Origin of the sequence: Streptomyces sp. NPDC006430 (assembly GCF_040612395.1) — a bacterium.
Taxonomy (GTDB): Bacteria; Actinomycetota; Actinomycetes; order Streptomycetales; family Streptomycetaceae; genus Streptomyces.
Genome location: NZ_JBEXQA010000022.1, coordinates 57,284 through 104,327 on the forward strand (window position 1 = coordinate 57,284; position 47,044 = coordinate 104,327).

Annotated in this window: 39 protein-coding genes, 1 tRNA gene and 2 pseudogenes (1 of these 42 only partly in view); 25 read left to right on the forward strand and 17 right to left on the reverse strand. The window is 71.2% G+C overall.

Annotated elements, in window-relative coordinates:
- Positions 1 to 637, reverse strand: the start of a protein-coding gene (locus ABZZ20_RS26285; RefSeq protein ID WP_356873607.1) for a S41 family peptidase. 2,663 nt of this gene lie to the left of the window's left edge; only the first 637 of its 3,300 coding nucleotides appear in the window; it begins with the start codon at positions 635 to 637; its stop codon lies beyond the left edge, outside the window.
- A 153-nt stretch (positions 638 to 790) separates the two neighbouring features.
- On the opposite strand from ABZZ20_RS26285, the gene ABZZ20_RS26290 reads away from it, so the two are divergent.
- Together ABZZ20_RS26290 and ABZZ20_RS26295 are read left to right on the forward strand one after the other, a co-directional pair.
- Positions 791 to 1,381, forward strand: a complete 591-nt coding sequence (locus ABZZ20_RS26290) for a TetR/AcrR family transcriptional regulator (RefSeq protein ID WP_356873609.1) — start codon at positions 791 to 793, stop codon at positions 1,379 to 1,381.
- Positions 1,382 to 1,491: 110 nt separating this feature from the next.
- Positions 1,492 to 3,693 carry an MMPL family transporter gene (locus ABZZ20_RS26295; RefSeq protein ID WP_356873611.1) on the forward strand — a complete coding sequence of 734 codons (2,202 nt, stop codon included), beginning with the start codon at positions 1,492 to 1,494 and terminating at the stop codon, positions 3,691 to 3,693.
- A 117-nt stretch (positions 3,694 to 3,810) separates the two neighbouring features.
- On the opposite strand, the gene ABZZ20_RS26300 is transcribed toward ABZZ20_RS26295, so the two are convergent.
- Positions 3,811 to 4,233, reverse strand: coding sequence for an SsgA family sporulation/cell division regulator (locus ABZZ20_RS26300; protein ID WP_356873613.1), 423 nt, complete (start codon positions 4,231 to 4,233; stop codon positions 3,811 to 3,813).
- A 194-nt stretch (positions 4,234 to 4,427) separates the two neighbouring features.
- Here ABZZ20_RS26300 and ABZZ20_RS26305 point away from each other — a divergent pair, with 194 nt between their 5' ends.
- The 4 genes from ABZZ20_RS26305 to ABZZ20_RS26320 all read left to right on the forward strand — a co-directional run bounded on the left by ABZZ20_RS26305 (position 4,428) and on the right by ABZZ20_RS26320 (position 8,370).
- Complete coding sequence (locus ABZZ20_RS26305) at positions 4,428 to 5,483, forward strand: energy-coupling factor ABC transporter permease (protein WP_356873615.1); 1,056 nt, start codon at positions 4,428 to 4,430, stop codon at positions 5,481 to 5,483.
- A 1-nt stretch (position 5,484) separates the two neighbouring features.
- Positions 5,485 to 6,252: a cobalt ECF transporter T component CbiQ gene (gene cbiQ, locus ABZZ20_RS26310; RefSeq protein ID WP_356873617.1), complete on the forward strand. Its 768-nt coding sequence runs from the start codon at positions 5,485 to 5,487 to the stop codon at positions 6,250 to 6,252.
- Positions 6,253 to 6,413: 161 nt separating this feature from the next.
- Positions 6,414 to 7,175: an ABC transporter ATP-binding protein gene (locus ABZZ20_RS26315; protein WP_356873619.1), complete on the forward strand. Its 762-nt coding sequence runs from the start codon at positions 6,414 to 6,416 to the stop codon at positions 7,173 to 7,175.
- A gap of 28 nt (positions 7,176 to 7,203) precedes the next feature.
- Positions 7,204 to 8,370, forward strand: a complete 1,167-nt coding sequence (locus tag ABZZ20_RS26320) for a serine hydrolase domain-containing protein (RefSeq protein WP_356873697.1) — start codon at positions 7,204 to 7,206, stop codon at positions 8,368 to 8,370.
- Between the two features lie 293 nt (positions 8,371 to 8,663).
- Here the strand turns inward: ABZZ20_RS26320 and ABZZ20_RS26325 are convergent, their stop codons facing one another.
- Complete coding sequence (locus tag ABZZ20_RS26325) at positions 8,664 to 10,295, reverse strand: penicillin-binding transpeptidase domain-containing protein (protein WP_356873621.1); 1,632 nt, start codon at positions 10,293 to 10,295, stop codon at positions 8,664 to 8,666.
- A 171-nt stretch (positions 10,296 to 10,466) separates the two neighbouring features.
- Positions 10,467 to 12,182 (reverse strand): phospholipid carrier-dependent glycosyltransferase, encoded by a 1,716-nt coding sequence (locus ABZZ20_RS26330; protein WP_356873699.1) that lies wholly within the window; start codon positions 12,180 to 12,182, stop codon positions 10,467 to 10,469.
- Positions 12,183 to 12,325: 143 nt separating this feature from the next.
- Between ABZZ20_RS26330 and rsmI the strand changes: the two genes are divergently transcribed.
- The 8 genes from rsmI to ABZZ20_RS26370 all read left to right on the forward strand — a co-directional run bounded on the left by rsmI (position 12,326) and on the right by ABZZ20_RS26370 (position 22,045).
- Complete coding sequence (gene rsmI / locus ABZZ20_RS26335; protein ID WP_356873623.1) at positions 12,326 to 13,222, forward strand: 16S rRNA (cytidine(1402)-2'-O)-methyltransferase; 897 nt, start codon at positions 12,326 to 12,328, stop codon at positions 13,220 to 13,222.
- 268 nt (positions 13,223 to 13,490) lie between these two features.
- Positions 13,491 to 13,877, forward strand: coding sequence for a hypothetical protein (locus ABZZ20_RS26340; protein WP_356873701.1), 387 nt, complete (start codon positions 13,491 to 13,493; stop codon positions 13,875 to 13,877).
- Between the two features lie 10 nt (positions 13,878 to 13,887).
- Positions 13,888 to 14,766: a TatD family hydrolase gene (locus tag ABZZ20_RS26345; protein ID WP_356873625.1), complete on the forward strand. Its 879-nt coding sequence runs from the start codon at positions 13,888 to 13,890 to the stop codon at positions 14,764 to 14,766.
- Between the two features lie 378 nt (positions 14,767 to 15,144).
- Positions 15,145 to 16,566: a ubiquitin-like domain-containing protein gene (locus ABZZ20_RS26350; RefSeq protein WP_356873703.1), complete on the forward strand. Its 1,422-nt coding sequence runs from the start codon at positions 15,145 to 15,147 to the stop codon at positions 16,564 to 16,566.
- 58 nt (positions 16,567 to 16,624) lie between these two features.
- Entirely contained in the window at positions 16,625 to 17,536 is a 912-nt protein-coding gene (gene rsmA, locus ABZZ20_RS26355; protein WP_356873627.1) for a 16S rRNA (adenine(1518)-N(6)/adenine(1519)-N(6))-dimethyltransferase RsmA, read from the forward strand.
- An 8-nt stretch (positions 17,537 to 17,544) separates the two neighbouring features.
- Positions 17,545 to 18,462 (forward strand): 4-(cytidine 5'-diphospho)-2-C-methyl-D-erythritol kinase, encoded by a 918-nt coding sequence (locus tag ABZZ20_RS26360; RefSeq protein WP_356873629.1) that lies wholly within the window; start codon positions 17,545 to 17,547, stop codon positions 18,460 to 18,462.
- Positions 18,463 to 18,871: 409 nt separating this feature from the next.
- Positions 18,872 to 20,194 carry an acyltransferase gene (locus tag ABZZ20_RS26365; RefSeq protein WP_356873631.1) on the forward strand — a complete coding sequence of 441 codons (1,323 nt, stop codon included), beginning with the start codon at positions 18,872 to 18,874 and terminating at the stop codon, positions 20,192 to 20,194.
- Positions 20,195 to 20,248: 54 nt separating this feature from the next.
- The gene (locus ABZZ20_RS26370; RefSeq protein WP_356873633.1) at positions 20,249 to 22,045 is read left to right on the forward strand and encodes an ABC-F family ATP-binding cassette domain-containing protein; all 1,797 of its coding nucleotides are present in this window, start codon (positions 20,249 to 20,251) and stop codon (positions 22,043 to 22,045) included.
- A gap of 196 nt (positions 22,046 to 22,241) precedes the next feature.
- On the opposite strand, the pseudogene ABZZ20_RS26375 reads toward ABZZ20_RS26370, so the two are convergent.
- Positions 22,242 to 22,454, reverse strand: a pseudogene (locus ABZZ20_RS26375) (RNA-guided endonuclease TnpB family protein); the annotation flags it as partial.
- A 161-nt stretch (positions 22,455 to 22,615) separates the two neighbouring features.
- On the opposite strand from ABZZ20_RS26375, the gene ABZZ20_RS26380 reads away from it, so the two are divergent.
- From ABZZ20_RS26380 to ABZZ20_RS26400, 5 genes are all read left to right on the forward strand, one after another.
- Positions 22,616 to 24,250, forward strand: coding sequence for a PQQ-binding-like beta-propeller repeat protein (locus tag ABZZ20_RS26380; RefSeq protein ID WP_356873635.1), 1,635 nt, complete (start codon positions 22,616 to 22,618; stop codon positions 24,248 to 24,250).
- Positions 24,251 to 24,411: 161 nt separating this feature from the next.
- Entirely contained in the window at positions 24,412 to 26,061 is a 1,650-nt protein-coding gene (locus ABZZ20_RS26385; RefSeq protein ID WP_356873637.1) for a PQQ-binding-like beta-propeller repeat protein, read from the forward strand.
- 144 nt (positions 26,062 to 26,205) lie between these two features.
- Positions 26,206 to 26,904, forward strand: a complete 699-nt coding sequence (locus ABZZ20_RS26390; protein ID WP_356873639.1) for a LuxR C-terminal-related transcriptional regulator — start codon at positions 26,206 to 26,208, stop codon at positions 26,902 to 26,904.
- Between the two features lie 74 nt (positions 26,905 to 26,978).
- A complete protein-coding gene (galE, locus tag ABZZ20_RS26395) occupies positions 26,979 to 27,947 on the forward strand; it encodes a UDP-glucose 4-epimerase GalE (protein ID WP_356873641.1) in 969 nt (322 codons plus the stop codon).
- 501 nt (positions 27,948 to 28,448) lie between these two features.
- Positions 28,449 to 29,210: a response regulator transcription factor gene (locus ABZZ20_RS26400; protein WP_356873643.1), complete on the forward strand. Its 762-nt coding sequence runs from the start codon at positions 28,449 to 28,451 to the stop codon at positions 29,208 to 29,210.
- On the opposite strand, the gene ABZZ20_RS26405 is transcribed toward ABZZ20_RS26400, so the two are convergent.
- Positions 29,169 to 29,666, reverse strand: a complete 498-nt coding sequence (locus ABZZ20_RS26405; RefSeq protein WP_356873645.1) for a MarR family transcriptional regulator — start codon at positions 29,664 to 29,666, stop codon at positions 29,169 to 29,171. The two genes, ABZZ20_RS26400 and ABZZ20_RS26405, sit on opposite strands and share 42 nt — an antisense overlap.
- A gap of 174 nt (positions 29,667 to 29,840) precedes the next feature.
- Here ABZZ20_RS26405 and ABZZ20_RS26410 point away from each other — a divergent pair, with 174 nt between their 5' ends.
- Positions 29,841 to 30,707: a trans-aconitate 2-methyltransferase gene (locus tag ABZZ20_RS26410; RefSeq protein ID WP_356873647.1), complete on the forward strand. Its 867-nt coding sequence runs from the start codon at positions 29,841 to 29,843 to the stop codon at positions 30,705 to 30,707.
- Positions 30,701 to 31,084, forward strand: coding sequence for a VOC family protein (locus ABZZ20_RS26415; protein WP_356873649.1), 384 nt, complete (start codon positions 30,701 to 30,703; stop codon positions 31,082 to 31,084). The genes ABZZ20_RS26410 and ABZZ20_RS26415 overlap by 7 nt, the downstream gene beginning before the upstream one ends.
- 77 nt (positions 31,085 to 31,161) lie before the next feature.
- Here ABZZ20_RS26415 and ABZZ20_RS26420 read toward each other — a convergent pair whose 3' ends face one another.
- Both ABZZ20_RS26420 and ABZZ20_RS26425 read right to left on the reverse strand, forming a co-directional pair.
- Complete coding sequence (locus tag ABZZ20_RS26420; RefSeq protein ID WP_356873651.1) at positions 31,162 to 31,836, reverse strand: TetR/AcrR family transcriptional regulator; 675 nt, start codon at positions 31,834 to 31,836, stop codon at positions 31,162 to 31,164.
- On the reverse strand, positions 31,833 to 32,849 hold the full coding sequence (locus tag ABZZ20_RS26425; protein WP_356873653.1) for an acyl-CoA desaturase: 1,017 nt from the start codon (positions 32,847 to 32,849) through the stop codon (positions 31,833 to 31,835). The genes ABZZ20_RS26420 and ABZZ20_RS26425 overlap by 4 nt, the downstream gene beginning before the upstream one ends.
- 410 nt (positions 32,850 to 33,259) lie before the next feature.
- Here ABZZ20_RS26425 and ppc point away from each other — a divergent pair, with 410 nt between their 5' ends.
- Positions 33,260 to 35,953 carry a phosphoenolpyruvate carboxylase gene (gene ppc / locus ABZZ20_RS26430; RefSeq protein ID WP_356873705.1) on the forward strand — a complete coding sequence of 898 codons (2,694 nt, stop codon included), beginning with the start codon at positions 33,260 to 33,262 and terminating at the stop codon, positions 35,951 to 35,953.
- Positions 35,954 to 36,033: 80 nt separating this feature from the next.
- On the opposite strand, the gene ABZZ20_RS26435 is transcribed toward ppc, so the two are convergent.
- The 7 genes from ABZZ20_RS26435 to ABZZ20_RS26465 all read right to left on the reverse strand — a co-directional run bounded on the left by ABZZ20_RS26435 (position 36,034) and on the right by ABZZ20_RS26465 (position 42,074).
- The gene (locus ABZZ20_RS26435) at positions 36,034 to 36,783 is read right to left on the reverse strand and encodes an LPXTG cell wall anchor domain-containing protein (RefSeq protein WP_356873655.1); all 750 of its coding nucleotides are present in this window, start codon (positions 36,781 to 36,783) and stop codon (positions 36,034 to 36,036) included.
- A gap of 185 nt (positions 36,784 to 36,968) precedes the next feature.
- Positions 36,969 to 37,559 carry an aminoacyl-tRNA hydrolase gene (gene pth, locus ABZZ20_RS26440; protein WP_356873657.1) on the reverse strand — a complete coding sequence of 197 codons (591 nt, stop codon included), beginning with the start codon at positions 37,557 to 37,559 and terminating at the stop codon, positions 36,969 to 36,971.
- Positions 37,560 to 37,653: 94 nt separating this feature from the next.
- Entirely contained in the window at positions 37,654 to 38,235 is a 582-nt protein-coding gene (locus ABZZ20_RS26445; protein WP_356873659.1) for a 50S ribosomal protein L25/general stress protein Ctc, read from the reverse strand.
- Between the two features lie 177 nt (positions 38,236 to 38,412).
- Positions 38,413 to 39,390 carry a ribose-phosphate diphosphokinase gene (locus ABZZ20_RS26450; RefSeq protein WP_008741864.1) on the reverse strand — a complete coding sequence of 326 codons (978 nt, stop codon included), beginning with the start codon at positions 39,388 to 39,390 and terminating at the stop codon, positions 38,413 to 38,415.
- Between the two features lie 145 nt (positions 39,391 to 39,535).
- Positions 39,536 to 40,981, reverse strand: coding sequence for a bifunctional UDP-N-acetylglucosamine diphosphorylase/glucosamine-1-phosphate N-acetyltransferase GlmU (gene glmU / locus ABZZ20_RS26455; protein ID WP_356873661.1), 1,446 nt, complete (start codon positions 40,979 to 40,981; stop codon positions 39,536 to 39,538).
- 107 nt (positions 40,982 to 41,088) lie between these two features.
- Positions 41,089 to 41,165 (reverse strand) — tRNA-Gln (locus tag ABZZ20_RS26460).
- Positions 41,166 to 41,180: 15 nt separating this feature from the next.
- Complete coding sequence (locus ABZZ20_RS26465; RefSeq protein ID WP_356873663.1) at positions 41,181 to 42,074, reverse strand: hypothetical protein; 894 nt, start codon at positions 42,072 to 42,074, stop codon at positions 41,181 to 41,183.
- A gap of 131 nt (positions 42,075 to 42,205) precedes the next feature.
- Between ABZZ20_RS26465 and ABZZ20_RS26470 the strand changes: the two genes are divergently transcribed.
- A complete protein-coding gene (locus ABZZ20_RS26470; RefSeq protein ID WP_356873665.1) occupies positions 42,206 to 43,468 on the forward strand; it encodes a histidine kinase in 1,263 nt (420 codons plus the stop codon).
- 69 nt (positions 43,469 to 43,537) lie between these two features.
- Here ABZZ20_RS26470 and ABZZ20_RS26475 read toward each other — a convergent pair whose 3' ends face one another.
- Both ABZZ20_RS26475 and ABZZ20_RS26480 read right to left on the reverse strand, forming a co-directional pair.
- On the reverse strand, positions 43,538 to 44,092 hold the full coding sequence (locus tag ABZZ20_RS26475) for an SUKH-3 domain-containing protein (RefSeq protein ID WP_356873667.1): 555 nt from the start codon (positions 44,090 to 44,092) through the stop codon (positions 43,538 to 43,540).
- A gap of 11 nt (positions 44,093 to 44,103) precedes the next feature.
- Entirely contained in the window at positions 44,104 to 44,664 is a 561-nt protein-coding gene (locus tag ABZZ20_RS26480) for a YwqJ-related putative deaminase (RefSeq protein WP_356873669.1), read from the reverse strand.
- Positions 44,665 to 44,893: 229 nt separating this feature from the next.
- Here ABZZ20_RS26480 and ABZZ20_RS26485 point away from each other — a divergent pair, with 229 nt between their 5' ends.
- Entirely contained in the window at positions 44,894 to 45,889 is a 996-nt protein-coding gene (locus ABZZ20_RS26485; protein ID WP_356873671.1) for an SMI1/KNR4 family protein, read from the forward strand.
- A 7-nt stretch (positions 45,890 to 45,896) separates the two neighbouring features.
- Positions 45,897 to 47,044: pseudogene (locus ABZZ20_RS26490) on the forward strand (hypothetical protein); the annotation flags it as partial.

Here is a 47,044-nt window from a genome sequence, read left to right on the forward strand (position 1 = left end):
CCACGAACATCGGGGAGTCGAGGTGGCCCTCGATGTTCTCCAGGAGTCGTTTGCCGTGCAGCCAGAGCCGGCCGGTGGCGCCGCCGCGGTAGCGCTTCCAGGCGGCGGGTTCGTGCGGGGGCTTGCCCGTCAGCAGCAGGGTGCGGCGGTCGGGGCCCTCCCCGTCGGGGGCGTCGCCGTTGTGGACGGCGATGTCGGAGACCGGGCCCCAGGGGAGCCTGCCGCCCGGGGAGCCGTCGGTCGGCACGCTGTAGGCCCAGGCGAAGTACGAGAAGGGCTGCCCGTGCGAGGAGACGGCGAGGATGTCGCTGCGGCCGTCCTTGTCGGGCGGCGTCCAGCCGCAGACCCGTGTGTCGGTGGCCCCCCAGTAGCTGAGCTGACGGACCGGGCCGCCGTCCACCGGGACGAGGTGGATCTCGGGGTCGAGGCTGCGCCAGGTGGTGAAGGCGATCTGACGGCCGTCGGGGGAGAATCGGGGGTGGCTGACCCTGGTCCGGTCGACGGTGAGCCGCCAGGCCCTGCCGGGGGTCGAGCCGTCGGGGACCAGCGGGGCGACCCAGAGGTCGTCCTCGGTGGCGAAGCAGAGCAGGTCGTCGTGGAGGTGTGGGAAGCGGAGGTACGCGCCGTCGTGACTCACCCCACAATGCTTTCCGCGCCGAGGGGGCCTGGCAACTCGTACAGGTGATCCAGACCACTCCGTCAAACGAAACGGAACGGTTTCGTTTCGTTGGCGACAGGGGTATCGTCGTCGGTGTACGAAACGGTTTCGTTCGGATGGGAGGTGCCGGAGATGTCCGAGGAGGTCTCTTCGCGGCGCAGCCGGATCACCCCCGAGCGGGAAGCCGAACTCCACGGGGCAGTGCTCGACCTGCTCCGCGAGGTCGGCTACGAGGCGCTGACCATGGATGCGGTCGCCGCTCGTACCAAGTCCAGCAAGGCCACCCTCTACCGCCAGTGGGGGAGTAAGCCCGAGCTGGTCGCCAAGGCCCTGCGGTGCACCCAGCCGATGTCCCTGCGGGAGATCGACACGGGCAGCCTGCGCGGGGACTTCGGGCTCATGGTCCAGCACTCCGACGACGCGCAGATGGCGAAGGACACCGCACTGATGCGGGGCCTGACCCATGCGGTCCACGAGAGCCCGGAGCTCCACAAGGCGCTGCGCGAACTGCTGGTCGACCCGGAGATCACCGGTCTCCAGGTGATGCTGCAACGAGCCGTCGACCGGGGCGAGATCGCACCGGACTGTCCGGCACTTCCCTTCGTACCGCACATGCTCATCGGGGCGTTCATCGCGCTTCCGCTGATCGAGGACCGGTCCGTCGACCGCGCCTTCCTCGGTCATTTCATCGACGCCGTGGTCTTCCCCGCCCTCGGCGTCTGAGCGCACTCCGCACTGCTGCTCCTGACACGCCGCTCTCGTCGTCGGGCCGGCTCTCCACGCCCTGATCCATCCCGGATCCATCCCACGACCTGAACGGGAGAACCGCCTCCGTGGCTACCTTCCTCTACCGACTCGGCCGGGGCGCCTTCCGGCGCCGCGGTCTCGTCGCCCTCGTCTGGGTGGCGCTGCTGTTCGCCGCCGGCTTCGGCGCGGCTTCGGCGTCGGCGCCCACCTCCGGATCGTTCTCGATACCCGGCACGGAGGCCCAGAAGGCCTTCGACGTGCTGGACGAGAAGTTCCCGGGCATGGCCGCCGACGGCGCCACCGCCCGCATCGTCATCAAGGCGCCGGCCGGCGCCACGGTCAACGACCCGAAGAACAAGGCCGAGGTCGAGAAGATCGTCTCCGACCTGAAGGACGGCCCGGGCAAGGCCCAGGTCGCCTCGGTCACCGACCCCTACCAGGCCCAGGCCGTGAGCCGGGACGGCTCCACGGCGTACGTCAGCGTCAAGTACACCGTCAGCGGCATGGAGCTGAAGGACGAGACGCGCGACGCGCTCAAGGAATCCGGTACCGCGGCCAAGGCCTCCGGGCTCACCGTCGAGATCGGCGGCGACGCCCTGATGACCGCCCCCGAGACGGGCTCCGGTGAGGTCATCGGCATCCTGATCGCGGCGATCGTGCTGGTCATCACCTTCGGCTCGCTGATCGCGGCCGGGCTGCCGCTGCTGACCGCGCTGATCGGCGTGGGCATCGGCGTCTCCTCCATCACCGCGCTCGCCAACGTCCTCGACCTCGGCTCCACCACCTCCACCCTCGCGATGATGATCGGCCTCGCGGTCGGCATCGACTACGCCCTCTTCATCGTCTCCCGCTACCGCGTGGAGCTCGCCGAGGGCCGTGAGCGGGACGAGGCCGCCGGCCGGGCCGCCGGAACCGCCGGCTCCGCCGTCGTCTTCGCCGGTCTCACCGTGGTCATCGCCCTCGTGGGCCTGGCCGTCGTCAACATCCCGATGCTGACCAAGATGGGCTTCGCGGCCGCGGGCACCGTGGTCATCGCCGTCCTCGTCGCGCTCACGCTGGTCCCGGCCATCCTGGGCTTCGCGGGCAAGAAGGTCCTGCCGGCGGGTACGAAGAGCAAGCTGCTCGGCAAGGGCAAGCCGGCCGGCGCCCAGCCCAAGCCCAACGGCGGCACCCGCTGGGCCCGCTTCGTACTGCGCCGCCCGATCATGGTGCTGCTCGTCGGCGTGATCGGCCTCGGCGCCGTCGCGATCCCGGCGGGCAAGCTGGAGATGGGGCTGCCGGACGACGGCGCCCAGCCGGTCTCCACCACCCAGCGCAAGGCGTACGACCTGCTGTCGGAGGGCTTCGGCCCGGGCTTCAACGGTCCGCTGATGGTGGTGGTCGACGGCGACAAGAAGCTCGCCGACGAGACGGTCGACCGGATCAAGGGGCTGGAGGGCGTGGCCGCGGTCACCCCGCCGACCTCCAACAAGGCCGGCGACGCCGCAGTGATCACGGTCATTCCGAAGGACCGCCCGTCCTCGGTGGAGACCGAGAACCTGGTCCACACGATCCGCGACGGCAGCGGCGACGACGTCCTGGTCACCGGCGCGACGGCGATGAACATCGACTTCTCGCAGAAGATGAACGACGCGCTGCTGCCCTACCTGGCGCTCGTGGTCGGCCTCGCCTTCCTGCTGCTGATGCTGGTCTTCCGCTCGATCCTGGTCCCGCTCAAGGCGGCCCTGGGCTTCCTGCTCTCGGTCGTCGCCGCCCTCGGCGCGGTCGTCGCGGTCTTCCAGTGGGGCTGGCTCGGCTCGCTCTTCGGGGTGGAGCAGACCGGTCCGATCATGAGCATGATGCCGATCTTCATGGTGGGCGTGGTCTTCGGTCTGGCCATGGACTACGAGGTCTTCCTGGTCACCCGGATGCGTGAGGCGTACGTCCACGGCGAGCGTCCGGGCCAGGCGATCGTGACCGGATTCCAGTACAGCGCACGGGTGGTCGTGGCGGCCGCAGTCATCATGATCGCGGTGTTCTCGGGCTTCATCGGCGCCAGCGAGCAGATGGTCAAGATGATCGGCTTCGGCCTGGCCGTCGCCGTCTTCTTCGACGCCTTCATCGTCCGCATGGCCATCGTCCCGGCGGTGCTCGCCCTGCTCGGCCACAAGGCCTGGTGGCTGCCGGGCTGGCTGGACCGGCTGCTGCCCAACGTGGACGTGGAGGGCGAGAGCCTGCGCAAGCACCTCGAAGGCGCCGGCGAATCCCCGCAGGGACCGGACAAGGACCGCGAGCTGGTCAAGGTCTGACCTGCGTCCGACCTGCGTCCGACCCGCCCGATTCACCCGCCCGCGCCGCTCTTCGTAACCGGGGCGCGCGGGCGGAGCCCCGGCCCCGCACTGATCGTCAGTGCGGGGCCGGGCCCGTTACGCCGTTCGGGTGACGCGGGCGTACGTACGGCGCAGGAAGCGGCGCAGCGTGGCGATGTCGAACTGGATCACGGCGACGCCCTCGGGGGAGTGGAACTCGACGACCGCCTGGACGCGACCGCAGGGCCAGATGCGTACGTCGCCGGTGCCGGACGGGGCCTGGAGCCCCGCTTCGAGGAGCGCCCGGGGGAAGACCCATTCGTTGTCGGTGCCCTGGGGGGAGAGGCCCGCGGGGAACACGATCCGTACGGCGAGCGGCTCCGCGGCGGTGAAGCGCAGGGCCACCGGGATCTTCCGGTAGAGCGGGTCGTCGCTGATCACGCGGGCAGTGACGCGCTCCTCGACGGCAGCGGCGGTGACGGCGACAGCAGTCGCGGTGGCGGAGGAGCTCGCGGGCGGATTCTCGGCGGTCGCTGGCATCGACAAGACTCCTCATATCGTGACATACGAGTCTGTATTGCCCCCAGCCTCGCACATTCCCGTGAATCCGCCCCGTGAAGCCGCGCGGGCGTTTTTGTTTCGCTGACGCTCTTGCCAATGGTTTGCAATTGGGCATTACTCTTGAACGGTTAAAGATTTTCTCCGTTCAAGACCGCAGGAAGCGGAGCAGCAGCATGCATGTGCCCGACGGCTTCATCGACGCCCCCGTCTCGCTCGCCGCAGGTGTCGCCGCCGCGGGCGCGGTGGCCGTCAGCCTCCGCGGCGCCCGGCGCGAGCTCGACGAGCGGGCGGCGCCGCTCGCCGGCCTCGTCGCCGCCTTCATCTTCGCCGTTCAGATGCTGAACTTCCCGGTCGCCGCCGGCACCAGCGGACACCTGCTGGGCGGGGCGCTCGCCGCGATACTCGTCGGGCCCTACACGGGTGTGCTGTGCGTGTCCGTGGTGCTGCTCATGCAGGGGGTCCTGTTCGCCGACGGCGGGCTGACCGCCCTCGGCGTCAACATCACGAACATGGCCGTCGTGACGGTGGTCGTCGCCTACGCCGTCTTCCGCGGGCTGCTCAAGGTCCTGCCGGACACCCGGCGCTCGGTCACCGTCGCCGCCTTCGCCGGGGCGCTGCTCTCGGTGCCCGGCGCAGCCGCCGCGTTCACCCTCCTCTACGCCCTCGGCGGCACCGCCGACGTCCCGCTCGGCAAGGTGTTCACCGCGATGGTCGGCGTGCACGTGCTCATCGGAATCGGCGAAGCCGCCATCACCGCCGCGACCGTGGGCGCCGTCCTGGCCGTCCGGCCGGACCTGGTGCACGGGGCGCGCGGGCTGGCCGTACCGCTCAAGCTGCGCGTCGGCGACCGGCTGATCGACGCGCCGGCCGCCGCCGCCCCCGTGCCCGCCGCCGCCCGCTCCACCAAGAAGGTGTGGGCCACCGGCCTGGTCACCGCCCTCGTCCTGGCCGGCTTCGTCTCCTTCTACGCCTCCGCCAGCCCCGACGGCCTGGAGAAGGTCGCCGCGGACCAGGGCATCGACCAGAACGTGCAGGAGCACGCCGCCGCAGACTCCCCCCTCGCCGACTACAGCCTCCAGGACGTCGACGACGCACGGCTCTCCGGCGGCCTCGCGGGTGTCATCGGCGTCGGCGCGACCGTCGTCGTCGGCACCGGCATCTTCTGGACCGTGCGCCGCCGCCGGGCCCGGGACCTGACGGCCACCTCGACCGCGACGACGGCGCTCTGAGATGGGCGCCGGCCACGCCCACACCCTCTACCGGCGCGGGCATTCGCCGATCCACGCGCTGCCGCCGCACTGCAAGCTGGCCGCGGTCCTCGCCTTCGTCGTGGTCGTCGTGTCCACCCCGCGCGAGGCGGTCTGGGCCTTCGGGCTGTACGCGGTCCTCATCGCGGCCGTCGCCGCCGTGGCGCGGATCCCCGCCGGCTTCCTGCTGCGGCGACTGCTGATCGAGGTCCCGTTCGTGGCCTTCGCCGTGCTCATGCCGTTCGTGGCAGAGGGCGAGCGGATCGAGGTGCTCGGGACCTCGCTCAGCGTCTCGGGCCTGTGGGGCGCCTGGAACGTGCTCGCCAAGGGCACGCTGGGGGTCGCCGCCTCCGTCCTGCTCGCCTCGACCACCGAACTGCGGGCGCTGCTGCTCGGGCTCCAGCGGCTGAAGCTGCCGTCGCTGCTGGTGCAGATCGCCTCCTTCATGATCCGGTACGGCGACGTGATCACCGACGAGCTGCGCCGGATGTCGATCGCCCGGCGCTCGCGCGGGTTCGAAGCCAGCGGCATCCGGCACTGGGGAGTGCTGGCCAAGACCGCCGGCGCGCTGTTCATCCGTTCCTACGAGCGCGGCGAGCGGGTCCACCTCGCGATGGTCAGCCGCGGCTACGCCGGCGCGATGCCGGTGATCGACGACGTGGCGGCAACGCCCGCGCAGTGGGCGCGCGCCTCTGCGCTCCCGTTGACCGCACTGGCCGTCCTGCTGTCGGCGGTCTGTCTGACGGGATGACTCCTGCGCCCGGGGCGGCTGCCCCCCCGACCCCGAGCTGCCCCCCGGCCCCGAGCTGCCCCCGGCCTCCGGCCCCCGAGGAGACTCGTGACGGCCGAGCCCCGACCGCTGCCCCACCAGGTGACCGAACGCAGCGGCGAAGTCCCCGAAGGGAGATGGAAATGGACCAGATGACGGCACCGGCCTCGCTGGAGGTGACCGGCCTCGCCTACGCGTATCCGGACGGGCACCAGGCCCTCTTCGGCGTGGACCTGACCGTAGGACGCGGCGAGCGAGTGGCCCTGCTCGGCCCGAACGGCGCCGGCAAGACCACGCTGGTGCTGCACCTCAACGGCATCCTCGGCGGCGGGGTGGGCAGCGTGACGGTGGCCGGGCTGCCGGTGGAGAAGCGCAACTTCGCCGAGATCCGGCGCCGGGTCGGCATCGTCTTCCAGGACCCGGACGACCAGCTGTTCATGCCGACCGTGCGGGAGGACGTGGCCTTCGGCCCGGCCGCGGCCGGGATGCGGGGGGCGGAACTGGAGGAGCGGGTCACGGCCGCGCTGGAGCAGGTGGGGATGGCGGCCTTCGCCGACCGGCCGCCGCACCACCTGTCGTTCGGGCAGCGCCGCAGGGTCGCGGTGGCGACCGTACTGGCGATGCAGCCGGAGATCCTGGTCCTCGACGAGCCCTCGTCCAACCTGGACCCCGCCTCGCGGCGCGAGCTCGCGGACATCCTGCGCTCGCTGGACGTGACGGTGCTGATGGTGACCCACGACCTGCCCTACGCGCTGGAACTGTGCCCGCGGTCGGTGATCCTCAGCGAGGGGGTCATCGCGGGCGACGGCCGCACGCAGGACCTGCTGTGCGACGAACAGCTGATGCGGGCGCACCGGCTGGAGCTCCCCTTCGGCTTCGACCCCCGTTCGGTATCGGTGGCATAAGCAGGAGCCCGTGGTGGTTGGATCGAGCGTGAACATCCAGGGTGAGGTGGCGGAGGGCTTCGAGGCCGTCCGCGACGCTTTTGTGCGCAATGTCGAGGTGCTCGGGGACCGGGGCGCGGCGGTGGCCGTGTACCGGGACGGCCGCAAGGTCGTGGACCTGTGGGCCGGGCCGAAGGACGTGGACGGGGGCGCCGGCGGCGCGCCCTGGACGGCGGACACCGCACAGGTGGTGCGTTCGGCCACCAAGGGCGTGGCCGCCGTCGTACCGCTGCTGCTGCACCAGAGGGGGCTGCTGGACCTGGACGCCCCGGTCGGCGCGTACTGGCCGGAGTTCAAGGCGGGCGGCAAGGAACGCACCCGGGTCCTGGACCTGCTTGCACACCGCGCGGGGGTGCCGGCGCTGGACGTGCCGCTGACCCCGGCCGAGGCCGTGGACGGGCTGTCCGGGGCGCGCGCGGTCGCCGAGCAGCGGCCCTTCTGGGAGCCGGGCTCCGCGCACGGCTACCACGCGCAGACCTACAGCTGGCTGCTGTCGGAGCTGGTGCTGCGGGTGACGGGGGCCTCCCTCGGGAAGTGGCTCGCACAGGAGGTCACCGGCCCGCGGGGGCTGGAGTTCTGGATCGGACTGCCCGAGGCGGAGGCCGGCCGGGTGGGCCGGGTGGGCCCGGTGGACCCGCCGCAGACGGCGGGGGTCTTGAGGACGCGCCCCCGCAGGAACGTTTCGGAGGCCTATGCCGACCCCTCCTCGCTGACCCGGCGGGCCTTCGCGGCCATCACGCCGCTGCCCGACGAGAACGCCCCCGAGTACCGGGCGGCCGAACTTCCGGCATCGGCGGGCATCGGCACCGCACGCGGCCTCGCCGGCCTGTACGCGGCGCTGCTGGGCGACACCGAGGACGGCACCCGACTGTTCACCCCCGCGACGACCCGGCTGGCGGGTACGGAGCTCTCCTCCGGCCCGGACCGGGTCCTGGTGGTCAACACCCGCTTCGGCCCCGGCTACATGCTGCACAGCCCGGCCTCGCCGCTGCTGTCCCCGGCCTCGTTCGGCCATCCGGGCCGCGGCGGCTCCCTCGCGTTCGCGGACCCGGAGGCCGGCATCGGCTTCGGCTACGTGACGAACGCCCTGGCCCAGTCGGTCACGGCCGACCCCCGGGCCCAGGCCCTGGTCCGGGCCGTCCACGCCTCGCTCTGACCCGAACGGCGGTCGTCAGGTCGGTCAGGACTCGCGGACGTCGGCAGCGTGGCGCCCGCGTGGGCGATCAGCTCCTGCGGGGCCATCGGGAACACCGCGTGCGGGGTTCCGGCCACCACCAACTCGGTCAGGGCCGCAGCGAAACGGGGGTGGGTGCCGGTCGTCATGCGGGCACGCCGGCGCGGCGGCCCCGCCCCCCGCGACGTCCCTTCCCCGCGCCCGCCCCGCCCGGCCCGGCCCGGCGTCGTGCCCCGGCCCCGCAGCCCGGCCGGTGCCCCGGGCCTGTGGCCCGGTCAGGAGTTGAGGACCGCCGCTACGATCGGGCCCGCCGCGTCGCCGCCGTGGCCGCCCGCCTCGACCATCGCCGCCGCAGCGACGTCACCGCTGTAGCCGGTGAACCAACTGTCCGGGCTACCCGCTCCATCGACCTCTGCCGAGCCGGTCTTCGCGCCCTTGTCGGAGCCGTCGACCGAGCCCATCACCTGCGCGGCCGTGCCGTTCGTCGCCGTCAGCTTCATCATCCGGACCAGTTGCTGCGCGACCGACGGCTTCATCCGACGCTCCGCCTGTGCCACGGAGCGCCCGTCGAGGTCCTGAGCCACCAGCAGCGGCTGGTGGAAAACCCCCGTGCGCGCGGTGGCCGTGATGGACGCGATGTTCAGCGGGTTCATGGTGATCTGGCCCTGACCGATGTACTCGGCCGCCGCCGCGGCACCCGTCGCGGCGGGCACCTTGCCGTCGGCCGACCGGACGCCCGTCTTCCAGTCCAGCCCGATGCCGAAGACCTCCCGGGCCTCCTTCGACAGCGCCCCGTCGTCGTGCACGTCATCGATCTGCTTGATGAAGGCGGTGTTGCAGGACCTGGCGAAGCTCGTCGCGAAGGTCGCACCGGGCAGTTCGAAGTTGTTCAGGTTGTGGAAGGAGCGGCCTCCCCAGGACGCTTCCTTGGTGCACTCCGCCGGCTGGTCGGCCGCCGCCTTGCCCCGGTCGATCAGCATCGCCGCCGTCACGATCTTCATCGTCGAGCCGGGCGCGCGCGCCCCCTCCATCGCCGCGTTGAAGCCGTCCTTGCGGTGGTTGGCGATGGCCAGGACGTGTCCGTTGCTCGGCTGTATCGCGACTACCGAGGACTCCGGGTACGCGGCGACCGCCTTTTCGGCCGCCGCCTGCGCCTTGGCGTCCAGGTACGTCTTCAGTTCGCTGGGCTCGCCCTCCGCCAGGGTCAGCAGCGTCCGCTTGGGCGCGTCCTGGGCGGCCGGCTCGATCCACAGTTCGGCCCCCGTCTTGCCGCCCGTCTTGCCGCCGTACGTCTGCCGCAGCTGGTCGAGGACCGGCCGCAGCGACGGGTACTTCTCGGGGCTGAGCTCCTCGCCGTTGCGGTCCACGGCTTTGACCGGCGGGGCCGCGGGCGCGCCCGCGCGCAGCTGCTCGCCCTTCTGCAGTTGCGGGTGGATCACCGAGGGCTGCCAGTCGATGAGCGGCTTCCCGCTGGTCAGCCCGCGTACGACGGTCAGCTTGGACTCGTACGCGAGGGGCTTGCCCACGCCCTCGTACGTGACCTCCGCGGCGACGCTGAACGGGACGGTCGGGCCCGTCTGCGTCCCCGGTGTGATCACGGCCTTGGTCACGTGGGCCTTGGCCCGGTAGTCGGCCACCGCGGTCTGCGCAGCCTGCACGTTGTTCGTCAGGTCGCCGGCCGCGCGCGCGTCCCCGGCGGCCCAGGCGGCGAGGAAGGCCTTGGCGGTCTGCGCGGCCTCCTTGTCGGTCACGGGCCTGCTGGCCTTCTCGGCCCGCAACACGGTGCCGCCGCTGCCCTTGCCGTCGCCGCCGCTGTCCGCGACCACCGCATACACCCCGTACCCGGCTCCGCCGAGCATCGCGAGAAACACCCCGCCGACGATGGCACCCTTCGCCGCCCCGTTCACGCCTGTCCCCTCCCCAGGAGCCCCAGTTCTCTGAACATGTTCAAAGAACCCTTGGCGCAGACCTTACGCTGTGCGAACGAGGGGCGTACAGCTCGTTACCGGACCGGAACATCCAGCCACCGGAGTTCCGGCCCGTCCCGTACCGGCCCAAAGCGGACCACAGCCGGCCCGCTAGACCCAGGTGTCCAGCCACATGCGACCACGCCACGAGTCCATCGGGAGGGTCTGGCCGGTGTAGATCGGCCAGAAATAGATGAAGTTCCAGATGATGAGGAGGACCAGCACGCCCGCCGCGATCGCGCCCAGCGCGCGCCTGCGTTCCGTAGAGCCCGAGGGGCCCAGCAGGGCGCCGATCATCATCGCCACCGCAAGGCACAGGTACGGGACGAAGACGACCGCGTAGAAGAAGAAGATGGTCCGCTCCTGGTAGTTGAACCAGGGCAGCAGGCCCGCACCCAGGGCGCACGCGATCGCGCCCGCCCGCCAGTCGCGACGGAAGAACCACCGCCACAGCACGTACAGCAGCGCGAAGCAGCCCGCCCACCACAGCAGCGGGGTGCCCAGCGCCAGCACCTCGCGGGCGCACTTGCCCGCCTCGGTCGCCGGGCAGCCGTCCGTACCGGGGTCGGGGGACTCGTAGAAGTAGGAGACGGGGCGGCCCAGGACCAGCCAGCTCCACGGATTGGACTCGTAGGTGTGGCCCGAGGTCAGCCCGACGTGGAACTTGTACACCTCGGTCTCGTAATGCCACAGGCTGCGCAGCCACTCCGGCAGGAACGACAGCGAACTGCCCTGGTCGTTCTTGGCGGCCCAGTCGCGGAAGTAGCCGCCCTTGCCGTTGTCCGGGCTCAGGATCCAGCCCGTCCACGAGGCCAGGTAGACCGCCACCGCGACCGGCACCGTGGACAGGAAGCCCGGCAGTGCGTCGCGGCGCAGCATCGCCACGTACGGTGCGCCCGCGCCCGCGGTGCGCCGCGCGGCCGCGTCCCACAGGACGGTGAGCACGCCGAAGAAGGCCAGCACGATCAGGCCGTTCCACTTGGTGCCGAAGGCCAGGCCCAGGCACACGCCCGCCAGCACCCGGTACGGGCGCCAGCCCAGCCGCAGCGTCTCGGCGACCGTGACGTCCGGTCGGGTCCGCCCCTCCCCGTCCACCGGGAGCGCCGCAGCGAGCCTGGCCCGGGCCTTGTCCCGGTCGACGAGCAGCGCCCCGAACGCGGCCAGCACGAAGAACATCAGCACCAGGTCGAGCAGCGCGGTCCGGCTCATCACCAGGTGCAGGCCGTCCACCGCGAGCAGCGCGCCCGCCAGGCAGCCCAGGAAGGTGGAGCGGAAGAGGCGTCGCCCGATCCGGCACAGCAGCAACACCGACAGGGTGCCGAGCACGGCGGTCATGAACCGCCAGCCGAACGGGGTGAAGCCGAACATCCACTCGCCGAGACCGATCACCCACTTGCCGACCGGCGGGTGCACGACGTAGCCCGGGTCCAGCGGGAGCGCGATCCCGTTGGGGTTGGCGAGGATCGACTTGTCGATGTCCTTGGGCCAGCTCGCCTCGTAGCCCTGCCGGATCGTGGCCCAGGCGTCCTTGGCGTAGTACGTCTCGTCGAATATCACCGCCTTCGGGCTGCCCAGGTGCACGAAGCGCAGCACCCCGGCCACCAGCGCCACCAGCAACGGCCCGGCCCACGCCATGACGCGCTGCCAGGCGCCCGCCGCCGAGAGCGGGATTCCGAGCGCCGTCCACAACTGCTCGGACGGCTGGGCGTAGGGGGGCGTCAGGCGGGTGCGGACGTCCTGGTGGCGCAGGGCGCCGGCCGCCGGCGCGTAGCCGAAGCCGCGCAGGCGGCGCAGCCAGGTGGACGGCTGTTCTTCGCGCCCCGCCACGGGGGCGGGCGGGGCCCCCGCGGGGCTGGGCGGCGGCGTCGCGGTACTGGTCACCGGGTCATCGTAGGGAACGCACCTGTGCGAACCCCAGCGCCGGGGACCGCTCGGAACATGCCGGGTGGCACGGCTGAGAGGATGGACGGGTGACGACTGACCAGCCCACCGGCTCCGAAACCTCCTCTTCCGCAGGCGTGCTCGTGCTCGCCGGCACCCCCATCGGCGATCTCGCGGACGCCCCGCCCCGGCTCGCGACCGAGCTGGAGCGGGCCGACGTGGTCGCCGCCGAGGACACCCGCCGCCTGCGCCGGCTGACCCAGGGGCTCGGCGTCCACACCACCGGGCGCGTCGTCTCGTACTTCGAGGGCAACGAGTCCGCACGCACCCCGGAGCTCGTCGAGGCGTTGGAGGAGGGCAAGCGGGTGCTGCTCGTGACCGACGCCGGCATGCCGTCCGTCTCCGACCCCGGCTACCGGCTCGTCGCCGCCGCCGTCGAGAAGGACATCAAGGTCACCGCCGTACCCGGCCCGTCCGCGGTGCTCACCGCGCTCGCCCTGTCCGGGCTGCCGGTGGACCGGTTCTGCTTCGAGGGGTTCCTGCCGCGCAAGGCGGGCGAGCGCCTCGGCCGCCTCCGCGAGGTCGAGGGCGAGCGCCGCACCCTGGTCTACTTCGAGGCCCCGCACCGGCTCGACGACGCCCTCGCCGCGATGGCCGAGGTCTTCGGCGCCGACCGGCGCGCCGCCGTGTGCCGTGAGCTGACCAAGACGTACGAGGAGGTCAAGCGCGGCGGGCTCGGCGAGCTGGCCGCCTGGGCCGCCGAGGGCGTGCGCGGGGAGATCACCGTCGTCGTGGAGGGCGCCCCGGCCGCCGGCCCCGGCGATGTGGACGCCGAGGAGCTGGTGCGCAGGGTGCGGGTGCGCGAGGAGGCCGGCGAGCGGCGAAAAGAAGCCATCGCGGCGGTCGCGGCCGAGGCCGGAGTACCCAAGCGCGAGGTGTTCGACGCGGTGGTCGCGGCAAAGAATGTGGCTCAAAAGGCGCCCTAGTACGGTAAAGAGCTAACCTGAAAAGCAAAGCTCAGACCGCGCACCGGGCGCTTTGGGCATGAGTCGCCCAAAGACCGTCCAACAGTAGACAGGGCCTGATGCGCTCCCGCCCGAAGAGGCGTCCACTGGCAATGGCACCAGTGGAACAAGAGGAGCTGGCATGAGTGAGATCGCAGACACCTCGGTACCCGCACCCGCACCCGCAGGAGCTGCTTCGAGGTCCGTACCTCCCGTGCAGACCGTGCACGAGGCGTACTCGTTCGCGTGCATGAGGTGCGGATACGCGTGGGAGCAGGGTTACGAGATCGAGCATCACGTCGACGGCCAGGGCCAGCCCTTCATCATCTACACCGTCAAGGGCGAGCGGGTCCCCTCCCCGCTGTCGAACCCGACCTGCCACAACTGCGGCGGGCACGTGGTGCGGATCATGCGGGAGGGTCAGGTCTCGTCGGTGCTCGGCACGATCGACAAGCTCTACCACCACCGCATCTCCCCCGGGATAGCAGGCCCGGTGCCCGCCGGCGCGGACGTCCCGCGGGCTCCCAAGCAGCGCAAGACCCCGACGCACGACGCCCCCGGACCCGTACCGGTGACCGAGGACGACGAGCGCGGGGGCGGACTCTCCCGACTGCTGAGGATCTTCCGCCGGTCATAAGATCGGCCGCATGAGCACTGCCTCCAAGGACACTCCGCCGCCGCTGCCCGAACCCCTACGGGTCGCGGTGGCGGACTCCCACACCCATCTGGACATGCAGGGCGGCACCGTCGAGGAGGGCCTCGCCAAGGCCGCCTCGGTCGGGGTGACCACCGTCGTCCAGGTGGGCTGCGACGTATCGGGGTCCCGCTGGGCGGCCGAGACCGCCGCCGCGTACGAGAACGTCCACGCGGCCGTGGCCCTTCACCCGAACGAAGCGCCCCGCATCGTGCACGGCGATCCCGAGGGAGGATGGACGCGCCGGGGGGCCCGCGCCGGAGGCGGCGAGAGTGCGCTCGACGAGGCACTGGCCGAGATCGAGGCGCTCGCGAAGCTGGCCCATGTGAAGGCCGTCGGCGAGACCGGGCTGGACCACTTCCGCACCGGCCCCGAGGGGATGGCGGCGCAGGAGCGTTCCTTCCGCGCGCACATCGAGATCGCGAAGCGGCAGGGCAAGGCCCTCGTCATCCACGACCGCGACGCCCACGCCGACGTACTGCGCGTCCTGCGCGAGGAGGGAGCGCCCGAGCGGACGGTGTTCCACTGCTACTCCGGCGACGCCGAAATGGCGCGCGAGTGCGCCGCCGCCGGGTACTACATGTCCTTCGCCGGGACCGTCACGTTCAAGAACGCCCAGCCGCTGCGCGAGGCCCTCGCGGTGGCCCCGCTGGAGCTGGTGCTCGTCGAGACCGACGCCCCCTACCTGACCCCGGCGCCGTACCGCGGACGGCCCAACGCGCCGTACCTCATTCCGCTGACGGTACGGGCGATGGCCGCGGTCCGGGGGATCGACGAGGACGCGATGGCCACCGCCCTGGCGGCGAACACGGCGCGGGCCTTCGACTACTGAACCACCCCCCGCTTCGACACGCTGGGTATCCGTCCGGCTTTGGTGAGTGACGGCGGCTCCGCTAGGGTGCCGTGCCCGAACCGATGGGGCCGGACCAGTGGAGCGAGCGTCGTGAGCGAGAGTCCTTTCACCGGGGTGTACGGGGATGCGTCCGGCCCGGATCCGGAACCCGCCCCGGTACCGGGGCCGCGCACCGGGGACGGGCGCGCCGCCCGGCGGCGCAAGGCGGCCGAGGCCGGACCCGCACCCGGCCCCGCAGCCGCAGCCGGCCCCGCAGCCGGGACGGGGACCGGCCGCCGGGGCCGGGGGCGCGCCATCCTCCCGCAGGAGCCCACCCCGGCCGCGCGCCGCTGGGAGCCGCCGGGCACCGCGGCGGACGTGCCCGCAGGTACGGGCAGGCGACGGTACGCGGACCCGGCGATCGCGGACGCGGCCACCCTCCCCGGCCCGGGAGCAGCCGCGGGCGTCTCCTCCGGACACCGCCGGGGTGCGCCCGCCTGGGTCGCGGAGCTCGCGGACCTCGCCACCCCGGCCGCACCCGGTACCGGCCGCCGGCGCAGCCCGGACCCCGGCCCCGGGCAAGGCGGCCCCGCCCGCCCCGGCCCCGGCAGCGGTCGCCGGCGCAGCCCCGACCCCGTACCGGGGGCACCCGCCGGGACCGGGCGGCGCCGCCGCACCGCCCCCGCAACGGCCTCCACGGGCCGGGACAACTGGCGCAGGATCGTTCCGCAAGCCCTGGTCGTCGCCTTCCTCGCCGGCGGCACCACGGCCTTCGTCGCCGCCGACAAGTCCGTAAGGCTCACCGTCGACGGAGAACCGAGGACGCTGCACACCTTCGCCGACGACGTCGACGCACTCCTGGCCGCCGAAGGAGTCGGCGTCGGCCCCCACGACCTCGTCGCCCCGGCCCGGAACGCCGACCTCGACGACGGCGACGAGATCATCGTCCGCTACGGCCGGCCCCTCCAACTCACCCTCGACGGAGAGAACCGTCAGGTGTGGACCACAGCCCGCACCGTCGAGGGCGCCCTGCGCCAGTTCGGAATCCGCGTCGAGGGCGCCTACCTCTCCGCCCCGCGCGCCGCCCCCGTACCCCGCACCGGCCTCACCCTCGCCGTCCGCACCGAACGCAGCATCACCTTCATGGCCGACGGCCGCGAAAGCACCATCCGCACCAACGCCGCCACCGTCCAGGAGGCCCTCGCCCAGGCCGGCATCGCCCTCCACGGCCAGGACACCACCTCCGTCCCGCCGACCTCCTTCCCGCGCGACGGCCAGACCGTCACCGTGCTCCGCGTCACCGGCACCCGCGAGGTACACGAGGAGCGCATCCCGTACGAGGTCGAGCGCGTCGAGGACGACGGGCTGTTCGCCGGCACCGAGGTCGTCGAGCGGGTGGGCCGCCCCGGCGCGCGCAGGGCCACGTACGTCCTGCGCACCGTCAACGGGGTGCGCCAAAAGCCCCGCAGGGTCGCCGAGGAGACCGTCCGTGAACCCGTCAACCAGCTCGTCAAGGTCGGCACGAAGCCGCTGCCGGCCTCCGTCGCCGGGGCGGACGGCCTCGACTGGGCGGCACTGGCCCAGTGCGAATCCGGCGGACGCCCCTCCGCCACCGACGCCTCGGGCACGTACGGCGGCCTGTACCAGTTCGACGTCCGCACCTGGCAGTCGCTCGGCGGCAGCGGACGGCCGCAGGACGCATCGGGCGCGGAACAGACGTACCGGGCGAAGAAGCTCTATGTGCAACGGGGAGCGAGCCCGTGGCCACACTGCGGCCGCAGGCTCTTCAGGCAGCGGTAGCGGTAGCGGACCCCCGGCCCAGCTCGGGATCAGTCAGCCGATCTGAGACGCTTTACCGGTGAGCACCGCAGAGCAGCAGCCCGAGAGCACGACCAGCACGCCCCCCGACGCCCTCCTCGGCCCGGCAGACATCCGGGAGCTGGCCGCCGTACTCGGCGTCCGGCCGACGAAGCAGAAGGGCCAGAACTTCGTCATCGACGCCAACACGGTGCGCCGCATCGTGCGCACCGCCGAGGTGCGCCCCGACGACGTCGTCGTCGAGGTCGGGCCCGGGCTGGGGTCGCTGACGCTCGCGCTGCTGGAGGCCGCCGACCGGGTCATCGCCGTCGAGATCGACGACGTCCTGGCTGCGGCTCTGCCCGCCACCATCGAGGCACGGATGCCGGCGCGCAAGGACCGCTTCGCGCTGGTGCACTCCGACGCGATGCTGGTGGAGGAACTGCCGGGGCCGGCGCCGACCGCGCTCGTCGCGAACCTCCCGTACAACGTGGCCGTGCCGGTGCTGCTGACCATGCTGGACCGCTTCCCGAGCATCGAGCGCACGTTGGTGATGGTGCAGGCGGAGGTCGCCGACCGGCTGGCGGCCAAGCCGGGCAACAAGGTCTACGGAGTGCCGTCGGTCAAGGCGAACTGGTACGCGGACGTCAAGCGGGCCGGTTCCATCGGCCGCAACGTCTTCTGGCCGGCGCCGAACGTGGACTCGGGCCTGGTCTCGCTGGTGCGGCGGGCCGAGCCGATCAAGACGACCGCCTCGAAGGCGGAGGTCTTCGCGGTCGTGGACGCCGCCTTCGCGCAGCGCCGCAAGACGCTGCGGGCCGCGCTGGCCGGGTGGGCCGGCTCGGCGGCGGGCGCCGAGGCGGCGCTGGTCGCCGCCGGTGTCTCGCCGCAGGCGCGCGGCGAGTCCCTGACGGTGGAGGAGTTCGCGGCGATCGCCGAGCACAAGCCCGCGGCACCGAGGCCGGCGCTGTGAGCGGCGGCGTGAGCGGTGGCGTGACCGTACGGGTCCCCGCGAAGGTCAACGTCCAGCTGGCGGTGGGCGCCGCGCGCCCGGACGGCTTCCACGACCTGGCCAACGTCTTCCTGGCCGTCTCGCTGTACGACGAGGTGACGGTCACCCCCGCCGAGGCACTGACGGTGACCTGCTCGGGCCCGGACGCGGACCAGGTCCCGCTGGACCGTACGAACCTGGCGGCGCGGGCGGCCCAGATCCTGGCGTCCCGGGCCGGACTGTCCGACTCCGTCCACCTCCACATCGCGAAGAACATCCCGGTGGCCGGGGGCATGGCCGGCGGCAGCGCGGACGGGGCGGCCGCCCTGCTGGCGTGCGATGCCCTGTGGGGCCTGGGCACGCCGGTCGAGGACCTCCTGGCCATCTGCGCGGAGCTGGGCAGCGACGTGCCGTTCAGCCTGGTCGGCGGGGCTGCCCTGGGCACCGGGCGCGGCGAACTGCTGACCCCGGTGGAGGCGGGGACGTTTCACTGGGTGTTCGCGGTGGCCGACGGCGGACTGTCGACGCCTGCGGTGTTCCGCGAGTTCGACCGGCTGGCCGCCGACCGGGAGGTCCCGGTCCCGCAGGCCTCTCCGGCGCTCCTGGCGGCCCTCGCCTCGGGGGATCCGGACGCGCTGGCCGCCACCTTGGCCAACGACCTCCAGCCGGCGGCCCTGTCGCTGCGCCCGCAGTTGGCCCGGACGCTGGACGCGGGCACGTCCGCCGGAGCCCTGGCCGGGCTGGTCTCCGGTTCGGGCCCGACGACGGCCTTCCTGGTCCGTGACCCGGAGTCCGCGCTGAAGGTCGCCGCGGCCCTCGAAGCCTCGGGCACCTGCCGTACGACCCGGGTCGCCACCTCCCCGGCCGAGGGCGCGACCGTCCTGCGACCGACCACCGCGAGCCGGTGACGGGCGGGGCCAGCGGCCCCGCCCCGGCCGTGACCGGCGCGTCCGCGGCTTCCTGAAGCTCCCGGCGCCGGCCCCGCCCCGGCCGTGACCCCAAGCGGCGAGCTGCCCCCTCGCGCCTGCGGCGCCCGCGGGTTCCTGGCCCTCCCCGGCGGCCCGCGGCGCGACGCTCACCGAGCCCGGGACCGCCGGTCAGGCTCGGCCCGGTCGTGAAACAGGCGCCGAGAGCCCCGGCGCCTGCCCCGACTCCCACTCCGCCGCCCGGAACGATGCTCCCGGCGGCCGGCGGCCGGCGCCTTTGCGCTTCGGTGGCCCGTGGCCGGTGGGCATGGTTTTCGGGGTGGGGTGTACTCAGTCTCGGCTGAGTACACACGCCCTGTTCCGGCCCCGTGCCGCACGGGAGCGTAAGGGCATGGGAGTCAGCGCAAGCGAAATGGCCGCCGCGACGCCGGCCGCACGGGACAGGTACGTCGACCTGTTGCGCGTCGCCTCGCTCGGGACCGTCCTGTTCGGGCACTGGCTGATGGCCGCCGTCAGCAGCGACGGCATAGGGAACCTGCTCGCCCTCGTCCCCGCGCTCCAGGTGCTCACCTGGGGGCTGCAGATCATGCCGGTGTTCTTCTTCGTCGGCGGGTTCTCGCACGCCCTGTCCTACCGCTCGCTCGCGAGGAGGGCCGACGGGCGGCCCGTCTACGCCGCGTTCCTGCGCGCGCGGCTCCAACGGCTGCTGCGGCCCACCCTCGTCTTCGTCCTCGTCTGGACGGCCGGCGCGCTCGCCCTCCAGCTCGCCGGCGGCGGTCACGGCCGGCTCTCCGCGGCCGCCCTGCGGCTGGTCACCCAGCCGCTGTGGTTCATCGGGATCTACCTGGCCATGGTCGCCTTCACCCCCGCACTGCTGGCGCTCCACCACCGCTGGGGCTGGGGGGCCTTCGCCCTGCTCGTGGGGGCCGCCGCCACCGTCGACGTGCTCCGCTTCGCGCTCGCCGTCCCGTACGTCGAGTTCCTCGACTTCGCCTTCGTCTGGCTCGCCGTGCACCAGCTCGGCTTCCTGCGCGCCGACGGGCGGATCACCCGCCCCGGCCTGCTCGCCGCCGCCGGACTCGTCGGCGCCGCGCTGCTCGTCGCGTACGGCCCGTACCCGCTGTCGATGGTCGGGATGCCCGGGGAGAAGGTGTCGAACATGGCCCCGCCGACCCTGGCCCTGCTCTGCCACGGCACGTGGCTCGTCGGCGCCGTGGAACTGTTCAGGGGCCCGGCAGCCGGCTGGCTCGCCCGGCCCCGGGTCTGGCGCGGCGTCGTCGCCGCCAACGGGATCGCCATGACCGCCTTCCTCTGGCACCTGACCGCCATGCTCGCCGTGTACGCCGCCCAGCTCGCCCTCGGCATCGCGCTCCCCGAGCCCGCCTCGGCGGCCTGGTGGGCCCAGGTGCCGCTGCGGCTGCTCGCCGCGGCCGGGCTGACCGCCGTGCTCGTCACCCTCTTCCGCCGGTTCGAGGCCCCGGCGCGGAGCGCCGCCGAGTCCGGCAGCGGGCCCCGCGCCGCCTTCGGGATCACCCTCTGCCTGCTCGGCATCCTGGGCCTGTCCATGACCGGGCTCGGCGGCCTGCTCGAAGGCCACAGCGCCACTCTGGTGGCGATCCCGCTCACCGCGCCCGTCGCGATCGGCATGGCGCTGGGCGGTTGGTATCTGGTGGAACGCTCCGGGCCGGCCCGGAGCGTTAGGCTGGGGGGCTGATCCACACCCTCCTCCGGACTCCGCCCGGGGGGACCCCCACCTGGAGCGCTCCTGATGGCCGTCAATCTGGTCAATGTCGAGGCAGTCAGCAAGGTGTACGGCACCCGTACCCTGCTCGACGGCATCTCCCTCGGCGTGTCCGAGGGGGACCGGATCGGTGTCGTGGGCCGCAACGGCGACGGCAAGACCACCCTGATCCGGATGCTCGCCAAGCTGGAGGAGCCCGACTCCGGTCGGGTCACCCAGAGCGGCGGCCTGCGCATGGGCGTGCTCACCCAGCACGACTCCCTCGACCCCGCGGCGACCATCCGCCACGAGATCATCCGGGACATGGCCGACCACGAGTGGGCCGGCAACGCCAAGATCCGCGACGTGCTGACCGGGCTCTTCGGCGGCCTCGACCTCCCCGGCTTCGGCCAGGGACTCGACACCGTCATCGGCCCGCTCTCCGGCGGCGAGCGCCGCCGCATCGCCCTGGCCAAGCTGCTCATCGCCGACCAGGACCTCCTCGTCCTCGACGAGCCCACCAACCACCTCGACGTCGAGGGCATCTCCTGGCTGGCCAAGCACCTCCAGGAGCGGCGCTCCGCACTCGTCTGCGTCACCCACGACCGCTGGTTCCTCGACCAGGTCTGCACCCGCATGTGGGACGTGCAGCGCGGTGCCGTGCACGAGTACGAGGGCGGCTACAGCGACTACGTCTTCGCCCGTGCCGAGCGCGAGCGGATCGCCGCTACCGAGGAGTCCAAGCGGCAGAACCTGATGCGCAAGGAGCTGGCCTGGCTGCGTCGCGGCGCCCCCGCCCGGACCTCCAAGCCGCGTTACCGCATCGAGGCCGCCAACGAGCTCATCGCCGACGTACCGCCGCCGCGCGACACCTCCGAGCTGATGCGCTTCGCCAACGCCCGTCTCGGCAAGACGGTGTTCGACCTGGAGGACGTCACCGTCCAGGCCGGCCCGAAGACGTTGCTCAAGCACCTCACCTGGCACCTCGGTCCCGGTGACCGCGTCGGCCTCGTCGGCGTGAACGGTGCGGGCAAGACCTCCCTGTTGCGCGCCCTCGCGGAGGCGGCCCGTACCCAGGGCGACGTCCAGCCCGTCGCAGGCAAGATCAGCGTCGGCAAGACGGTCAAGTTGGCCTACCTCTCCCAGGAGGTCGGCGAACTCGACCCGTCCCTGCGGGTCCTGGAAGCCGTGCAGCGCGTGCGCGACCGCGTCGACCTCGGCAAGGGCCGGGAGATGACGGCGGGTCAGCTGTGCGAGCAGTTCGGCTTCACCAAGGAGAAGCAGTGGACGCCCGTCGGTGACCTCTCGGGTGGTGAGCGGCGCCGCCTGCAGATCCTGCGACTGCTGATGGACGAGCCCAACGTGCTCTTCCTCGACGAGCCCACCAACGACCTCGACATCGAGACCCTGACCCAGCTGGAGGACCTGCTCGACGGCTGGCCCGGTTCGATGATCGCGATTTCCCACGACCGGTTCTTCATCGAGCGCACCACCGACACCGTGATGGCGCTGCTGGGCGACGCGACCCTGCGGATGCTGCCGCGCGGCCTGGACGAGTACCTGGAGCGCCGGCAGAAGATGATCGAGGCGGCCACTCCGGCCCCCCCGCCGGCCGCCGCGAAGTCGACGGCATCGGGGGACTCGCGGGCCGCGAAGAAGGAGTTGGCGAAGATCGAGCGCCAGCTCAACAAGATGTCGGACCGCGAGAGCAACCTGCACGCCCAGATCGCCGAGAACGCCACCGATTTCGACAAGGTCGCGAAGCTCGACGCCGAGCTGCGCGAACTCATCTCGGACCGGGATGAGTTGGAGATGCGGTGGCTGGAGCTGGCCGAGGAGGCCTGAACTCCCTCGGGCACAGCAGCCAACTGACCTGATAACGGCGTTGTCACGGGCCGGTCCTCCCTTGGGAACAGGGGCTGGACCGGCCCGATGTATGAATGGCGTCAGTGATAGAAAGGTCATTCCCGGCCAGTGCCGGGCCGCCCCCCCCTACGACCACCCGACGCCGAAGGTACGCGCTGTTGACTTCCCGCCCTCCTCAGTAGGAGGGGATTCCCACCCCCAAGGGTGGGGTTTCCTGCTTCACCACGGACCGCCCCGACCGAGAGGAGGACTCCCGTTGAGGTCTTACGCCCGCTCCACAGGCGGCAACCGCCGGCTCGGCGGCCAGAAGATCCACGGTGGCGTTCCCCTCCCGGTCGTGGGTGGTCCCGCAGTTCTGGCACGTCCGTTCACGGATGTGCGGGGGCATCGTGTCGGCGATGGCTCAACCGACGCCAAGGGCCGTCACGACACGAACATGAGCCCGGGTCAGAGCGTTGCCGAGCAGCACTCCGCCGCTGCGGGGTTCCGAGCCGAGGATGCGTTTCCTTCTCCGGTCCGAGCCGGAAGTTTCCACCCGAGGAGATTGCCATGACCGAGCCGCCCCAGCCGCCGAACCAGCCGTCCGCGCCTTCCGGTTACGGGCACCTGCCCGGCCCTCCGCAGTACGGGTTCGGCCACCCGCCGCAGAGCGGGGAGAACCCGTACGCCCAGCAGCCCCCGACGCAGCCGATGCACCCCGTGCAGCAGGGGCAGCAGGGTTACTTCCCGCCGCCGCCCGGTGCGCCGACCGTCGCCATGCAGGGCGGGGGCGTGCCGCCCAAGAAGAAGACGACCGTCCTCGTCGCGGCGGCGGTCGCCGGTGTGCTCGTCCTCGGTGTCGGCGGGTACTTCGCCTTCGTCGGCGGCGACGAGGAGCCCGCGAAGCCCGTCGCGCAGAGTTCCGGGCCGGCCGACGCCAAGCCGTCCGCCGAGGTGGACAAGGGCGACGGCAGCGGCAACGGCTCCAAGCAGACCGAGGACCTCAACGTCGGCCGCAAGCAGGGCGAGGACAAGGTCCTCTGGCTCAGGACCGCCAAGATCGACGGTCCCGGCATGGGCGTGGAGTCCGAGGGACAGTGGGTCGTCGGTGACACCGTCGTCAAGAGCGTCTGGAAGAACCTCACGGCGTACGGGGTCACTGACGGCAAGGAGAAGTGGACGCTCGCGTTCCCTGCCCCCATCTGTTCCGTGACCCGCCAGACCACCGCCGACGCCAAGACCGTCGTCATGTTCAAGGACGGCGAGTCCGACACCGCCACCTGCAACCAGATGAAGCAGGTCGACCTGAAGGCGGGCAAGGAGGGTTGGTCGAAGGAGGTCCCCAAGGAGGGCCTCTTCGACATCATGACCAGCCCCAGCCTGGGCATCACCGCAGACACCGTCGCCGTCAGCCGCAGCGGCACCGCCAGCGCCTTCAAGGTCAGCACCGGCGACAAGCTGTTCGGCAGCGCCACCGCCGAGGGCTGCAAGCCCGATTCGTACGTCGCGCACCAGGGCAAGATGATCGCCATCGCCACCTGTTACGACGACGACCTGTCCGGCGAGGTGTCGGACGCCGATCCGGTCACCGGCAAGAAGACCTGGACCTTCAAGCTGCCCAAGAAGTACAAGGTCGCGGCCGTCTATTCGTTGGACCCGCTCGTCCTCGACATCGGCGACGAGGACAAGAAGGAACGGTCCATCGTGGTCCTCGGACCCGACGGGAAGCAGCGGGCCACCGTCAGCGGCGAGGGAAGCTTCGCCACCAACTGCGAAAGCGGCCTCTTCCGTTCCCTTGAGGTCTGCGCCACCACCGCCGTGGACGCGAACACCCTCTACATGCCCACGGTCGCGGGATCCGGCAAGGCCAACGAGATCGTCGCCTTCGACCTGGGCACCGGCAAGGTCAAGTGGCGCACTCCGGCCGGGGACGGCCGTACCCTCACCCCGCTGGGCGCCGCGAACGGACAGCTGATCGCCTACCGCAAGGCCGAGTCCGACAAGGGCGGCGAGGTCGTCTCGATCCCGGCCGCCGGTGGCGCTCCCACCGCGCTGCTGCGCAACCCGTCGGGCGTCGCCGCTCCGATCGAGAGCTCCTTCTCCACCCCGAAGGTCGACTACGTGGACGGCCGGCTCTTCATCTCGGCCTCCCGCCTGTCCGCCAAGGGCACGGACGAGAAGCTCCTCATGGTCTTCGGCAAGTGAAAGAGTCCACCGAGCCGCCCACCGAGAGGCAGTAGCAAGCGATGAGTACCCCGCCGCCCCCCAACCAGCCGCCGTCCGGCGGCTTCGGAGCGCCGCAGGATCCTCCCCCGGCTCACGCTGGGGGGACCCCCACCCCCGGGGGCTTCGGCTCGCCGCCGCCGATGCCACCCGTACCGCCGACGGCCCCGCAGCCGCCGACCGTAGCGGCCCAGCCGGCCGCTCCCCCGCCGGGGCAGTCGGCGTACGGCTACCCGCAACAGGGGTACGGCTACCCGCAGCAGCAGCAGCAGCAGCCGGGCGCCGGCGTCCCGTCGCCCTTCGGCGCGCCCGGCGCACCGATGCAGGCCCAGCCCCCGGCGGGCGGCCCGGGCGGCGGCAACGACAAGCGCACCCAGCTGATGATCGTCGGCGCGGCCCTGCTGGCCATCGTCCTGATCGTCGCGGGCGGCTTCTGGTACGTCTCCGGCGACGACGGCGGTGACGGCAAGCAGCCCAGCGCGAACGGCACGGGCACCGCCGACAACAAGCCCCCGGCCGGGCCCCCCGGCTCGGAGAAGGCACCCGCCAACACCAAGTCCAAGCCGCTGTTCAAACAGCCGAGCCCGACGCCCGAAGACGTCGTCACCGTCGCCGGTTCCTGGCTCACCGACTCCACCTACATCAAGTCAGACGTGGCGAAGGTCGTCGGCTACAACCTCGTGGACGGCGGCAAGAAGTGGGAAGTGCCGTTCCCGGGTGAGCTCTGCGGCGCGACGAAGCACGTCACCGACAACAAGTCGGCCGTCCTCTTCCGGGCGACGCAGTCCACGCCCGAGAACAAGTACCCGGCGTGCACCGAGGTCGGCGTCATCGACCTGAACGCCGGCAAGCTCCTGTGGTCCGGCAACGCCAAGGGCGCCACCACCGGGGACAAGCCCGCCTCCTACTACGAGGTCACGATCAGCGGCCAGACCGTCGCCGCGGGCGGGTCCAACGGCGGCGCCGCCTGGAACCTCGCCGACGGCAAGTCCCTGTGGACGCCGAAGGTGGACGGCGAGGGCTGCTACGACTCCGGCTACGCCGGCGGCGAGGCCCTCGGCGTGATCCGCAAGTGCGGCCGCAGCTCCAGCCAGACGCTGTACGCGCAGACCCTGGACCCGGCCACCGGCGCGCCGACCGCCTCCTACAAGCTCTCCCCGGGCATCGAGTGGGCGTCCATCGTCTCCACGAAGCCGCTGGTCGTCGCCGCCGACGTCGGCAAGACCGCCAAGAACGCCTCCGGTGTCAGCGACCTGTTCGTCGTCGACCCCAAGGGCGAGCTGAAGACGCGCATCTCACTGGCCTCCGGCAACTTCGGCGGCAAGTGCGCCAGCACCGAGGTCGAGAAGTGCTCCGGCTTCGTCTTCGGCAACGGCAAGGTCTACCTGCCCTCGATCGAGCACCAGGGCCAGGCCGCGGCCGGCCGCACCAACGAGCTGCTCTCCTTCGACCTGGAGACCGGAAAGCAGACCACCGACCGCGCCGACGCGGGCGAGCGGTACACCATGTTCCCGCTGCGCATGGACGGGTCGAACATCATCGCGTACAAGGAGCCCCCGTACGACAAGGGCGGCCAGATCGTCAGCATCGACGGTACGACGATGAAGGAGACCGTTCTCATGGAGAACCCGGCGGACAAGGCGAGCCAGCGCGCCGAGACCGCCTACTCGCCCGAGTACTCCGAGTACCGCTACCACAACGGCAAGCTCTTCATCTCCCGTACGACGGTGAGGAAGCCGTACTCGGACAAGGCCGACCCCGAGTACCTCTTCATCTCCTTCGGCGCCAGCTGATCCCCGGCCGATCCCGGCCGACCCCCGCCGTCCACACGAGCCCCCGGAAGGTCCGCCTTCCGGGGGCTTCTGCGCGGTATCCGCCGCGCACCGTCGAACAAGCGTGTAGCTTGCCGGGGCAGAAGGGTCGGGGGTGGGTGCCCAATGGGCGTACGGGTCGTGGTGCTCGACGAGCACCGGCTGTTGGCCGAGGCGCTCGCCTCGGCCCTGAAACTGCGCGGGCACCGCGTGCTGGCCGCGGCCGCCCCGGCCGCGGGCGCCGCCGAGCTGGTCATCGGCCGGGCACCGGAGGTCTGCCTGCTCGGCACCGCCACGCCCGCCGAGCCCGGTGTCTTCGAACCGATCGTCCGCATCAAGCGGGAGCGCCCGCAGATCGGCGTCGTGGTCCTGGGCCCGGTGCCCAGCCCGCGCGGGATCGCGGCAGCCTTCGCCGCCGGTGCCTCGGGGTACGTACGCCACGACGAGCGCATCGAGGGCGTGGAGCGCGCGCTGGCCAAGGCGCGGGCCGGGGAGGTCGCGATCTCCCCGCAGCTGCTCCAGGGGGCCTTCGCGGAGCTGCTCAACCCCGCCGTCCAGCCCGACGACGAGGGAAGCCGGCTGCTAAGGCTGCTCACCCCGCGCGAGGTGGAGGTGCTGGTCCGGGTCGCCGAGGGCGAGGACACCCGGCTCATCGCCGCGGGCATGGCGATCGCGCCGAGCACCGCCCGTACGCACGTACAGCGGGTGCTGATGAAGCTGGGCGTCGGCTCCCGCCTGGAGGCGGCAGCGCTGGCCGCCCGGACCGGTCTGCTGGACCGGGCGGGAGTGGCGCCGACGGCAGCCGATTTCCCCGGAAGCGCCTAATCCGGTAAGTCAGTGACCGGCATGTGCACGCGGCGTGCGTGCATCCCCCCGCGAGAGGCAGTAGGCGAGTGAGCATGACGGCGTCTTCCAAGTACCTGGTCACCGGCGGAGCCGGCTACGTCGGCAGTGTCGTGGCGGCCCACCTCCTGGAGGCAGGCCACGAGGTCACCGTCCTCGATGACCTGTCCACCGGTTTCCGCGCGGGCGTCCCGCAGGGCGCCGCCTTCATCGAGGGCCGGATCCAGGACGCCGAGCGGTACCTGGACCCCTCCTACGACGCGGTGCTGCACTTCGCGGCCTCCTCACAGGTCGGCGAGTCCGTCGCCAACCCGGGCAAGTACTGGGAGAACAACGTCGGCGGCACGCTCGCCCTGCTCGCTGCGATGCGCGGGGCCGGGGTGCGCAAGCTGGTCTTCTCCTCGACCGCAGCCACCTACGGGGAGCCCACCGAGGGCCTGCTCACCGAGGACTCGGTCACCAAGCCCACCAACCCCTACGGTGCCTCGAAGCTCGCCGTCGACCACATGATCGCGGGGGAGTGCGCGGCGCACGGCGTGGCGGCGGTCTCGCTGCGCTACTTCAACGTGGCGGGCGCGTACGGCGCGTACGGCGAGCGGCACGACCCCGAGACCCACCTGATCCCGCTGGTGCTCCAGGTCGCCCTGGGTGAGCGGGAGTCGATCTCGGTGTTCGGCGAGGACTACCCCACCCCGGACGGTACCTGCGTCCGCGACTACATCCACGTGGCGGACCTGGCGGAGGCCCACCTGGCCGCGCTGGAGGCCGCGACCGAGGGCGAGCACCTGATCTGCAACCTCGGCAACGGCAACGGTTTCTCGGTCCGCGAGGTCATCGAGGCGGTCCGCAAGGTGACGGGGGCGGAGGTCCCCGAGGTCGTCGCCCCGCGCCGGGCGGGCGACCCCGCGGTGCTCGTCGCGTCCGCGCGCACGGCGCACGACAGGCTCGGCTGGACCCCGGTCCGCTCCGACCTCACCGGCATCATCACGGACGCCTGGAACTTCACGCGCAAGCAGCGTTCCTGACTCCTCGCCGCCCGCGTCCACCCCGTCTTCCGCGCCCCCCGCACCCGATCGTGCGGGGGGCGCGGTGCGTACGGGCAGCGTGTCGGGGGCGCGTGCAGGTCGGTCAGCGCCGTGGGCGGGCGCAGTGCGCGGGCGCTCAGCGTGCACACGCCGAGTGAAATGCCTTCCGTGCAACTGCCCGTGGCACGCCCCCGTCCGCACACTGCCTTCCGGACCGTCAAGGCGGTCATATTCAAGCCACGATAAAGCCCGTTCGAGACCGTGCAGCCGGAAAATCACCAGGAAAACTTCTGCTATTCGGCCAACTGCGAGCCAAGACCCGCTCTACGCTGATGCGGACGCCGGTGGGGGCCGGTGTTGATTCAGGGGTCGAGACACGCCGGGTACGGCGTCCGGTCCGGGGTAGTGCAGAGATGTCTCGGCGGCGGCCGCGGCAGCTGCGGATCACCCGGTCCGGGCGCCGTACCCGCAGTCGTCCGTTCCCCGACCCTTGGGGGTTTTGTGGTTCGCATCCGGGTTCTCGTGGTCGATGATCACCGCATCTTCGCCGAATCGCTCGCAGCCGCGCTCGCGGCCGAGCCCGACGTGGACGTGTCCGCGGCCGGCAGCGGTTCCGCCGCGCTGCGCTGTCTCGAACGGGCGGTGGCCGAGGGCCGCCGCTTCGACGTCCTGCTGGTCGACGCCGATCTCGGCGCCGGCGCGTCCGTGCCCGCCCAGCGCGAATCGGGGTCCGGGCCACCGCCCGGCGCGGACGGGATCGCGCTGGTCGCAGCCGTACGGGTGTCCCACCCCGGGGTCCGCACCGTCGTGCTCGCCGAACGCGACGACCCGCGCCGGGCCGCGCACGCCCTCCAGGCCGGGGCTTCCGGCTGGGTGGCGAAGGACTGCTCGCTCTCGCGGCTCCTGGCCGTCATCCGCGGGGTCCTGCGCGAGGAGACCCACCTTCCGCCCGCGCTGCTCACCGGAGTGCTCCGTGAACTGACCGCTGCGCGCAAGCACCGTACGGACAGCGAACGGCTGGTGGAGTCGCTCACGCCGCGGGAGCACGAGGTGCTGCGCTGCATGGTGGCGGGGCTGGGCCGCAAGGACGTGGCGGCCCGGCTGTTCCTGTCCCCGCACACCGTCCGCACGCACATGCAGAACGTGCTGGGCAAGCTCGGGGTGCACTCCACGCTCGCGGCGGTGGCACTGGCCCGGCGGGCCGGTGTCCGACCGGCCGACCTAGCCGGGGATGTTGTCGAACGGAGCGGTCAACTGGCGTAGCAGCGCCGCGAGGTCACTGCGCTGGGCCGGCGACAGCTGGGCCAGGATCGCCCGCTCCTGGGCCAGCAGGCCGGCGAGGGCCTGGTCCGCGCGGTCACGGCCCTCCGGGGTCAGCCGGACCAGCACCCCGCGCCGGTCGTTGGGGTCGGGCAGGCGCTCGACGAGCCCCTTCTTGGCGAGCCGGTCGATGCGGTTGGTCATGGTGCCGGAGGTGACCAGGGTCTGGGTCAGCAGCTGGCCGGGGGAGAGCTGGTAGGGCATCCCGGCACGGCGCAGCGACGTCAGGACGTCGAACTCCCAAGGTTCCAGGCCGTGCTCGGAGAAGGCGAGCCTGCGGGCGCGGTCGAGATGGCGGGCGAGCCTGCTGACGCGGCTCAGCACTTCGAGCGGTTCCACGTCGAGGTCAGGGCGTTCCCGCTGCCATGCCGCGACCAATCGGTCGACCTCGTCCTCCATACCGATCAGTGTAAGGGGTCTGTCGATGTGAAGTCTCTTCAAATCGAGGATCTCCATCATGGATACCTCGACGCCATGAATCTTGACATCGAGATATATTTGGGGTGACGATGGGCATGGAGGTGCCGGAGCCACTTCCGCTTCCGACCGTCTTGCCCGCAGGGAGGCTCGAACATGCATTCCGACACCGCGTCGGCCGGGATCCACGCAGCCGTCACGCACGCCGCGCCCACCTGGGACCCCCAGCAGTACCTCCGGCACGCCGGCCACCGGACCCAACCCTTCCTCGACCTCCTGGCCCGCATACCCGAACTCCCCACACGGCCCGCCCGCATCGCCGACCTCGGCTGCGGCCCCGGCAACGTCACCGCGCTGCTCGCCGAACGCTGGCCCGAAGCCCACATCACCGGCTTCGACCTCTCCCCGCAGATGCTCGAACGCGCCACCACGCAGTACGCGGGCACCACCCCCGGCGGCGGCAGCCTCGACTTCCGCCACGGGGACCTCACCACCTGGCTCCCCGAGCAGCCGTACGACCTGATCGTCTCCAACGCCGCGCTCCAGTGGGTCCCGAACCACCCCGGCTCCTTCGCCGCCTGGATCAACGGACTACGCCCCGGCGGCACCTTCGCCTTCCAGGTCCCCGGCAACTTCACGGCCCCCAGCCACGCCCTGCTCGCGCAGCTCTGCGACACCCCGCGCTGGCGAAGCCGGCTGGCCGGCCACGGCGCCCGCTACGTCCACCTCCTCGACCCCGCCGAGTACCTGGCCCGGTTCACCGAGCTGGGCTGCGCCGTCGAGACCTGGGAGACGACCTACCACCAGCTGCTGTCCGGCCCCGATCCCGTGCTCGACTGGGTCAAGGGAACCGCCCTGCGGCCCGTCCTCACCGCCCTCGGGGACGACCGGTCCGCCGTGGAAGCCTTCCTCACCGAGTACCGCGACCTGCTGCGGGAGGCCTACCCGCCCGGGCCGCGCGGCACCGTCTTCCCGTTTCGCCGCATCTTCGCCGTGGCCCGTAAGGAGAACCGACCGTGCTGACCGCAGTCGACCACGTCCAACTCGCCGCGCCGCCCGGCTCGGAGGACCGGCTCCGCGCGTACTACACGCACGTCCTCGGCATGACCGAGATCCCCAAGCCGCCCGTCCTCGCCGCCCGCGGCGGCTGCTGGTTCGCCGCCGGACCGGTGCAACTGCACCTGGGCGTCGAAGAGGACTTCCGACCCGCCCGCAAGGCACACCCCGGCCTGAGGGTGACCGGCATCCGGGCCTACGCGAGCCGTCTGGAGGAACGGGGCGCCACGGTCGTCTGGGACGACAACCTGCCGGGACACCACCGCTTCTACTCCGAAGACCCCGTCGGGAACCGGATCGAGTTCCTGGAACCGCACGGCACGGCGCCCGATCCGACCGACTGAGACGGCACGACCGCGCCCCGCCACCGGAAGCCCGGTGACGGGGCGCCGCCGCACCGCGCCATCCCGGCGCACGGCGCTCAGCTCTTACGGTGACCCACCAGCCGCGGCTTCGACTCCAACCCGTCCAACCCGTGCCAGGCCAGGTTCACCAAATGCGCCGCGACCTCGGCCTTCTTCGGGCGGCGCACGTCCAGCCACCACTGCCCGGTCAACGCGACCATCCCGACCAGCGCCTGCGCGTACAGCGGGGCCAGCTTCGGGTCGAACCCGCGGGCCTTGAACTCCAGACCCAGGATGTCCTCGACCTGCGTGGCGATGTCACTGATCAGCGAAGCGAACGTCCCCGTCGACTGGGCCACCGGAGAATCCCGGACCAGGATCCGGAAACCGTCCGTGTACGACTCGATGTAGTCGAGCAGCGCGAAAGCGGCCTGCTCCAACAGCTCCCGCGGGTGCCCGGCCGTCAGCGCGCCCGTCACCCCGTCCAGCAGCTGGCGCATCTCCCGGTCCACGACGACCGCGTACAAGCCCTCCTTGCCCCCGAAGTGCTCGTACACCACCGGCTTGGACACACCAGCCTTCGCCGCGATCTCCTCCACCGACGTGCCCTCGAAGCCCTTCTCGGCGAACAGGGCACGGCCGATGTCCAGCAGTTGCTGACGCCGCTCGGCGCCCGTCATCCGGACCCGGCGGCTACGCCGGGGCTTGTCGCTGCTGGAAGTGCTGCCGTCGATCGCCACGTCCCCCATCATGCCGCGTTCGACGCGCTTTCCCTGCGCCGGGCTTCGACACGATCCCGGGACGGCCAGCGCACGTCCGTCGCCCAGCCCGCCAGCTCGAACCAGCGGATCAACCGCGCACTCGAATCGACCTGCCCGCGCAGCACCCCGTGCCGGGCCGACGTCGGGTCCGCATGGTGCAGGTTGTGCCAGGACTCCCCGCACGAGAGCACCGCCAACCACCACACGTTCCCGGAACGGTCACGCGACTTGAACGGCCGCTTACCCACCGCATGACAGATCGAATTGATCGACCACGTCACGTGGTGCAACAGCGCCACCCGCACCAGGGAACCCCAGAAGAACGCCGTGAACGCACCCCACCACGACATCGTGACCAGACCGCCCACCAGCGGCGGAACCGCCAACGAGACGATCGTCCAGAAAACGAAGTCACGAGAGATCCGCCGGATCGCCGGGTCCTTGATCAGATCAGGGGCGTACTTCTGCTGATTGGTCTGCTCCTCGTCGAAGAGCCACCCGATGTGCGCCCACCACAGCCCCTTCACCAGCGCCGGGACGCTCTCCCCGAACCGCCACGGCGAATGCGGGTCACCCTCGTGGTCGGAGAACTTGTGGTGCTTGCGGTGATCCGCCACCCAGCGCACCACAGGCCCCTCCACCGCCATCGACCCCATCACCGCCAGCACGATCCGCAACGGCCGCTTCGCCTTGAAGGAACCGTGCGTGAAGTAACGGTGGTAACCGATGGTGATCCCGTGACAGGCCAAGAAGTACATGAACGTCATCAGGCCGAGGTCCAACCAGCTCACCCCCCAACCCCAGGCCAGCGGAACCGCCGCCAGCAGCGCCAGGAAGGGAACGGTGATGAACAGCAGCAGTGCGACCTGCTCCACGGACCGCTTGCTCTCACCCCCGAGGGTCGCGGAGGGCGCACAGGAACCGGAAGGATCAGAGGAAGGGGAGGAAACGGAAGGATCGCAGGACGCGGAAGCGCCCTCGACCAGATCGGGACTGGTGGTCATGAGGGTCCCCTGGGGGGTGAGGAATCGGCAGCCGCCCTGGCTACGGATGCGTAACCTACGGCATCGTAAGTATGGCAAAACCGGAGCCCGGAGCAAGAGGAGCGCGGCCGAGCCCGGACACGCACGAAGGCGCCCGCCCACGGGGCGCGCGCCGCCTGGTGAGACGTTTAGCAAGGCACGAGGCCAGGACACCTATCCTGGTGTCGTCGGACAGCGCGGTCCGCACGGGCAGCCGAGCTGCGCACCAGGTGGAGATACTTCCGGACGGAATCCGGAGACACCGCCGCGCACCCCGGAGCCCACCTCCCAGTAGCGCTCGAACACTGCAAGGAGCCGCACCTGTGAGCAGTGCTGACCAGGCCTCCTCCACCCAGGCCCCGGCCACCGCCGTCGCCGCCGCCAACGCGGAGCTGCGGGCCGACATCCGCCGCCTCGGCGACCTCCTCGGCGAGACCCTCGTCCGCCAAGAAGGCCAAGAACTCCTCGACCTCGTCGAACGCGTGCGCGCCCTGACGCGCACCGACGGCGAAGCCGCCGCCGCACTGCTCGGCGACACCGACCTGGAGACCGCCGCCAAGCTCGTACGCGCCTTCTCCACCTACTTCCACCTCGCCAACGTCACCGAACAGGTACACCGCGGCAAGGAGCTGCGCGCCCACCGCGCCGCCGAAGGAGGCCTCCTCGCCCGCACCGCAGACATGCTCAAGGACGCCGACCCCGAGCACCTGCGCGAGACGGTCAAGAACCTCAACGTCCGGCCCGTCTTCACCGCCCACCCCACCGAGGCCGCACGCCGCAGCGTCCTCAACAAGCTCCGCCGCATCGCCGCCCTCCTCGAAGAGCCCGTCTCCGGCGCCGGCGAACGCCGCCGCCACGACCTGCGACTCGCCGAGAACATCGACCTCGTCTGGCAGACCGACGAGCTCCGCGTGGTCCGCCCCGAACCCGCCGACGAGGCCCGCAACGCCATCTACTACCTCGACGAGCTGCACGCCGGCGCAGTGGGCGACGTACTCGAAGACCTCGCCGCCGAACTCCAACGCGTCGGCATCGAGCTCCCCGCAGGCACCCGCCCCCTCACCTTCGGCACCTGGATCGGCGGCGACCGCGACGGCAACCCCAACGTCACCCCCGACGTCACCCGCGACGTACTGATCCTCCAGCACGAGCACGGCATCACCGACGCCCTCGAACTCGTCGACTTCCTGCGCGGCCTGCTCTCCAACTCCATCCGCTACACCGGCGCCACCGAAGAACTCCTCTCCTCCCTCCAGGCCGACCTCGAACGCCTCCCCGAGATCAGCCCGCGCTACAAGCGACTGAACGCCGAAGAGCCCTACCGCCTCAAGGCCACCTGCATCCGACAGAAGCTCGTCAACACCCGAGAGCGCCTCGCCAAGGGCACCCCCCACGAAGAAGGCCGCGACTACCTCGGCACCGCCGAGCTACTCACCGACCTCACCCTCATCCAGACCTCCCTGCGCGAACACCGCGGCGCCCTCTTCGCCGACGGCCGCATGGACCGCACCATCCGCACCCTGGCCGCCTTCGGCCTCCAGCTCGCCACCATGGACGTACGCGAACACGCAGACGCCCACCACCACGCCCTCGGCCAGCTCTTCGACCGGCTCGGCGAGGAGTCCTGGCGCTACGCCGACATGCCGCGCGACTACCGCCAAAAGCTCCTCGCCAAGGAGCTCCGCTCACGCCGCCCCCTGGCCCCCACCCCCGCACCCCTCGACGCAGCCGGCCAAAAGACCCTCGGCGTCTTCTTCGCCATCAAGGAAGCCTTCGAAAAGTTCGGACCCGAGGTCATCGAGTCGTACATCATCTCGATGTGCCAGGGCGCCGACGACGTCTTCGCCGCCGCCGTCCTCGCCCGCGAGGCCGGACTCATCGACCTGCACGCCGGCTGGGCCAAGATCGGCATCGTCCCGCTCCTGGAAACCACCGACGAACTGCGCGCCGCCGACGTCATCCTCGACGCCATGCTCGCCGACCCCTCCTACCGACGCCTGGTCTCCCTGCGCGGCGACGTCCAGGAAGTCATGCTCGGCTACTCCGACTCCTCCAAGTTCGGCGGCATCACCACCAGCCAGTGGGAGATCCACCGCGCCCAGCGCCGACTGCGCGACGTCGCCCACCGCTACGGCGTACGACTGCGCCTCTTCCACGGCCGCGGCGGCACCGTCGGCCGCGGCGGCGGCCCCTCCCACGACGCGATCCTCGCCCAGCCCTGGGGCACCCTCGAAGGCGAGATCAAGGTCACCGAGCAGGGCGAAGTCATCTCCGACAAGTACCTCGTCCCCTCCCTCGCCCGCGAAAACCTCGAACTCACCGTCGCGGCCACCCTCCAGGCCTCCGCCCTGCACACCGCCCCACGCCAGTCCGACGACGACCTCGCCCGCTGGGACGCGGCCATGGACACCGTCTCCGACGCAGCCCACGCCGCCTACCGCGCACTCGTCGAAGACCCCGACCTGCCCGCCTACTTCTTCGCCGCCACCCCCGTCGACCAGCTCGCCGACCTCCACCTCGGCTCCCGCCCCTCCCGCCGCCCCGACTCCGGCGCCGGCCTCGACGGCCTGCGCGCCATCCCCTGGGTCTTCGGCTGGACCCAGTCCCGCCAGATCGTCCCCGGCTGGTACGGCGTCGGCTCCGGCCTCAAGGCCCTACGCGAAGCCGGCGCAGAAGCCGCCCTCACCGAGATGGGAGAACGCTGGCACTTCTTCCGCAACTTCCTCTCGAACGTCGAGATGACGCTGGCCAAGACCGACCTGCGCATCGCCCGCCACTACGTCGACACCCTCGTGCCCGACCACCTCAAGCACGTCTTCGACCGCATCCAGGCCGAACACGAACTCACCGTCCGCGAGGTCCTGCGCATCACGGGCGGCGAAAAGCTCCTGGACTCCCACCCCGTCCTCCAGCAGACCTTCGCCGTCCGCGACGCCTACCTCGACCCCATCTCCTACCTCCAGGTCTCCCTACTGGCCCGCCAGCGAGCCGCCGCCGCCCGCGGCGAGACCCCCGACCCCCTCCTCGCACGCGCCCTGCTGCTCACCGTCAACGGCGTCGCCGCAGGTCTGCGCAACACCGGCTGACACCCAGCCCCACACGAAGGGGGGTCCCCCGCGCCGTCGCGGCGCGGGGGACCCCCCTCTCGTACGAGCTGCTACCGGGCTCAGCCCTGGGCACCGACCCTACGGCGGCGGACCACCAGGAACGCGCCGGCCGCGACCAGCGCACCCGCCAGCGTCGCCAGCAGACCGATCGGCGTGTCCGAACCGGTCTTCGCCAGATCACCACCGGTCGTCCCGGCCGAGGGCGACACCGACACGGACGGAGCCGCGGACGACGGCGTACCCGACGGCGTACCGGACTGCGAACCGGACGGGCTGTGGCTCGGCGTCGTCGACGGCGTACCGGAAGCCGACTGCGACGGGCTCTGCGACGCGCTCTGGCTCGGCGTCGTCGACGGCGTGCCGCTCGGCGACGGCGACGGGGACCCGCTCGGCTTCGAGGAGGCCGGGCAGGTGTGCGACAGGTTGAACCACGCCACACTGCCGCCCTTGACCTGGGCGGAAGCCGCCGTCAGCTTCGCCCCGGGCGCGGAGGCGACATAGGCGTGCTTGTCCGTCGGCGGACCGAAGACGGTCACGACCTGCTGGCCACCGGGCTCGAAGGTGACCGTCAGCTTCACGAACGTCGTGGAGTTGCCGGGCAGCACGAAGTGCCAACCGTCCTTCGTCGCCGGAATGTCCGCGCAGGACTTCTGGTTCTCCACCCCCTTCGAGGTGGCGGTGAGCGGCAGCGACTGGTGCAGCGGGAGCGTGTACGTGTCATCCGCGACGGCGGGAGCGGTGCCCGCCGCGAGGAGCAGCGCAGCCCCTACGGAGAGCGTCGCAACCCAACGGGTTCTGAGAACAGGCATGGTGGTACCTCAGTGGGAGGGGGAAAGTGCCGTGCGGGGGGTGGCGGCCCAGCATGCGGACGAGCACCCTCCGAGGTCAAGAGGTATGCGTGCGCTTTCGTACACACTTGCCACACCCACATACCGAATGTCCGGGATAACGATCCCCCACGGCGGCGCCCCCAACGGACGCCGCCGCACCCCGCTCAGGAGTTGTACGCCGACTGCGCCCGCTCCAAGCCCTCCGTGATCAGGCACTCCACCGCATCGGCAGCCCGGTCCACGAACCAGTCCAGCTCCTTGCGCTCCGCGGACGAGAAGTCCTTCAGCACGAAGTCCGCAACCTGCATACGACCGGGCGGACGACCGATCCCACACCGCACCCGGTGGTAATCCGCACCCATCGACTTCGTCATCGACTTCAACCCGTTGTGCCCGTTGTCACCACCACCCAACTTCAGGCGCAGCGTCGGGTAATCGATGTCCAACTCGTCGTGAACCGCGACGATCCGGTCCAACGGCACCTTGTAGAAATCGCGCAGCGCCGTCACCGGACCGCCCGACAGGTTCATGAACGACATGGGCTTGGCCAGCACCACCCGACGGCCGGCCGGACCCGGCGGCCCCATCCGACCCTCGACCACCTGGGCCCGGGCCTTGTGCGCCTTGAACTTCCCGCGGATCCGGTCGGCCAACAGATCGACCACCATGAACCCGATGTTGTGGCGGTTGCCCGCGTACTCCGCCCCGGGATTCCCGAGACCGACGATCAGCCAGGGCGCCGCATCGTCCGACATCACAAGCTCCTTAACGTGGACGACCGCCGTCCCGCTCCAGTGGAGCCGGACGGCGGTCGCTTGCGCAACTGCAGAGGCAGAAGACGGATCAGGCTCAGGCCTCGGTGCCCTCGGCCTCGGCGGCCGACTCCTCGGCCTGCGGGGCGACGACCTGAAGAACGGGGGTCTCGCCGTCGACGGCCAGCGTGGTGCCGGCCGGCAGGACCAGGTCCTTCGCGTGGATGGAAGCGCCGGCCTCCAGGCCCGCGATGGAGACGGTGACCTCGGTCGGGATGTGCGTGGCCTCGGTCTCGACCGAGATCGTGTTCAGCAGGGTCTCCAGCAGGTTGCCACCCGGGGCCAGCTCGCCCTCGGTGACGACGGCGACCTCAACGGTGACCTTCTCGCCCTTCTTGACGATCAGGAAGTCGACGTGCGTCAGGCTGCGCTTGACGGGGTGACGCTGAACGGCCTTCGGGATGACCAGCTCGGTGCCGTCGCCCGCGATGTCCAGGGAGATCAGGACGTTCGGGGTCTTCAGCGCCATCATCAGACCGTGGCCCTCGACGTCCACGTGCTTCGGGGCGGTGCCGTGGCCGTAGATGACACCGGGAACCTGACCGTCGCGGCGGGCCTGGCGCGCGGCGCCCTTGCCGAAGTTGCTACGGGAAACAGCGGAAAGCTTGACCTCGGACATGCTCACTCCTCGTGGGGTGACGGAAAAGGACGACAGTCACCCGGCCGAAACGGCCTGCTACGAAGAGCGCGTCGATAACGGAGTGCCTGCACCAAAAGGTGCGGCCTCCCTCGCCGAGCAACTCGTAGAGTCTACCCGGCGCGGAGGCCGCACCCAAAAGGATCTCTGTACTACCGGTTACTGCTGCTCTTCGAACAGGCTGGTGACCGAACCGTCCTCGAACACCTCACGCACCGCACGCGCCACCATCGGGGCGATCGACAGCACCGTGATCTTGTCGAGCTCCAGGTCCGACGGGTCCGGCAGGGTGTTCGTGAAGATGAACTCGCTGACCTTCGAGTTCTTCAGACGATCGGCAGCCGGACCCGACAGGATGCCGTGCGTGGCCGTCACGATGACGTCCTCGGCACCGTGCGCGAACAGCGCGTCCGCCGCGGCACAGATCGTGCCACCAGTGTCGATCATGTCGTCGACCAGGACGCACACGCGACCCTTCACCTCACCGACGACCTCGTGAACGGTCACCTGGTTGGCGACGTCCTTGTCACGACGCTTGTGCACGATAGCCAGCGGGGCGTCCAGACGGTCACACCAACGGTCCGCCACGCGCACGCGACCCGCATCCGGGGACACGATCGTCAGCTTGGTGCGGTCCACCTTCGCGCCGACGTAGTCCGCGAGCACCGGCAGGGCCGAAAGGTGATCCACCGGACCGTCGAAGAAGCCCTGGATCTGGTCGGTGTGCAGGTCCACCGTCAGGATGCGGTCCGCACCGGCCGTCTTCAGCAGGTCCGCGACCAGACGCGCCGAGATCGGCTCGCGACCCTTGTGCTTCTTGTCCTGACGGGCGTACCCGTAGGAAGGGATGATCACCGTGATGGAGCGCGCCGACGCACGCTTCAGCGCGTCGATCATAATCAGCTGCTCCATGATCCACTTGTTGATCGGAGCCGTGTGGCTCTGGATCAGGAAGCAGTCCGCGCCACGAGCCGACTCCTGGAAACGAACGTAGATCTCACCGTTCGCGAAGTCGAAAGCCTTGGTCGGCACGAGGCCGACGCCCAACTGGTGCGCGACCTCCTCGGCCAGCTCGGGGTGGGCGCGGCCGGAGAAGAGCATCAGCTTCTTCTCGCCGGTCGTCTTGATCCCGGTCACAGCACAGTCTCCTCAGACGTGTTGAAAGCTGCTCGCCCCCGTGTGCGTCCGTCCCGCACACGGTGAGCCAGCCGAATTGCGTGCACCTATCACGGTACGCCGTCCCAGGCGTACCTGTTTCCGGTCAGTTCACCTCAACGAGGCCTCAGCGGGGGTCAGAGTCCTCCTGAACCACCGACTGCGCCGCCGCCGCAGCAGCACTTCCCGGACGCTTACGAGCCACCCAACCCTCGATATTCCGCTGCTGGCCACGGGCCACGGCCAGCGCACCGGGCGGCACATCCTTGGTGATCACGGACCCGGCAGCCGTATAGGCACCGTCCCCGATCGTGACGGGCGCCACAAACATGTTGTCCGAACCCGTCTTGCAGTGCGAGCCGACCGTCGTGTGGTGCTTGTGCTCACCGTCGTAGTTCACGAACACACTCGCCGCGCCGATGTTCGTGTACTCACCGATCGTCGCATCGCCCACGTAGGACAGGTGAGGCACCTTGGTGCCCTCACCGATCGTCGCGTTCTTCATCTCCACGTACGTGCCGGCCTTCGCCTTCAGACCCAGGTTCGTCCCCGGACGAAGGTACGCGAACGGCCCGACCGAAGCGGACTCACCGATGACGGCCGAATCCGCCACCGCGTTGTCCACCCGCGCCCCCGGACCCACCGAAGTGTCCTTGAGCCGGGTGTTCGGGCCGACCTCGGCCCCCTCGGCAATGTGCGTGGCACCCAACAGCTGGGTCCCCGGGTGGATGATCGCGTCCTGACCGAAGGTCACCGTCACATCGACGAACGTGCTCGCCGGATCGACCACCGTCACACCGGCCAGCATCGCGCTCTCCAGCAGGCGCGCGTTCAGCAGCGCCCGCGCCTCGGCCAGCTGGACGCGGTTGTTGATCCCGAGGATCTGCCGGTGATCGCCACCGACCGCCGCACCGACCCGGTGACCGGCCTCGCGCAGGATGCCCAGCACATCGGTGAGGTACTCCTCGCCCTGACTGTTGTCCGTACGCACCTTGCCGAGCGCATCGGCCAGCAGGGCCCCGTCGAACGCGAAGACCCCGGAGTTGATCTCCCGGATGGCACGCTGCGCGTCGGTGGCGTCCTTGTGCTCGACGATGGCGGTGACCGCGCCGCTGGCGTCCCGGACGATCCGCCCGTAACCGGTGGAGTCCGGCACCTCGGCGGTGAGCACGGTGACGGCGTTCCCGTCGGCCTCGTGGGTCGCCGCGAGCTGCTTGAGGGTCTCGCCGGTCAGCAGCGGGGTGTCGCCGCACACGACGATCACGGTCCCGTCGACGACCCCGCCGAGCTCTTCGAGGGCCATGCGGACGGCGTGGCCGGTGCCGTTCTGCTCGTACTGGACGGCCGTACGGACGTCCGCGTCGATCGCGGCGAGGTGCGCGGTGACCTGCTCACGGGCGTGGCCGACGACGACCACGAGGTGTTCGGGGTCCAGCTCGCGCGAGGCGGCGACGACGTGACCGACGAGCGAGCGCCCGCAGATCTCGTGCAGAACCTTGGGAGTGGCCGACTTCATGCGGGTGCCTTCACCCGCTGCGAGTACGACGACGGCTGCCGGGCGGTTGGCGCTCACGGGTGTGCCCTTCGGCTTCGGGGGTGGACCCGTGAAGGATACCGGGGGGCCGGGGGCCCGAAACGAGGCCGGGTCCCGACCAGGTGGTCAGGACCCGAACTGTGAAGCTCCCGGGGCAGGAGTCGAACCTGCGTCGTACCCACATTCAAAGTGTGGTCGCCCCTGCCGACAGAGCAACCCGGGATTGGCCGCCGCCAGCCTACGCGTTTCTGCGGCGCGCCTCCACTGCCATGCGGGACCACCACCCCTCGATTCGGCGATAAAGCTCGGCGCTGTCCATCACGCCGATCACCAGACAACCCCGGTAGCCCTCGCCCACGTTCTTGCGGACCGTCTTTGGATTGTGCTTCTTGAGCGTCGTCCGTTGAAGCTGCGCGTGATCCACTCGTGCCTGGTCAGCCCAGTAGTGCTCGGCGCCCAGGACGTCGGCCGACTCGTGGATCATCACCCTGTACCGGATGCGCTCCGGCTCGACCCCGAGGAGGTCGAGCCAGGCCAAGAAGACCTGGATCATGTCCGGGTCGCTGTTGACGAAGATCACTCGCTCGCGTCGGGCGTACGGCTTGCTCTTCTGGCCTTCCGCCCAATAGAGGCCGACGCCCGCAAGGAACAGCTCCCGGTCCGAGAGGGCCCCGATTTCTGCCGCGGCCTCCCGCTTGGTGCGCTGCCGTTCCTCGTCGCGCACCTCCAGGGTGCGTTCCCATCCGCGTTTGGCGATGGCCGAGGCCTCTTCCGGGGAGCGTCGGCGGTCCGGTTTGGGGAGGTCGCGGACCCAGAGGGAGATCGAACTCTTGGAGCAGCCCAGCTCGACCTGGATCTCGTCGTAGGTCATGCCCTGGAGGCGGAGTTCGCGGGCCTTGGCGCGGAGGTCGTCCTTCGCGTTCGGGCGCTTCGTCCATGTGGGTGGTGGCTCGCCCTTCACGAGGCTGTTGAGGAGGTTGTTGTTGTGGACGCCCAGGCGGTCGCGGATCTGGCGCAGGCTGAGGCCCTCGCGGCGGAGGGATATCGCCTGCTCGCGGAGGGATTCGAAGGTCGTGGTTCCGGTGCGGAGGCCGCCGGTGCCGTCGCCGGGGCGACGTCGGATTTCGGTCATGTCGCCAATGTCGTCCGGAATGCGGTATTCAGGTCTCGGTGAGCGGACGATTCAGTCGTACGTGCGATTACCCGGGGTTTGCGGGAATTCCGGAGGCGGGTGTGCTGGGGGCGCTGCGTACGCTGGTCGGCATGACCAGTACGGGGGAAGAGCAGGGCCGCGCTGGGTCGCCTTGGTGGTGGGGGCGGCGGCGGGATGCCGTGTGGGACGTGGGGATCGCGGCGGTGTCCGCCGTCGAGTGTGCGTGGGAGGGGGTGCCCTTCGCGCGCGAGGCGGGGATTCCGCCGGTGCTCGGGGTGCTGTTCGGGCTCGTGGTGGGGTCGGTGCTCGTGTTGCGGCGGCGCTGGCCGATCGCGGTGGTGCTGGTCGGGATCGCCGTGACGCCGGCCCTGATGGGTTTCGTGCTCGGGGTGGTGGGCCTGTACACGCTCGCCGCCTGTGAGGTGCCCCGGCGGATCACCGCGACGCTGACGTCGATGTCCCTGGCCGCGACCTTCGTGGTGATGTACGTGCGGACCCGCGCGGACGTGGAGGCCAGTACGACGCTCGTGATCACGCTGTCCGTGTTCATGGCGGTGGCGCTGACCGTGCCGCCGGTGCTGCTGGGCCTGTACATAGGGGCGCGGCGTCGGCTGATGGAGAGCCTTCAGGAGCGGGCGGATTCGTTGGAGCGGGAGTTGTCGCTGCTCGCGGACCGGGCGGAGGAGCGGGCCGAGTGGGCCCGTACGGAGGAGCGGACCCGGATCGCGCGGGAGATGCACGATGTGGTGGCGCACCGGGTGTCGTTGATGGTGGTGCATGCGGCGGCGGTGCAGGCGGTGGCGGTGAAGGATCCCGTGAAGGCGGCGAAGAACGCGGCGCTGGTGGGGGACATGGGGCGTCAGGCGTTGACGGAGTTGCGCGAGATGCTCGGGGTGCTGCGGGCGGAGTCGCCGAAGGCGGTGGTGCCGGTTGCGCCGGTGGCTGTGGTGGGGAGCTTGGAGGACGGGCCTTCGCTCGATGCGCTGGAGGCGTTGGTGGGGCAGTCGCGGGCGGCGGGGATGGTGGTGGAGCTGGACGTGCGGGGTGCGGGTGTGGGTGCGGCGTATGCGGCGGAGGTGGAGCAGACGGCGTACCGGGTGGTGCAGGAGGCGCTGACCAACTGCCACAAGCACGCGCCGGGTGCGAGGGTCGTGGTGAGGCTGGCGCACCGGGAGGGTGAGGTGGCCATGCAGGTGGAGAACGGGCCCTGTGGGGTGGATGTGGTCCAGCCCGGGCTGCCGAGCGGTGGGAACGGGCTCGTCGGCATGCGTGAGCGGGTTCTCGGGCTCGGCGGGGTGTTCGTCTCCGGGCCGACGGACGGGGGCGGCTTCAAGGTGTCGGCGGTTCTGCCGGGCGCCCCGCGGCAGGCGTAGGCGTGGCGCGCGCTGTGGCGGGTGGGAGGGGTGGGTTCCGGGTGGGGTCCGGGGTGGTGGTCGTCGGGGTTACGGGGCCGTGGTGAGGCGGGTGGGCTGGAGGCCCGTGAGCAGGAGGGTCAGGGCTTCGTCCACGCCGGCGCCGAGGTACCAGTCGCCCGTGTGGTCGATGCCGTAGACCCGGCCCTCGCGGTCGATGGCGAGGTGTGCGCCTCCCGCTGCTGCTGCGGGGAGGTGTCCGCGGTCGGCCTCGATGCCGAGGGGGCAGAGTTCGGTGGACAGGGCGCGGCCGAGGTCGGCGAAGGTGCGGGCCAGGTGGAGGCCGGTGAGTGGGTCGAGGTGTACGGGGGCGGGTGCGATCTGGCGGCCGGGGCCGGGTGCGGTGATGGTGAGGCCGCCGAATTCGGCCCAGGCTTCGACGGCGGCGGGGAAGACGGTGTGTCGGTGTCCGGCGGGGGTGGTGTGGTCGCGCAGGGCGTCGGCCCAGAATTCGGCCTGCTTGATGTCCCAGCGGCCGGGTTCCCAGCCGGCGGTGCGCAGGGCCGTGTCGACGGCGGTGGGGAAGCGGGTGGCCGAGGAGCGGTCGTAGGAGGCGGAGGAGGCGGAGGAGGCGGAGGTGGTCATGGTGGTGGGGGTCAGGCCTTTTCTGACGCGGGGGTGAGGTCGACGGCGCGTACGCCGAAGTGGGCGAGGAGGGCTTCGCAGGAGCGGCAGGGGGGTGCGTAGCTGCCGTGTAGCGGGTCGCCGGCCTCGCGGATGTGGCGGGCGGTGATCTTGGAGTTCTTCAGGGCGCGGCGGGCTTCGCTGGCGGTGAGGGGTTTGCGGGAGGCGCGTCGGCTGCGGGCGCCTTCTACGGCGGCGAGGTGGCGGGAGAGCAGGATCGCTTCGGGGCAGCGGCCGGTGAAGCGTTCGCGTTGGCCGCTGGTGAGGGTGTCGAGGAAGTCCTGCACGAGGGGGTGCAGTGTGGGTGGCTGGTCGGCCTTGCCGGCGGTGCCGGTGAGGGTTTCGCCGCGTACGGAGAGGGCGGCGGCGACGGTGGGGAGGATGCCGTCGCGGCGGAAGCGCAGGGTGGGTGTGGTGGTTCGGCCGTCGGTGCTGCTCCAGCGCAGCCGGGGGTCGCCGGTCTGGCTGCCGGGCTGATGGCCCGTCTCCGGGGTGCCGTCGGCGGTGCTTGTGCGTGTCGCCGTGTTCTGCATGTCGCGTCTTCCCTCCCGTGGCGGCGGTGGTGGCCGCTGTCGCGCACGCCCCCGTACTGGGGGGACAGCCTGTCAAATGTCCCCTGTCGCGTGGAAGCGGGGTCGAATATTCGTATCAATTCGGATGTTCCTGGCCCTTGTGCGGGTGCGTGGCCGGCGGGCGGGTGGGGCTCTTGCCGGAGCACATAGGCTGTGGTGAACCAGCCAGATCCAGCAGGGGGCTACCGCCATGACGACAGGTCGGCTCGGGCAGCAGGCCGCGCCACCCAACGCCGCGTATTCGGGGCAGGTTGTGCATTTCCCGGACCCGGTCCGGGCCGCTCGGCATCCCCACGGCGTACGGATGGACGGCGACGGACATCCTGACTTCTCGCCGTACGCGCGTGCGGCGGTGGAGATCGCCGAGCCTCCGGAGGGGTTCGGTGTGGACGAGTTGCGGCTGACGGACTACGTGTCGGCGAACGCGGCGATGCGGGCTTCCGGTCATGCGTTGTGGGACACGGTCGGTCCGGTGAACACGCCGCACGGTTGGACGTGGCACCACGTGGCGAAGTCGCGGCGGATGGAGCTTGTTCCGGTCGAGGTGAAGGCGCTGCTGCGGCATCACGCGGGGTTGGCGACGGCGCCGGTGGACCACGGCAAGCGCGGGACGCGGCCGTTGCAGGAGGTGCGTCCGGTGCACTTGGGGTTGCCGAAGTCCGTGGTGTCGGTGTCCGAGGAGTCGGTCCAGGGCGTCGAGGAGGACTTGGGCTACCGGCTGCCCGAGGCGTACCGCGCGTTCTTGAAGGCGGCGGGTGGTTGTGCGCCGGTGGGCGCTGGGCTCGACGTGGACCTGGGTGTGTTGGTGGACCAGCCCTTCTTCACGGTGCGTGAGGAGGCGGCGGTCAACGACCTCGTGTACGTCAACAAGTGTTTGAGGGACCACCTGACGAAGGACTACCTGTGCGTGGCGTTCGTGCAGGGCGGTCTGCTCGCGGTGAAGGTGAAGGGCGAGGCGATCGGCTCGGTGTGGTTCTCGCCGTACGACGACGCGCGTGACCGGGACGGTTGGTCGGTGCAGGAGCGCGTGGAGCGGCTGTTGCTGCCGTGCGGTGCCGATTTCGATGCCTTTCTCGAACGGTTGGCGGGTAGTCCTCCGGAGTTGGAGACGGTGGCCGGTCTGATGGTGGACGGCGGATTCGCGCGTTCGGTTCCGGTGTCGGGTGCGGCACCACTGGAGGGGTGACGGCGCGATGGTGACGTTTGCGCAGGCGCAGGAGCGCGCCGAGGAGTGGATCAACGGGGGCGTTCCCGCGTACCAGCACCGGGAGGTGCGCGTGCGGGAGTTCGGGCTCGGTTTCGTGGTGTGGGCGGAGGACCGTGCGGCGGGTCCGGTGTCGGGTGGTGGCCGGCAGCGGCTGGTCATCGCGCGGGACAGTGGTGAGGTGACGTTGTGGCCGGGGCTGCCGGTGGGTGAGGTGATCCGTCGGTACGAGGAGGAGTACGGGGTCGCGGCGGCGCCGGTGGCGGAGGCTTCGGTGCCGGCGCCGAGGATCGACTCGGAGCAGACGTCGTTCATGTTGAGTCCGCCGGAGTGGTTGCAGGAGGCGGCGGACCGGGCGGGGATTCCACGGGCGCCTGCGCCGGAGGCTGCCGCGTCTGGGGCGGTTTCGGAGCCGGTGGTTCCGGCTGGGCAGGGCCCGGCTCCCGTTCGGGCCGCCGCGCCGGCGCAGCCCGCCGCGTCGGAACCGGTGGAGGCCGTGCCGCTGCGCCGTGAGGTGCCGTACGAGCCGACGGCCAACGACGGGGTGCCGGTCGGGGCCACGCCGTGGGCCGGGACCGATGTGAACCCCGGTGCCGGTGCCGACGACGCGTCCGTACCGCTGCCTGCGACGGTGTTCGCGCCGCCGCTGTCGGGGTCGGACCTGGAGGACGTGACGCCGCCGCCCGGGCCGGGCTCGGAGGCGAAGACCACGTTGATGGCCGGGGGCAGCCAGCTCCCGAAGACCGCGATCGCGCCGGGGCTGAGCCTGGGTGCCGATGGTGCGGTGGACGCGCATGCCCTGGCCGATGCGCCGACGGGCAAGGCCCGGGCTTCCCGGCCGGGGGCGTCGCCGGTGGCGCCCCCGGGCCCGGCCGGTGCACCTGGTGGGCCCGGTGCTCCTGGTGCTCCTGGTGTGGGTCAGCCGCCTGCGCCGCCTGGTCCGCCGGGTGCTCCGGGTTCGTTGGGGCGTGGGTTGGATCATGCTGCGACGATGTTGGCGGGTCCGGCTGTGACGGGTCAGCCGCCGGCTCCTCCTGGTCCGCCTGGTGCTCCTGGTGTGGGTCAGCCGCCTGCGCCGCCTGGTCCGCCGGGTGCTCCGGGTTCGTTGGGGCGTGGGTTGGATCATGCTGCGACGAT

What these genes read in the sequence shown, in the direction of transcription:
- ABZZ20_RS26290 (WP_356873609.1), top strand. Translation starts at nt 791, where the DNA reads ATGTCCGAGGAGGTCTCTTCGCGGCGCAGCCGGATCACCCCCGAGCGG.
- ABZZ20_RS26300 (WP_356873613.1), bottom strand. Translation starts at nt 4,233, where the DNA reads ATGCCAGCGACCGCCGAGAATCCGCCCGCGAGCTCCTCCGCCACCGCG.
- ABZZ20_RS26305 (WP_356873615.1), top strand. Translation starts at nt 4,428, where the DNA reads ATGCATGTGCCCGACGGCTTCATCGACGCCCCCGTCTCGCTCGCCGCA.
- cbiQ (WP_356873617.1), top strand. Translation starts at nt 5,485, where the DNA reads ATGGGCGCCGGCCACGCCCACACCCTCTACCGGCGCGGGCATTCGCCG.
- ABZZ20_RS26315 (WP_356873619.1), top strand. Translation starts at nt 6,414, where the DNA reads ATGGACCAGATGACGGCACCGGCCTCGCTGGAGGTGACCGGCCTCGCC.
- ABZZ20_RS26340 (WP_356873701.1), top strand. Translation starts at nt 13,491, where the DNA reads ATGAGGTGCGGATACGCGTGGGAGCAGGGTTACGAGATCGAGCATCAC.
- ABZZ20_RS26345 (WP_356873625.1), top strand. Translation starts at nt 13,888, where the DNA reads ATGAGCACTGCCTCCAAGGACACTCCGCCGCCGCTGCCCGAACCCCTA.
- ABZZ20_RS26365 (WP_356873631.1), top strand. Translation starts at nt 18,872, where the DNA reads ATGGGAGTCAGCGCAAGCGAAATGGCCGCCGCGACGCCGGCCGCACGG.
- ABZZ20_RS26370 (WP_356873633.1), top strand. Translation starts at nt 20,249, where the DNA reads ATGGCCGTCAATCTGGTCAATGTCGAGGCAGTCAGCAAGGTGTACGGC.
- ABZZ20_RS26380 (WP_356873635.1), top strand. Translation starts at nt 22,616, where the DNA reads ATGACCGAGCCGCCCCAGCCGCCGAACCAGCCGTCCGCGCCTTCCGGT.
- ABZZ20_RS26385 (WP_356873637.1), top strand. Translation starts at nt 24,412, where the DNA reads ATGCCACCCGTACCGCCGACGGCCCCGCAGCCGCCGACCGTAGCGGCC.
- ABZZ20_RS26390 (WP_356873639.1), top strand. Translation starts at nt 26,206, where the DNA reads ATGGGCGTACGGGTCGTGGTGCTCGACGAGCACCGGCTGTTGGCCGAG.
- galE (WP_356873641.1), top strand. Translation starts at nt 26,979, where the DNA reads ATGACGGCGTCTTCCAAGTACCTGGTCACCGGCGGAGCCGGCTACGTC.
- ABZZ20_RS26405 (WP_356873645.1), bottom strand. Translation starts at nt 29,666, where the DNA reads ATGGAGGACGAGGTCGACCGATTGGTCGCGGCATGGCAGCGGGAACGC.
- ABZZ20_RS26410 (WP_356873647.1), top strand. Translation starts at nt 29,841, where the DNA reads ATGCATTCCGACACCGCGTCGGCCGGGATCCACGCAGCCGTCACGCAC.
- ABZZ20_RS26420 (WP_356873651.1), bottom strand. Translation starts at nt 31,836, where the DNA reads ATGATGGGGGACGTGGCGATCGACGGCAGCACTTCCAGCAGCGACAAG.
- ABZZ20_RS26425 (WP_356873653.1), bottom strand. Translation starts at nt 32,849, where the DNA reads ATGACCACCAGTCCCGATCTGGTCGAGGGCGCTTCCGCGTCCTGCGAT.
- ABZZ20_RS26435 (WP_356873655.1), bottom strand. Translation starts at nt 36,783, where the DNA reads ATGCCTGTTCTCAGAACCCGTTGGGTTGCGACGCTCTCCGTAGGGGCT.
- pth (WP_356873657.1), bottom strand. Translation starts at nt 37,559, where the DNA reads ATGTCGGACGATGCGGCGCCCTGGCTGATCGTCGGTCTCGGGAATCCC.
- ABZZ20_RS26445 (WP_356873659.1), bottom strand. Translation starts at nt 38,235, where the DNA reads ATGTCCGAGGTCAAGCTTTCCGCTGTTTCCCGTAGCAACTTCGGCAAG.
- ABZZ20_RS26465 (WP_356873663.1), bottom strand. Translation starts at nt 42,074, where the DNA reads ATGACCGAAATCCGACGTCGCCCCGGCGACGGCACCGGCGGCCTCCGC.
- ABZZ20_RS26470 (WP_356873665.1), top strand. Translation starts at nt 42,206, where the DNA reads ATGACCAGTACGGGGGAAGAGCAGGGCCGCGCTGGGTCGCCTTGGTGG.
- ABZZ20_RS26475 (WP_356873667.1), bottom strand. Translation starts at nt 44,092, where the DNA reads ATGACCACCTCCGCCTCCTCCGCCTCCTCCGCCTCCTACGACCGCTCC.
- ABZZ20_RS26480 (WP_356873669.1), bottom strand. Translation starts at nt 44,664, where the DNA reads ATGCAGAACACGGCGACACGCACAAGCACCGCCGACGGCACCCCGGAG.
- ABZZ20_RS26485 (WP_356873671.1), top strand. Translation starts at nt 44,894, where the DNA reads ATGACGACAGGTCGGCTCGGGCAGCAGGCCGCGCCACCCAACGCCGCG.